At 69.8% G+C, this 41,473-nt stretch carries 35 protein-coding genes and 3 pseudogenes (1 of these 38 running past the window's edge); 26 read left to right on the top strand and 12 right to left on the bottom strand.

Translation table 11 applies throughout. The annotated features are described in order from the left end of the window. Nucleotides 1–96: 96 nt before the first annotated feature. On the bottom strand, nucleotides 97–3,822 hold the full coding sequence (locus ACFQLX_RS16230; protein WP_386415672.1) for a S8 family serine peptidase: 3,726 nt from the start codon (nucleotides 3,820–3,822) through the stop codon (nucleotides 97–99). Nucleotides 3,823–4,034: 212 nt separating this feature from the next. Here ACFQLX_RS16230 and ACFQLX_RS16225 point away from each other — a divergent pair, with 212 nt between their 5' ends. From ACFQLX_RS16225 to ACFQLX_RS16215, 3 genes are read left to right on the top strand one after another with little or no spacing between them, the layout of a single operon-like run. Further along, the gene (locus ACFQLX_RS16225) at nucleotides 4,035–5,027 is read left to right on the top strand and encodes an NADPH:quinone oxidoreductase family protein (protein ID WP_386415670.1); all 993 of its coding nucleotides are present in this window, start codon (nucleotides 4,035–4,037) and stop codon (nucleotides 5,025–5,027) included. Next, nucleotides 5,024–6,220: an acyl-CoA dehydrogenase family protein gene (locus ACFQLX_RS16220; RefSeq protein ID WP_386415668.1), complete on the top strand. Its 1,197-nt coding sequence runs from the start codon at nucleotides 5,024–5,026 to the stop codon at nucleotides 6,218–6,220. Before ACFQLX_RS16225 ends, ACFQLX_RS16220 begins: the two co-directional genes overlap by 4 nt. After that, nucleotides 6,217–7,344, top strand: coding sequence for an acyl-CoA dehydrogenase family protein (locus ACFQLX_RS16215; RefSeq protein ID WP_386415666.1), 1,128 nt, complete (start codon nucleotides 6,217–6,219; stop codon nucleotides 7,342–7,344). The genes ACFQLX_RS16220 and ACFQLX_RS16215 overlap by 4 nt, the downstream gene beginning before the upstream one ends. Before the next feature lie 143 nt (nucleotides 7,345–7,487). Here ACFQLX_RS16215 and ACFQLX_RS16210 read toward each other — a convergent pair whose 3' ends face one another. Next, complete coding sequence (locus ACFQLX_RS16210) at nucleotides 7,488–7,943, bottom strand: VOC family protein (RefSeq protein WP_386415664.1); 456 nt, start codon at nucleotides 7,941–7,943, stop codon at nucleotides 7,488–7,490. A 307-nt stretch (nucleotides 7,944–8,250) separates the two neighbouring features. Here ACFQLX_RS16210 and ACFQLX_RS16205 point away from each other — a divergent pair, with 307 nt between their 5' ends. Continuing rightward, on the top strand, nucleotides 8,251–8,910 hold the full coding sequence (locus tag ACFQLX_RS16205) for a DUF1963 domain-containing protein (RefSeq protein ID WP_386415662.1): 660 nt from the start codon (nucleotides 8,251–8,253) through the stop codon (nucleotides 8,908–8,910). A 17-nt stretch (nucleotides 8,911–8,927) separates the two neighbouring features. Next, entirely contained in the window at nucleotides 8,928–9,194 is a 267-nt protein-coding gene (locus ACFQLX_RS16200; RefSeq protein ID WP_386415660.1) for a hypothetical protein, read from the top strand. A 56-nt stretch (nucleotides 9,195–9,250) separates the two neighbouring features. Here the strand turns inward: ACFQLX_RS16200 and ACFQLX_RS16195 are convergent, their stop codons facing one another. The 3 genes from ACFQLX_RS16195 to ACFQLX_RS16185 all read right to left on the bottom strand — a co-directional run bounded on the left by ACFQLX_RS16195 (nucleotide 9,251) and on the right by ACFQLX_RS16185 (nucleotide 10,679). Beyond that, a complete protein-coding gene (locus tag ACFQLX_RS16195; protein ID WP_386415674.1) occupies nucleotides 9,251–9,799 on the bottom strand; it encodes a hypothetical protein in 549 nt (182 codons plus the stop codon). Between the two features lie 2 nt (nucleotides 9,800–9,801). Then, complete coding sequence (locus tag ACFQLX_RS16190; protein ID WP_386415658.1) at nucleotides 9,802–10,095, bottom strand: hypothetical protein; 294 nt, start codon at nucleotides 10,093–10,095, stop codon at nucleotides 9,802–9,804. A gap of 128 nt (nucleotides 10,096–10,223) precedes the next feature. Next, a complete protein-coding gene (locus ACFQLX_RS16185; RefSeq protein ID WP_386415656.1) occupies nucleotides 10,224–10,679 on the bottom strand; it encodes a DUF4279 domain-containing protein in 456 nt (151 codons plus the stop codon). 40 nt (nucleotides 10,680–10,719) lie between these two features. On the opposite strand from ACFQLX_RS16185, the gene ACFQLX_RS16180 reads away from it, so the two are divergent. Continuing rightward, the gene (locus tag ACFQLX_RS16180) at nucleotides 10,720–10,872 is read left to right on the top strand and encodes a hypothetical protein (protein WP_386415654.1); all 153 of its coding nucleotides are present in this window, start codon (nucleotides 10,720–10,722) and stop codon (nucleotides 10,870–10,872) included. Here the strand turns inward: ACFQLX_RS16180 and ACFQLX_RS16175 are convergent. Next, complete coding sequence (locus ACFQLX_RS16175) at nucleotides 10,869–11,420, bottom strand: carbonic anhydrase (protein ID WP_386415652.1); 552 nt, start codon at nucleotides 11,418–11,420, stop codon at nucleotides 10,869–10,871. The genes ACFQLX_RS16180 and ACFQLX_RS16175 overlap by 4 nt on opposite strands. 322 nt (nucleotides 11,421–11,742) lie before the next feature. Then, nucleotides 11,743–12,537, bottom strand: coding sequence for a TIGR04222 domain-containing membrane protein (locus tag ACFQLX_RS16170; protein ID WP_386415650.1), 795 nt, complete (start codon nucleotides 12,535–12,537; stop codon nucleotides 11,743–11,745). A gap of 281 nt (nucleotides 12,538–12,818) precedes the next feature. Here ACFQLX_RS16170 and ACFQLX_RS16165 point away from each other — a divergent pair, with 281 nt between their 5' ends. The 4 genes and pseudogenes from ACFQLX_RS16165 to ACFQLX_RS16150 form a co-directional block, all read left to right on the top strand. Beyond that, entirely contained in the window at nucleotides 12,819–13,391 is a 573-nt protein-coding gene (locus ACFQLX_RS16165) for an RNA polymerase sigma factor (RefSeq protein WP_386415648.1), read from the top strand. Further along, entirely contained in the window at nucleotides 13,388–13,708 is a 321-nt protein-coding gene (locus ACFQLX_RS16160) for a hypothetical protein (RefSeq protein ID WP_386415647.1), read from the top strand. The genes ACFQLX_RS16165 and ACFQLX_RS16160 overlap by 4 nt, the downstream gene beginning before the upstream one ends. Before the next feature lie 54 nt (nucleotides 13,709–13,762). Next, on the top strand, nucleotides 13,763–14,689 hold the full coding sequence (locus ACFQLX_RS16155; RefSeq protein WP_386415645.1) for a CehA/McbA family metallohydrolase: 927 nt from the start codon (nucleotides 13,763–13,765) through the stop codon (nucleotides 14,687–14,689). 147 nt (nucleotides 14,690–14,836) lie between these two features. Next, nucleotides 14,837–15,271 (top strand): annotated as a pseudogene (locus tag ACFQLX_RS16150) (HD domain-containing protein); the annotation flags it as partial. Between the two features lie 87 nt (nucleotides 15,272–15,358). Here the strand turns inward: ACFQLX_RS16150 and ACFQLX_RS16145 are convergent. Then, complete coding sequence (locus ACFQLX_RS16145) at nucleotides 15,359–16,306, bottom strand: ArsR/SmtB family transcription factor (protein WP_386415644.1); 948 nt, start codon at nucleotides 16,304–16,306, stop codon at nucleotides 15,359–15,361. Nucleotides 16,307–16,381: 75 nt separating this feature from the next. Between ACFQLX_RS16145 and ACFQLX_RS16140 the strand changes: the two genes are divergently transcribed. After that, nucleotides 16,382–17,608 (top strand): MFS transporter, encoded by a 1,227-nt coding sequence (locus ACFQLX_RS16140; RefSeq protein ID WP_386415642.1) that lies wholly within the window; start codon nucleotides 16,382–16,384, stop codon nucleotides 17,606–17,608. 34 nt (nucleotides 17,609–17,642) lie between these two features. On the opposite strand, the gene ACFQLX_RS16135 is transcribed toward ACFQLX_RS16140, so the two are convergent. Beyond that, nucleotides 17,643–18,347 (bottom strand): winged helix-turn-helix transcriptional regulator, encoded by a 705-nt coding sequence (locus ACFQLX_RS16135; RefSeq protein WP_386415639.1) that lies wholly within the window; start codon nucleotides 18,345–18,347, stop codon nucleotides 17,643–17,645. 125 nt (nucleotides 18,348–18,472) lie between these two features. On the opposite strand from ACFQLX_RS16135, the gene ACFQLX_RS16130 reads away from it, so the two are divergent. Continuing rightward, nucleotides 18,473–19,045, top strand: a complete 573-nt coding sequence (locus ACFQLX_RS16130; protein ID WP_386415637.1) for a dihydrofolate reductase family protein — start codon at nucleotides 18,473–18,475, stop codon at nucleotides 19,043–19,045. Nucleotides 19,046–19,262: 217 nt separating this feature from the next. Here the strand turns inward: ACFQLX_RS16130 and ACFQLX_RS16125 are convergent, their stop codons facing one another. Both ACFQLX_RS16125 and ACFQLX_RS16120 read right to left on the bottom strand, forming a co-directional pair. After that, a complete protein-coding gene (locus ACFQLX_RS16125) occupies nucleotides 19,263–19,691 on the bottom strand; it encodes a hypothetical protein (protein WP_386415635.1) in 429 nt (142 codons plus the stop codon). A gap of 63 nt (nucleotides 19,692–19,754) precedes the next feature. Next, complete coding sequence (locus ACFQLX_RS16120; RefSeq protein WP_386415633.1) at nucleotides 19,755–22,313, bottom strand: tetratricopeptide repeat protein; 2,559 nt, start codon at nucleotides 22,311–22,313, stop codon at nucleotides 19,755–19,757. Nucleotides 22,314–22,499: 186 nt separating this feature from the next. On the opposite strand from ACFQLX_RS16120, the gene ACFQLX_RS16115 reads away from it, so the two are divergent. The 11 genes and pseudogenes from ACFQLX_RS16115 (at nucleotide 22,500) to ACFQLX_RS16065 (ending at nucleotide 39,568) form a co-directional block, all read left to right on the top strand. Further along, complete coding sequence (locus ACFQLX_RS16115; RefSeq protein WP_386415631.1) at nucleotides 22,500–22,916, top strand: hypothetical protein; 417 nt, start codon at nucleotides 22,500–22,502, stop codon at nucleotides 22,914–22,916. A gap of 56 nt (nucleotides 22,917–22,972) precedes the next feature. Beyond that, nucleotides 22,973–23,499 (top strand): annotated as a pseudogene (locus tag ACFQLX_RS16110) (gfo/Idh/MocA family oxidoreductase); the annotation flags it as partial. A gap of 86 nt (nucleotides 23,500–23,585) precedes the next feature. After that, complete coding sequence (locus ACFQLX_RS16105; protein ID WP_386415630.1) at nucleotides 23,586–23,735, top strand: hypothetical protein; 150 nt, start codon at nucleotides 23,586–23,588, stop codon at nucleotides 23,733–23,735. A 217-nt stretch (nucleotides 23,736–23,952) separates the two neighbouring features. Continuing rightward, complete coding sequence (locus ACFQLX_RS16100; protein WP_386415629.1) at nucleotides 23,953–24,882, top strand: aminoglycoside phosphotransferase family protein; 930 nt, start codon at nucleotides 23,953–23,955, stop codon at nucleotides 24,880–24,882. Between the two features lie 355 nt (nucleotides 24,883–25,237). Beyond that, nucleotides 25,238–25,720 (top strand): class I SAM-dependent methyltransferase, encoded by a 483-nt coding sequence (locus ACFQLX_RS16095; RefSeq protein ID WP_386415626.1) that lies wholly within the window; start codon nucleotides 25,238–25,240, stop codon nucleotides 25,718–25,720. Between the two features lies 1 nt (nucleotide 25,721). After that, nucleotides 25,722–26,849, top strand: a complete 1,128-nt coding sequence (locus ACFQLX_RS16090; RefSeq protein WP_386415624.1) for a hypothetical protein — start codon at nucleotides 25,722–25,724, stop codon at nucleotides 26,847–26,849. 31 nt (nucleotides 26,850–26,880) lie between these two features. Next, nucleotides 26,881–27,321 (top strand): DUF6093 family protein, encoded by a 441-nt coding sequence (locus ACFQLX_RS16085; RefSeq protein WP_386415623.1) that lies wholly within the window; start codon nucleotides 26,881–26,883, stop codon nucleotides 27,319–27,321. A 4-nt stretch (nucleotides 27,322–27,325) separates the two neighbouring features. Further along, complete coding sequence (locus ACFQLX_RS16080; protein ID WP_386415622.1) at nucleotides 27,326–27,739, top strand: DUF6093 family protein; 414 nt, start codon at nucleotides 27,326–27,328, stop codon at nucleotides 27,737–27,739. Between the two features lie 675 nt (nucleotides 27,740–28,414). Beyond that, a complete protein-coding gene (locus ACFQLX_RS16075; protein WP_386415621.1) occupies nucleotides 28,415–32,080 on the top strand; it encodes a laminin G domain-containing protein in 3,666 nt (1,221 codons plus the stop codon). A gap of 175 nt (nucleotides 32,081–32,255) precedes the next feature. Then, complete coding sequence (locus ACFQLX_RS16070; RefSeq protein ID WP_386415620.1) at nucleotides 32,256–39,158, top strand: polymorphic toxin-type HINT domain-containing protein; 6,903 nt, start codon at nucleotides 32,256–32,258, stop codon at nucleotides 39,156–39,158. Further along, entirely contained in the window at nucleotides 39,155–39,568 is a 414-nt protein-coding gene (locus ACFQLX_RS16065) for a hypothetical protein (RefSeq protein ID WP_386415618.1), read from the top strand. The genes ACFQLX_RS16070 and ACFQLX_RS16065 overlap by 4 nt, the downstream gene beginning before the upstream one ends. A gap of 73 nt (nucleotides 39,569–39,641) precedes the next feature. On the opposite strand, the pseudogene ACFQLX_RS16060 reads toward ACFQLX_RS16065, so the two are convergent. Beyond that, nucleotides 39,642–39,913 (bottom strand): annotated as a pseudogene (locus tag ACFQLX_RS16060) (tyrosine-type recombinase/integrase); the annotation flags it as partial. A gap of 332 nt (nucleotides 39,914–40,245) precedes the next feature. Between ACFQLX_RS16060 and ACFQLX_RS16055 the strand changes: the two are divergent. The 3 genes in view from ACFQLX_RS16055 to ACFQLX_RS16045 are tightly spaced (at most 37 nt apart) and all read left to right on the top strand, a layout consistent with a single transcriptional unit that may run on beyond the window. Then, nucleotides 40,246–40,629 carry a hypothetical protein gene (locus tag ACFQLX_RS16055; RefSeq protein WP_386415617.1) on the top strand — a complete coding sequence of 128 codons (384 nt, stop codon included), beginning with the start codon at nucleotides 40,246–40,248 and terminating at the stop codon, nucleotides 40,627–40,629. Then, complete coding sequence (locus tag ACFQLX_RS16050; protein ID WP_386415616.1) at nucleotides 40,626–41,039, top strand: hypothetical protein; 414 nt, start codon at nucleotides 40,626–40,628, stop codon at nucleotides 41,037–41,039. Before ACFQLX_RS16055 ends, ACFQLX_RS16050 begins: the two co-directional genes overlap by 4 nt. A gap of 37 nt (nucleotides 41,040–41,076) precedes the next feature. Beyond that, nucleotides 41,077–41,473, top strand: partial view of a hypothetical protein gene (locus ACFQLX_RS16045; protein WP_386415615.1) — the 5' portion only. Its footprint extends 47 nt past the window's final position; 397 of the gene's 444 nt are visible here — the first part of the coding sequence; the start codon lies at nucleotides 41,077–41,079; its stop codon lies beyond the right edge, outside the window.

Raw genomic sequence — 41,473 nt, 5'->3', positions numbered from 1 at the left:
ACGGTCCTCGCAACTCCCCACGTCGTGAGTGTTGCGAGGACCGCTAGAACCTAAGAGGGACGGGGGCCGCTGCTTTCAACTCGCCTGCGGGAGCGGCTACTTCAGCGCGAACGCCCGGTCGACCTCCTGGCTGACCGCCAGCCCGTCGGCCCCCCGCGCCGAGGCGCGCAGGGACACGAACGCCCCCGGCGTGTCCGGCAGTACGAGCTTCGCCGTCCACCGTCCCTCGGCCGTCTTCGACAGGGGGACCTCCCGCCAGCTCGCCCCGTCGTCGTAGGACACCGACAGCGCGGCCGTGTCACCCCTGACCTGCTCCCCGGGGAACCAGTCCTGGGTTCGCGCGCCCAGCCCCACGCTCACCGCGCGCCCGGCCGGGACGTCGCCGCGCAGGTCGGTGGGGACGTCGAGGGAGAGGTTGAGCAGCTTCAGCCCGTACTCCTGGTAGTCGCCCTCCGCGTTGGGACGGTGGACGAAGTCGTAGGCGGTACGCACCCGGGTCGAGGTCCGCCAGACGGCGCCGTCGCGGGTGGCGTCGGCCACCACCCGGTAGGGCTTCGCCTCGCGCGGCAGGTCGGCCCAGATGGACCGTCCCGGCGAGCGCTTGACCAGCCGTTCGCCGTCGTAGAGGGCGATGCTGCCGGCCTCGTACTCGTCGGGCATCGCGCCGGAGTGCCCGGGTCCGGAGTCGGTCCACATGGGGATGTTGACCTGGATCCCGAAGGGGTCGGTGATGGTGCCGGTGTACCCGGGGCCGAAGCGCGGGTGGTGCACCGGCGCGAACCAGTCGGCGGTGTAGACGCGGCCGGCCGTGTACCGGTCGCTGCCGCCGCGCATCTCCTGGCCGCCGCTGGTGTGGTTCTCGTACCAGAAGCTGCCGCCCTCCGGCGGGGTGACGTACTCGGTACGCGCGTGCGGGAACCTCTCGTACTCCTCGAAGCCCGCACCGCGCCCGCGCCCGATGGCGCGCACCGGCACGTAGTAGCGGAAGCCGCCGCCCACGGTGTCGCGGTGCCCGTGGTACCTGCTGTTGACCTTCGCCAACTCCCTCTCGCCGGGCCGGTAGTCCAGCGCCCGGTCGGGGATGGCACCGCGGTAGACGCGCGCCAGGTCGTACAGGTAGTCGGGGAAGCGCTTCTGCACCACCCGCAGCAGGCCGCGCCCCGAGCGGGCCTCGGCGATCAGCCGCGCGCCGTCCCCGGCCCGGACGGACGCCACCGTGATGTCCTGCGCGCCGTAGCCCTCGTACAGGGCGCCCCGGCCGTCGTTGACGGTGATCAGCATCGCCGCGCCCGCCGCCGCCGCGTTGGCGCCGCGGGTGGGCGCGTCCACCTCGTCACTGCGCTCGACGATGACGGCCTTGCCCCGTACGTCGAGCCCCGCGTAGTCGCCGGCGCCGCCCTTGCCCGCGTAGGCGGTGGCGAACTTGCGGTTGCCGTCGCGGTAGGCGCTTCCCCGCTGCCCCACCAGCGCCACGTCCTGCCCCTCGCCGGTCCGCGCGTCGAGGAACTCCTCGCGCAGCCGCCAGCGCGTCATGTAGCTGAACTCGCCCTTGGTGACCTTCGCGGTCGGGCTCAGGTAGACGGTGTCGTAGGTCGGCAGCAGCACGAACTGCGAGTCGAAGCCCACGCCGCCGGTCCCGGTCCCGTCCGCGTACATCCGGTGGAAGTCGAGGACGAGCTGCGAGACCTCGGCCTCCCTGGGCGCCCGCACGTGCGCGGCGCGCGCCCTGCTCGCGTCCAGCACCACGGTGGCCGGGGCGTCCAGGACGGTCTCCGGGGCGGTGAGGAAGGCGACGCCCTGCTCGTCGGGCCGCTCGCCGGGGACGTCGAGGTAGCTCCAGGCGGTGTACGTGCCCGGCGGCAGCCGCAGGGTGGTCGTGCCCGAGACGGACACGGGGAAGGGGAACTCGTTGCCCTCCCAGGTCAGGACGACGGTGCCACTGGCCGGCCGGCCGTCGCGCCCCTTCAACTCCAGGGTGTAGTCGTAGAGTTCGCGCTCCTTGTGCAGGGCGAAACCGGTGTGCGCGACGAGGTCGCCGCTCGCCGCGTCGGTGGCCAGGACCTGCCCGGAGAAGGAGGTGCCGGGCGCCACCGACGACGGGTCCAGCGTCAGCGTCACCGACGCGCTCTTGCCCGCCGGGACGGTGACCCGCTCGGCCGAGAGGGTGTACGCGGCCTCGGTGGTGTCCAGCGCCAGGTCCAGTACGGCGTCCGCCGCGCCGGTGTTGCGGTAGGTGACCGTCCGCTCGGCCGCCGCGGCGCCCGCGTGCGGCCAGGTGTAGACCGCCGCGGCCACGGACCCCGTCGCCTCGACGGCGGCGTCCAGCGCGGTGGGGATGTCCAGCCGCCCCGTACCCATCTCGTAGGGGGCGTACGCGTCCAGCCTGCGCGAGGTGGCCATCAGCGCGTCCTTGATGCGCTGCCCGTCCCAGCCGGGATGGGCCTGCTTCATGATCGCCGCGGCGCCCGACACGTGCGGGGTGGCCATCGAGGTGCCGTCCATCGAGCGGTACATGCCGCCCGTCCACCCCGGTACCGCCTGCGAGGCGGCGGCGGAGATGTCCACGCCCGGCGCGGAGATGTCCGGCTTCAGCGCGTAGGAGCCGCTCAGCGGTCCCTGGCTGGAGAAGGCGGCGCGCTCGTCGGCCTTGTCGACCGCCGCGACGGTGAGCGCGGCGGCGGCGGAGCCGGGCGAGCCGATGGTGCCGGGGGAGTAGCTGTTGCCGGCGGCGACCACGTAGAGCGGGCCGCCGTTCGCGGACAGGGCGTTGAGGGCCAGCGACTCGGGGGTGTTGCCGTCGTCGCCCACCTGGGTGCCCAGACTCATGGACACCACGTCGGCGCCCTGGGCCTTGGCCCACTCCATGCCCTCCACGATGCCCGACTCCGAGCCGTAGCCGTTGTCGGAGAGGACCTTCCCGATCAGCAGCTGCGCGCCGGGCGCCACGCCCTTGTTCGCCCCGTCGGAGGCGGCGCCGCTGCCGGCGACGGTGGAGGCGACGTGGGTGCCGTGGCCGTGGCCGTCGGTGACCTCCTCGCCGGGGATGAAGCTCCTGGTGGCGGCGATGCGGTCCCTGAGGTCCGGATGGGTGGGGTCGATGCCGCTGTCCAGCACGGCGACCCGCGTCCCGGAGCCGTCAAGTCCCTTGGCCCAGGCCTGCGGTGCGCCGACCTGCGGCACGGACTCGGCGAGGTCGGCCGCCACCCGCCCGTCCAGCCAGAGCTTGCCGACGCCGCCGTCCAGGGCGCGGCCTTCCTTCGCGTGGGGCGCGAGCTCGTCCCAGAAGACCCGCGCCCGCTTCTTGTCGGCCTTCAGCGCGGTGGCGCCGATCGACTTGAGCGTACGGACCTTCGCGGCCCCCCTGGGCACAGCGGGCGGGCGCGCCCCACGGGAGCGGGGCGCCGCGGCGATCACGGGCACAGCGTCCGTGTGCGCGTCGTCGAGCCGCATCCGGGCGAGGCCGCTGACGTTGAACAGCCGACGGTCGAGCCGGTCGGCGGCCAGCAGCGGCAGCACCTCGGCGGGCAGCACGTAGGTGTCCTCGCCGTAGCGCTGGATGTGCACCCCGCCGCTCGCGCCCGCGGGCCGCTCGACGGTCACGACGTCGTCGCCACCGGAGATCTCCCGGTAGTGCACCACGTCGCCGGTGACCAGCGTGATGTCGTAGGACGGGTCGGCCGTGCGCCGGGGCGGCGACGGCCGGGACTCCGCAGAGGCCGCCGGTGTTGCGGCCGTCGCCCCGGCGGGCAGCAGCCCGCCGCCGAGCGCGAAGGCGGTGGCGGCGGCGACAAGCGCCGAGCGCCGTGTGGATATGAAGGTCATCCTCCGGATCTACACGCAGCACCTCCCCGCGCGCACCGCCTCCCGCTGGCGGGTTGCCGCCCTGGCGGGAATCCGCCAGCGGGGGAAAAGCCGCCGTCAGGGAACCCGCCCGCCCCCGCCGCACCTATTCCCCTCACGTAACCGACCGCTTAGTATGTGCCCGCGTCCCTCCACCGACGCCCCCGCACACCCCAGCCGAGGAGCCGCCCGCGATGAAGGCATGGCAAGTCCACCGAACCGGCGAGCCCCGCGACGTCATGCGGCTCGACGACATCGCCGAGCCCGCCGCGGGCAAGGGCCAGATCCTCGTACGGGTCCTCGCCGCGAACGTCAACTTCCCCGACGCCCTCCTGTGCCGCGGCCACTACCAGGTCCGCCCCCCGCTGCCCTTCACCCCCGGCGTGGAGCTGTGCGGCGAGATCACCGCCCTGGGTGAGGGCGCCGAGGGCGAGATCGGCGCCCGGGTCCTGGCCCAACCCGCCTACCCCTCAGGCGCCTTCGCCGAACTGGCCGTGGTGGACGCCACCTCCGTGCGCCCCGCCCCGCAGGCCCTGGACGACGCCCAGGTCGCCGCCCTCCACATCGGCTACCAGACCGGCTGGTTCGGCCTCCACCGCCGCGCGCGCCTGCAGCCGGGGGAGACCCTGCTGGTCCACGCCGCGGCCGGGGGCGTGGGCAGCGCCGCCGTCCAGCTCGGCAAAGCCGCCGGCGCCCGCGTGATCGGCGTCGCCGGCGGCGCCGCGAAGGCGCGGACGGCCGCCGCCCTGAGCTGCGACGTCGTCATCGACCGCACCGCCCAGGACGTCATCGCCGCCGTGAAGGAGGCCACCGACGGCCGCGGCGCCGACGTCGTCTACGACCCCGTGGGCGGCGCCGCGTACCAGCAGTCCGCCAAGACGGTCGCCTTCGAGGGCCGCATCCTCGTCGTGGGCTTCGCCGGCGGCGAGATCCCCGCCCCCGCGCTCAACCACGCCCTGGTGAAGAACTACTCCATCGTCGGCCTGCACTGGGGCCTGTACAACCTCCACGACCCCGCCGCCGTGGCCCACTGCCACACCGAGCTGACCCGCCTGGCCGCCGAGGGCGCCATCAGCCCCCTCATCTCCCAGCGCGTCCCCCTCGACGGGGCCGCCGACGCCGTCCAGCGCGTCGCGGACGGCGCCACCACCGGCCGTATCGCCGTCCTCCCCCAGGAAAAGCCATGAGCACCCCCACCCCGGACGCGGCCGAACTGCGCACCCGCACCCGCGACTTCCTCGCCGCCCACCCCCCGCACGCCACCGATCCGGCCGCCTTCCTGCGCGCCCGCTTCGACGCCGGACTGGCCTGGGTCCACTACCCCGAGGGCCTGGGCGGCCTGGCCGCCCCCCGCGCACTGCAGCAACTCGTCGACGAGGAGATGCGCGCCGCCGGCGCACCGCAGACCAACGGCCCCGAGACCAACGGCATCGGCCTGGGCATGGCCGCCCCCACCATCCTGCGCCACGGCACCGAGGAGCAGAAGCGCCGCTTCCTCAAACCCCTGTGGTGCGCCGAGGAGCTGTGGTGCCAGCTCTTCTCCGAGCCCGGCGCAGGCTCCGACCTCGCCGGACTCGCCACCCGCGCCGAACGCGACGGCGACGACTGGATCGTCACCGGCCAGAAGGTGTGGACCTCCAGCGCCCACGTCGCGGACTTCGCGATCCTCATCGCCCGCACCGACCCGGACGTGCCCAAGCACCAGGGCATCACGTACTTCCTGTGCGACATGCACGCCCCCGGCATCGAGGTGCGCCCCCTGCGCCAGATCACCGGCGAGGCGGAGTTCAACGAGGTCTTCCTCGATCGCGTACGCATCCCCGACGCCCACCGCCTGGGCGCCGAGGGCGAGGGCTGGAAGATCGCGCAGACCACCCTCAACAACGAACGCGTCGCCATCGGCGGCGGCACCCTGCCCCGCGAGGGCGGCCACATCGGCCTGCTCGCCGCCCACTGGCGCACCCACCCCGAACTGCGCACCCCCGACCTCCACCACCGCCTCCTCGCCGCCTGGGCGCAGGCGGAGGCCCTGCGCCTGTCCGGGCAGCGCCTGCGCCAGCAGCTCACCGCCGGCCAGGTCGGCCCCGAGGGCGCCGGGATGAAACTGGGCTTCGCCCAACTCGCCCAGCAACTCACCGGGCTGGGCGTGGAGTTGATGGGGGAGGAGGGCCTCCTCTACGACGACTGGACCCAGGTGCGCCCCGACCGGGTGGACTTCCTCGCCCGCGACGCCGGCTACCGCTACCTGCGCGCCAAGGGGAACTCCATCGAGGGCGGCACCTCGGAGATCCTGCTGAACATCATCGCCGAACGCGTCCTGGGCCTGCCCACCGAACCGCGCACCGACAAGGACGCCCCCTGGAAGGACCTCCCCCGATGACGGCCCTCACCCCCACCCCGGACTCGGACCTCCTCTACAGCGAGCAGGAGGAGGACCTGCGCGCGGCCGTACGCTCCCTGCTGGCCGCGCACCTCGACACCCCCGCCCTCCTGGCCTCCCTCGAAGCCCCCGCCGGTGCGCACGACGCCCGGCTGTGGAAGGCGCTGGCCGTCGACATGGGCCTGGCCGGCCTGCTGATCCCGCAGGAGCTGGGCGGCGCGGGAGCCACCCACCGCGAAGCGGCCGTCGTCCTGGAGGAGTTGGGCCGCACCGTGGCCCCCGTGCCGTTCCTCACCTCCGCCGTCCTGGCCACCCAGACCCTCCTGGCCTGCGACACCACCCGCCCCGAGGTCGCGGCCCTGCTCACCGGCCTCGCCGAGGGACGACGCACCTGCGCCCTCGCCGTCGCCCTGTCCACCTCCCCGTACGCGCCCGTCCGCCGCGCGGCGGCCACCGGGGCCGGCCTGTCGGGCACGCTCACCTCCGTCGCGGACGGACCCACCGCCGACGCCTGGCTCGTACCGGCCGACGACGGCCTGTACCTGGTGGAACGCGACACCGCCGGCGCCCGGATGGAGGCGATGACGGCCCTGGACCAGACGCGCCCCCTGGGCCGCCTGACCCTGGACAACGCGACCGGCACCCGCCTGGCGGACGCGGCGACCGCCGAAGCGGCGATCCACCACGGCCTCCTCACCGCGGCCGGACTCCTGGCCTCCGAGCAACTGGGCCTGGCCGACTGGTGCTTGACGGAGACGGTGGCCTATCTGAAGGAGCGCCGCCAGTTCGCCCGCCAGGTGGGCGGCTTCCAGGCCCTCAAGCACCGCCTCGCCCACCTGTGGCTGCGCCTGGTCCCCGCCCGCGCGGTGGCCCGCCACGCGGCCGACGCCCTCGCCACCGCGAGCCCCGACACCGCCATCGCCGTGGCCCTCGCCCAGTCCTGCACCTCGGAACTGGCCGTCCACGCGGCGGAGGAGGCCCTCCAACTCCACGGCGGCATCGGCATGACCTGGGAACACCCCGTCCACCTCTACCTCAAACGAGCCAAGTCCACCCACCTGACCCTGGGCACCCCGGCCACCCACCACACCGCCCTGGCGACCCTGGTGGACCTCCCGGCCTGAACAGGCTGACGAAAACCCCCGGTTGCCCCAGCCGGCCCCACGAGCCAACCCGCAGCCGGCTCACGGACTCCCGACCGATCACGTCGACCGGTCGGGAGTCCGCCGCCCGACGAACGGCTGTGAACAGCACGGCCAACGGATTCTTAGACGACGTCGAACTCGTTGCCCTCCGGGTCCCGCAGTTGGACGGCGTACTGCCCCATGCCCGGCTTGTCCATGATCCGAAGCACGTCGGCACCCGCATCGACCAGTCTTTCCACTGTGGCCGTGACCCGCTGCCTGCGGACCGCCAACGGGACGTCGCGTCCGCCGCCGACCTTCAGGTCGAGGTGTATCCGGTTCTTGACGGTTTTGGATTCCGGAACATGCTGGAACCACACCCGGGGCCCCTGCCCCGCAGGGTCCACGATCGACTCCGGGATGTCGCCCGCCCCTGCGGGCAACTCCTCCTCGGGCACCCCCACGGCCGCCCAGTACTCCCGCCACGTGGCATGGCCGCCCGGGGGAGGCTCGGGTACGTATCCCAGGGCCTCGCTCCAGAACACCACCAGCCTCTGCGGGTCGGCGCAGTCGATCGTCAGCTGCAGTGTCATCTCCATAGCCGGAGCCTGACAGACACGTCTGACATTCGTGCTGGACCGTCCCTGCTGGCGGGGGAGAAGCGCACGGGAAGGCGCCAGGCGTTGTCGTTGACCATCCTCGCGGCGCTCTTGCGCGGGTGGACTTCTTGCTCAGCGGCCCATATCGCTCGGCGAGCGAAGAGGTCAGAGGACAGCGGGCCTACGGCCCCATGATGTCGTCGGCGTATCGACTCACCGCCGATTCTTCGCTGATCCACCTCATCACCACGAACCTCGATACCCTTGGAGCCGGTGATGTCGGTGGGTTGTCATAGAGTCCGGTCCCATGACGATCCTGATGACGTACGGGGGACCCGGCGAGCCCGAAGGGCTGGTCACGCGCATTGGTGGGATACCCATGGCCCCGGCGGGGACGGCATGGCCTCACTGCGCTACGTGTGACGGGCCGATGCAGTTCCTGGCCCAGATCGTCCTGGCTGATCTGGACCGCCTGATGGATCGGGGAAGCAAGCAAGCCGACGGCGTCATGGCGATCTTCATGTGCCAGAACGATCCCGGTATGTGCGACGAGTGGAGCCCGATAGTCGGCGGCAACCGCGCCCTGCTGTTCCCTGCCGACGGGCTGACGCCGATGTCCGCGCCTGCCTTGGGTGAGAACGATGAGGGGGTGCTCCGCCTCGGCGCTGTCAGCGCCGTGACCCTGGTGCCCTCGCCCGCAGCCGACTACTTCAGCGCGCGTGAAGAGTGGGCCGGCCGCAGCGGAAATGAGCTGAGGAACGTCCTGGGACAGCTCGGTGGACAGGCCGACTGGCTTCAGGGCGACGAGACACCCCTGTGCCCGACCTGCACCCACCCTATGGACCTGGTCGCACAGTTCGAGGAAGGCCCGGACCACTCCACGGCCATGAACTTCGGCGGCTGTGGCACAGCGTTCGCCTTCACGTGCGCCCCCTGTGTCCAGGCCGCCTTCCTCTGGCAGTGCTGACCGGGGAGGGAGAGGCCGTGCCCGACGAGCTCATCCACATCCTGGCCAAGGCCCTCGCCGACCTTGTGATCAGCATCGACCTCAGCGATGACGAGGACGTGCCCTCGGATGTCGCTACGCGCTGGTTCGAAGACAGCGCCCATACTCTCGATCACCTGATCGAGTCAGACCGCGGCCGGCTCACCGCCCTGTGGCAGGACCTTGCCGACCGCGAACCCAACCCTGCCCGCCGCCAGGCCCTGCGCGAGCTGCCGGAAAGTTTCGGCCTCGACGACCGGGACTGAACCGGGTGTGCCAACGACGGCCCGCACGAGCGTGAGCACGTTTGCGTGCAGGCCTGTCAGCGATCACGATTCCCATGGACGGTGCTGGCGCATCCGGGCCGGTCCACGTTCCACTCCCACGGCAAGGCCTCGTCGCAGAAGACGCAGACGAAGTCCCCCTCGCGCACGACGTTGAGCTGCTGGCAGGCGGGGCAGCGCCGGAAGGCAACCTCGTGCGTGAAGCCGGATGGGCGCACGATCCCGGCCTGGTCCAGGGCCTCGGCGACGGCTGGCCAGGAGCTCACGTCCGGGCAGTAACCGGTCGACTGGTTGCTGACCTCGTCGACCGCCCAACTCCCGGACTCCTCGCTGAAGCTGATCTCACCAGCACTCAGGACGACTTCTCCAGCAGCGCACACCACGTGCTCACTGCGGCGCGGCGCAAGCCTTAGTACTCCAGCCGCATCGACAACGAAGGTGAAGGGCTCGGCCAACTCCTCCACTGTCCGCGTCGCAGCCCACTCGTTGAAGTCGGCCGGCGAACGCATGCTCCGACCCTGACCGCCCGGACGGACAAGACTCTTCAACTCGGCCGGGCCTACGTAGCGATAGCTCCGCCGCTGCATACTCACGCTTGCTCTCTACGGGTGAGCTGGTCGCACCGAACGGTGAACTCGTCCTGGCCGTCCGTGGCCGCGACACCATGGGGCGTGGTGGAGACTGTGACAAGCCCGCCATCCTTCTGGAGCCTGGCCGATCCGATAACTACGCAGGCGACGCTGATCTCCAGCGGATAAGCGGAATCCGGACCCAAGGCGCCCGGAGCGTCGAAGACGGGAGCCTTGTCGACCAGCGACCACCGATGCCCTGCCGCATCCGTGAACTGAACCTCCACCACACCCGGAAACGGCTCGTCGTCCACCCACCGCACTGCTTCAGCACGCAGCTCGACCACCCCTCGGGAGGAAGCGCAGTTCAAGGCCGCCCGAACGAAGAAGGTAATGGGCCCCGTCCCAGCCCGTATCGACTGAGCCCTCGTCTCGGGGCCCATCACTCATCCAACTGTGCGATGTCGTCGGGCGGATACAGGTCCAGTACGACGTTCAGCCCCAGCGAGCCGATCTCGGTCAGAAGACGAGCGGGTAGGACGCAACCGCCCTGCCCGTTCTCGCTGCCGAAACCGAGGAACAACTCCAGCTCGCAGGACTCGGCCAGGCGGCCCAGCGACTCACGGCGTTCCCCCAGTCTCCCGACCAGGGCTTCCGCGTGTTCCTGCAGCCAGCGGTCACTGTCCAGGCCGCTCTTGAGGATCCATACGCTGCGCTTGCGTCGGAACGTGTCCGGGTTGCACGCGATCTCCAGACTGCCGTGCTCAAAGTAGTCGTCGGGTTCGATACCCAGCACTGCTGAGATCTCGTCGACGGTGATCGTCTGGCTTACGATCCGCAGCGAACCTGCCGACCATTTCGTGTCCGGCATCGGTGGGTTCGTCATCGGTTGCTGCACGCCAACACCATGGCGGGACCCCTCGCTGCGGGCCGGCGAATTGCTTGCCACCAAGCGGCCAAGATGCCCCATCTGCAAGGACGTCCAGACCTGGATCGCCGACCCCACGCCCTACGTCTGGACCAAGTCCGCAGACGAGATCCTCGAACGCCTCGCCGGCTATCTGAACAGAATTCCTGACTCAGAAGACTAGCGGACCCGGTGAACCCGCTGACTTGCCAGCTCGTACCGCGCCCCGACCACCGCCAGCCCCCCATCGGCAACCCGTGCGGCCAACTCCGGTACCGCTCCCAGCCGTGCCACCACCAGCCGTACGTTCGCCGTGACCGCGGCGTCCACCCGTGTCTTCGGTGCCACGTCCAGATCGACCGCCGGGCGGATCTGCTCGCCCAGATACCGCAGTGCCCCGGGCAACTCACCGCCCTTCTCGGCGGCTTCGACGGCGGCTGCGACGGCCCCGCACGTCTGGTGGCCCAGCACCACGACCAGCGGGATGCCCAACTCCAGCACCCCGTACGCGATGCTCCCCACCACTGCCTGGTCCAGCACCTCCCCGGCGGAACGGACCGTCAGCAGGTCCCCGAGCCCCTGGTCGAAGACCAGCTCCGGCGGCACCCGCGAGTCGACGCATCCCAGCACGACAGCGAACGGATGCTGCCCGCCCACCAGCGCCTGGCGCACCGCCCGCGACTCGTCCGGATGCTTTTCGTGCAGTGTCCGCCACCGCCGGTTGCCCACCACCAGCCGTCGCCACGCGGTCCGCGGGGTCGCGGGCCGCGCATCCGTACCCGTATCACCCCGTGCCGAATCGTCCCGTGCCGTATCGGCCCGAGCCACGGACCCGCCACCCACGGACCCGAACCCCACGCCGACCGCGCCCGCGAAGGCAGCCCGCGCGAACCAGCGCCGCCCCGGCCCGACCTCACTGTTCCCGACCTCACCGCTCATGCCCCCACGCTAAGATCCGCCGCCCCCCATGCCAGCCGCCACCCGGACACTTGGCACTTCCTTGGCAAGCCCTTGGCGAAACCCCCGGGGCCGACACTCCGGTCCGCGCCCGGCCTTAGGCCGCCGTCCGCTTCGTCAGCGCCGCCCGCAGCGCGGACTCGGACTCGGGAAGGACCCGCGGCCCGTGGACGGCCAGCGCCGCCAGCAGCGCCCCGTCGTCGAGCGGGTCGAGCCGGTCGAGGGGGCCGCGCTGGCGGGGGACTCGCAGCCGCGTCAGCGCCCGGCGGCCCACCGCGGTGGCCCGGCGGGTCCGCGCGCTGATCTCCCCGCGTGCGATGAGGGCGCAGCCGCCGATCAGCAGGAGGGGGAGCGCGAAGAGGACCCCCATAGACGTGGCTGGCGGCGTCAGCGGGGTGAGCCCGAGCGAGGCGAGCCACAGCCCGGCCACCCCCAGCGCCGTGAGCCGCACCTGCCGTACGACGGAGGCGACCTCGGCGTGGACCGGCGCCGCGACGGCGAGGCCGTCCGCGACCAGGCCCTCACCCAGCGTGATCGCAGGTTCGGAGCGGGCCGTTCCCGCGCACACGTGGGGGATGGGTGCCTGCTCCTGCGGACCGATCGCGGCCAGTACGGCCCGTTCCAGGGCGTCGTCGGCCTCGGGCCGCACCACGGTGACCCACCCGGTGTGCGCCAGCAGCAGCCTGCGCTCGCGGGCCATCCGCGCGAGCGTCAGTTCACTGACCCGGCGCGGTCCGCCGGCCAGGAAGGCGGCCTCGTACAGCGAAAGGCCGCCGGCGGATCGCCGGGACCCGTCGGCGCCCCACTCCCCGACTCGGGAGGCGACCCGGTAGAGCCGCAGACAGCAGGCCAGGCTCGCGGCCCAGGCCAGAACGGTAAGTATCGCCCACATGCTGACGTTCTACGTCGGACGGACGGCGGAAAGCCATAAAGCAGATCACATCCGGAGAAAAGTCACACCCAGCGGAGTGGGAGAAGGCCCTGCCGGCAAGCCGCCCGGTTTCCCCGCCCGCAGAGCGAATCCTTTCGCCGCCCCCTGCCTCCTATACATGTACCGGCAAACGTCGGGACGGAACCAGGAGGTCATCATGATCGTGGGTATCGCCATCGCCGTCGGAGCCGTACTGCTGTGCACCTGCTCCTACGTCGTCCTGCGCAAGCGAAAGGAAGCCCGTGGCTGACACGACCTGGCCCGACGGCGAACTGATCACCGCCGCCCAGCACGGCGACATCGACGCACTCACCGCGCTGGTGTCGGGCTCGTTCCCGAACGTCCAGCGCTTCGCCCGCTCCCTGTGCGCCACCCCCGAGGACGCCGAGGACGCGGCCCAGGAAGCCCTGATCATCCTCTACCGCAAGATCGGGATGCTCCGGGCCACCGGCGCCCTCGCCTCGTGGATGTTCCGCATCGTGCGCAACGAGTGCCTGCGCCGCGCCCGGACCCTGCGCACCCACGACCCGCTGCCGGAGGACACCCCCGTGCACTCGGCCGAGGAAGTGGCACTGCAGCGCATCGAGGCGGGCAGGGTCGCGGCAGCCGTCGCGGCCCTGCCGCCCGACCAGCGCCGCGTACTGATCATGCGCGACATCCAGGGCCACAGCGGACGCACGGCCGCCGAGGCCCTCGGCCTCAGCACCGCCGCGATGAAGTCGCGCCTGCACCGGGCCCGCACCGCGGTCCAGCAGTCCCTCCACGCCCCGCCCGAGCCCGCACCCGGAGACATTCCCGCCCGGAGGCGCCCATGACAACGACCAAGACCAACGGCCCCGACTACACCAGCAGTTCCCTGCCCCGCCACCTCATCCGGGGCGCATTCGGCTTCGCCGCCCTGATCGGCTCGATCGCGCTCATCCCCATCACCGGCCCTCTCAGCCTGCTCCTCCTCCCGCCCGGCCTGCTGGCCCTGCGCGGCTGCCCGATGTGCTGGACCATCGGCCTCATCCAGACCCTCTCGCGCAACCGCCTGCAACGCACCTGCACAGACGGCCGCTGCACCCTGACCCGCCCCGCCGGACACCACGAAACCCACTCACCCGCACCGGAGTTGACACCTAGCCGGTGACCCGCCGCCCGGGCATCATCGGAGGCCGGCCCCCAACCCAGCAGGAGGACCCGGGTGCAGAACCTGCCCTTCCACCGACCGGGGAACCTCTGGCGAGGAAACCTCCACACCCACTCCGACCGCTCCGACGGCGCCCTGACCCCCGAAGCGACAGCGCGCCACTACCGGGACGCCGGCTACGACTTCCTTGCCATCACCGACCACTTCCGCCCCGAGTACGACTTCCCCCTCACGGACACCACCGCGCTGCGTACCGAGGGGTTCACCACCCTCATCGGCGCCGAGCTGCACGCCCCCCGTACGGAAGCCGGCCAGTCGTGGCACATCATCGCCGTCGGACTCCCGCTCGGCTTCCCACCCCCCGATCCGGGGGAGACCGGCCCCCAACTGGCCCGCAGAGCACGCGAGTCGGGTGCGTTCGTGGGCATGGCCCACCCGGCCGCCTCCCTCCTGACCCTCGCGGACGCCGAAAGCCTGGACGCCGCGCACGCCGTGGAGGTGTACAACGCACTCGCCGCCCGCGAGGACCGCGCCGACAGCTGGCACCTGACCGACACCCTCCTCAACCGGGGCCGCCGCCTGCACGCCTACGCGGCCGACGACGCCCACCTCCAGCCCCACGACCCCCCGGGCCGCGCCGCCTGGGTCCAGGTCCGCGCCCGCTCCCTGGACCCGGACCACCTCCTGGCCGCGCTCAAGGCCGGCCACTACTACTCCTCCACCGGCCCCGACCTCCTCGACATCAGCGTGACGGGCGAGCACGTCACCGTCCGCTGCACTCCGGCCCGCAAGATCCTGATCACCGGGGGCACCCCCGGAGCGCAGGTGGCACAGGGCAGCGGCCTGACGGAGTGCACGCTGCCGCTGGCGATGTTCCGCGGCGGCTTCTGCCGGGTCACGATCGAGGACGCCACCGGCGCCCGGGCGTGGAGCAACCCCATCCACCTGCCACCTCCCGACGCGGGGGCGCCCGGACCCTGACGCCCCCCCACGGGCCGATCCCGATCGGCCGCGCCGAGTTGCCGAAGGGGCGGGAGCGGAAGCCCGGCACGTGCTCAGCCGATCCGGGACCTCTCCGGGACCTCAACGAACTACGAGGCCCGGGCGGGGTGTTGCTACGCTGAACCGGTGAGGATTCCCAGCGCTGCTGGCATCCGCGGCCTGCATGAGAAGTACGCGCCGCACCAGGAAGCGTTCGATCTCGTCTACACGCACTGCGAGATCGTCGCGTGTATTGCGCAGGAGATCATCACCGCATCCGGCGCCGACGTCGATGCGGACCTGGTGCGCGTCGGCTGCCTCCTGCACGACATCGGCGTCTACGCCCTCTACGACAGCGACGGCCGGCTGGACCACGCGAACTACGTACGCCACGGCCTCCTCGGCCACCAGATCCTCCGCAGTGAAGGACTCCCCGGGTCGCTGTGCCGATTCTGCTCGTGCCACACCGGCGTAGGACTGACGGAACGCGATGTGACCGAGCGGGGCCTCCCGCTCCCGCCCGCCGACTATCTGGCGGAGAGCGCCGAGGAACGAGTGGTCATGTACGCGGACAAATTCCACCTGTGGCCCGCAGTGGGTGATGAGGCAGGTGGCGAGGCTGAAGAAGGCTGAAGGGGCCCCTGCGGTGGTTGCGGGCCCGGGGCCCCGTCAGCCGCCCAGCAGTCGCTCCCCCAGATCGCTTCGGCCGTACAGGACCACGCGGCCGACGCGGGCGCGGGTCACCAGGCCGGTGGTGCGCAGGGTAGCGAGGTGCTGGGAGACGGCGCTCGGGGTGATCGACAGGCGGCGGGCGAGGGTGGCGGTGGTGGTGGGGGTGTCCAGGGCCGCGAGGACGGCGGCCTTGCGGGGGCCGATCAGGGAGCCCAGGGCGTCCGGGGCGGGGGCGGTGACCGTCTCCCACAGGGTGGCGACGCCCCGGGCCGGGTAGGCGACGCGCGGTACGTCACCGATGGGGGCGGTGGCCCTGCGGCCGAACAGGGTCGGGCACAGGGTCAGGCCCCGGCCGGACTCCACGCGGTGTGGGGCTGCCATGCGGTGCAGGCGCAGAATCCCCGAGTCCCACTGCACGTTGGAGTGGAGGCTGCCGAAGAGCGCGGCGGCACCGCCCTCTGCCAGGAGCTGGGCCCGGTGCAGGATGTCCGCCTCCAGGACCCCGCGCATGCGCGGCCAGTGAGGGGCGAGGGCCAGATGCCAGTACGACTCCAGGATGTCCGCGATGCGGTCGCGGACCTCTGCGGGGGTGCCTTGGAGGGCGGGCGGGAGCTCTTCGTCGCGGTAGGCGGCCGCGAGGTCCGCCGCCACCGTCGCCGGGTCGGTGCGGCGGACCGTCGCCAGTTCCTCGGCCAAGTCCGGCATCCGGGCCAGCGGGCGGGGTGTGATGAAGTCCGGCAGCCAGCGGCGCCGGCTGACCAGGGAAAGGAGCAGCTCCGTGTCCAAGGCGGGCAGGTCGTCGCGGATCAGGCGCAACCAGCGCAGGTGAAGCGGGAATTCGCCCGGGTAGTGCAGCGCCCACAGACTGAACGAGGTCTCCTGCAGCGGTGAGATCGCGAAGCGCACATGGGCCAGGTCGTCCACGTTCAGGAACATCTCGATCATGCCGCGAGCCTAATGGATTTAGGCGTCGGCTAAATGTCTACCTCGTGTGCCGTGCCGGGCGGTGGACTGATCAGCATGTTCCTGCCTCCCCCCGGGCCCCTGCGGGCCTATGCCGTCATGTCCTTCTTCGACTCGCTCGCCCGTGGCGTGATGCTCGCGGGCGGCGTCCTCTACTTCACCCGAGTCGTCGGCCTCGGCGCCGTTCAGGTCGGGGTGGGGCTCTCCGTCGCCACCCTCGTGGGGCTCTCGGCGTCGCTGCCCACCGGGGCGCTCGGCGACAGGATCGGTCACCGAAGGCTCCTCGTCGGCCTCCATGCGGCGCGGGCCGCGCTGCTCGCGGCGTATCTGCTCGTCGACTCGTTCCCCGTGTTTCTGCTGGTGGTCGTGCTCGCCGGGCTCGCGGAGAACGCCGTGGAGCCAGTGCGGCAGGGCTGCCTGGGCACCCTGACCACGCCCGGCAACCGGGTCGAGACCCTCGCGTACAACCGGGTCGTGCACAACGTCGGTATCAGCCTCGGCACCCCCGCCCTGGGGGCCGCGCTCGTCGCCGGGACCGCGTTCGCCTTCCGGCTGCTCATCGTCTTCGGAGCGTTGGGCATCCTGGTCGCCTGTGCGGCGGCGGCCCGGCTGCCCGATCGCCGTCCGGAGAAGTCGCCCGGCGGCAGCCTGATGACGGTCCTGCGCGACCGGCCCTACCTCGGACTCGCGCTCCTCAACGGGCTGCTGAGCCTGCACAGCGAACTCCTGGAGATCGCCGTGCCGCTGTGGGTCGCCGAGTACACCGGCGCGCCGGAGTGGACCGCGCCCCTGCTTCTCCTCGTCAACGTCTTCCTCGCCATCGGCTTCCAGATGCGGGCCGGACGCGGCGTCACCGAGGTCGGCTCGGCGGCCCGCGCCATGCGGCGGGCGGGTCTGGCCGTGCTCGGCTGCGCCCTCGCGTTCGCGACGACCGGCTCGCTGCCGTCGCCGCTCGCAGTGGCCGTACTCGTTGCCGCGGTCACCTTGCTGACGGTGGCGGAGCTGTTCCAGTCGGCGGGCTCCTGGTCGCTCTCGTACGAACTCGCCGCACCCGAACGGCTCGGCGAGTACCAAGGTGCCTGGAACGTCGGCACCCAACTCGGCCGCGCAGCCGGCCCGTTCGCCATCACTCTGGCCCTGAGTGGCCTCGGTGCGGCCGGCTGGGTCGTACTCGGTCTGACGTACGCGGCGGCCGCGACCCTCGCCCTTCCACTGGCCCGACGCGCGGCGGCGACCAGGCCCCGGGCGACCGCGGTCCAGAACAGCCTCAGAGTCAAGGGGTGAGCGGGCTGGCCAGGTCGGGGAGCGGTCCGGTTCGTCACTGGGGGTTCTTCGGCTCAGGGCTCTGTGTTCCTCGCGTGGGGCTGGGGGCGGGAGCGGGGAGTGTGAGCACGGCGGCCAGGCGTGCGATGGAGGCGATGTCTCCTTCTACCTGGACGTCCCCTTCGGTGATGGCGTCGGCCAGGGTGCGTCCGCCGTAGACGACGCGCGCGAGCGCGGAGGGCTGTGCGGTGATGACGGCGTCCGGGTCCTGTTGGTGGCCCCGCTCGGCGTGCAGGGCGTTGTCGGCGATGACGACCCGGAAGACCTCGGCGTCGATGTGGAGTTCGTATCGCCCTTGCATGCCCTGGGCGCGGCCGGGGTCGAAGTTGGTGCGCAGGCCGAGGATGAACGACGTGGCGCTCAGGTGGGCGGTGCGGTCGTGGTGGGGGGAGCGCAGGGCCCATCGACCCAGTGCCCGTACGACCGGTTCGAGTTCCCGGCCCCAGGCAGTGAGTTCGTAGGCCTCCGTAACTGCAGGCGCCGGCAGGCGCTGCTTGCGCACGAGGCCGGAGGCCTCCAGTTCGGTGAGGCGCTGGGCGAGCACGTTGGTGCTGATGCCGGGCAGGTCGGACCGCAGTTGGCCGTACCGCTTGGGGCCCAGCAGGAGTTCGCGAACCACCAGCAGTGCCCATCTCTCGCCGACGAGGTCGAGGGCGTGGCCCGTGCCGCATGCGTCGTTGTAGCTCCGTCGCGTCGCCATGCCGCCAGTCTACCCGTGAACTTGCTAATCAGAAGTAGATACTTGTTTTTTAAAATCTCTATGGCTACCTTGATCACATCACCGACCGACAGCACGTTGCCCGACCGAGAACTGAGGAACCACAGATGCGTACTCTGATCAGCTCCGCCTTCATCTCCCTCGACGGCGTCGTGGAGGCCCCGGGCGGCGAGCCCGGCTACCGGAACTCCGGATGGACCTTCAAGGACATCGAGTTCCTCCCCGAGGCCTTCGAGATCAAGGGCCGGGAGCAGCAGGAGGCCGCCGCGATACTGCTGGGCCGGACCAGCTACGAGGCGTTCAGCCCCGTCTGGCCGGACATGGAGGACTTCGCCCAGTACAAGGAGATGCCGAAGTACGTCGTCTCCGCCACCCTCGGCGAGGACGGCCTGGTGTCGAACTGGGGCGAGCAGACCATCCTGCGCTCGCTCGACGAGGTCGCCGCACTGAAGGAGACCGAGGGCGGCCCGATCATCGTCCACGGCAGCGCCACCCTGAACCGGAGCCTCTCGGACGCCGGCCTGATCGACCGCTACCACCTGCTCGTCTTCCCGCTGCTGCTCGGCGCGGGCAAGCGCCTGTTCAGCGGCACGGACAAGGACACCCAGAAGCTGAAGCTGGTCGAGCACGAGGCGTACGCCAACGGTCTGCAGAAGCAGGTCTTCGACGTCGTCCGCTGATGCGGCGGGACCGCGCGGCGGTCCATGCAGGTCAGGCTGCCTGCGCCAGGCAGTCCGGGATGATGGAGCAGAAGACCCGATCGTGTGGGAATCGCGCTGTGGAGTGCGACGTGTGCGGGCGTTCGATGTGGCAGTGGCAGTGGCAGTGGCAGTGGCCGTCGGCCGTCGGCCGGGGCCCGGCTGAGGCTGTTGAGCTTGGCGGTGGCGGCGTCGAGGGTCACCTGGAGTCCCTCGACTTCTCCGAGCCGGCCGTTGCCGCGCGCTTCGCGGATGCGTTCGCGGAGGCGTTATTGCTCTTGGACGGCACGATCTGGAGCAGTGGGACGATCTCGCCGGTGTGTCGGAGGGTCTCGATGGCTGCCCAGGCCCAGAAAGCGTCATCTTCGACGACGCTCTGGTTGATCCGGCGTCCAGTGTTGCCGACCTCCTTGATGTGGACGTGCTGGGAGCCGTGATCCAGGCGACTGGGGACCTGGTTGACCTTGGGCAGAATGCGCAGGTAGCGGGTGCCCTCGTGCTCGAATACCTCTTCGGAGGGGGTGGCTCGGGCAGCTGCCGGTAGCGCGGCTGCTTCGCGCCGGACGCGCTCGGCGGTCTCCAGCAGGACCGGCAGGTGAAAAAGGCGTTCGCGGACGCGCTGGTGCATCCGGGTTTCCGCTGACGGCCTCATGGCCGGGGCGCCGGACGATCCGCACTCGCCGCGACGCGGCTACCTGCCGTCGGCGCCAGGCGCCGCGGCGGCCGGCGGAGCAAGCCGCCGCAGCGCCTCCTCCACCTCCGCGCGCCGTTTCCCGTCCTCGGAGCCGGTGGAGAGCGCGAGTGCCGTGCGGTAGGCCGCGACCGCCTCGTCCGTACGGCCCGACCCGCGCAGCACGTCTCCCAGATCCCGCGAGACGCGCGCGGTGCCGGCCCGGTTGCCGACGTCCTGGAAGCAGGCCACCGCCTCCCGCAGCCGCGCCGCGGCCTCCTCCCGACGGCCCAGCAGCGCAAGGGTGTTGCCCAGGTTGCGGCTGGTGCGTCCCTCGCGCTCGCGGTCGCCGGTCTCGCGCATGAGGTCGCGGGCCCGTACGTGCGCGGCCACCGCCTCCTCGTAGCGCTTCAACCGCTGCAGGGCGATGCCCAGGCTCCCCCAGGCGGTGGCCTCGCCGTGCCGGTCGCCGATCCGGCGCGCGGTGTCGCGGGCCAGCTCCGACAGGGGGACCAGCTCGGCCAACTGGCCGCACCCGACGAGGTATTCGGCCAGCAGTACGGGAAGCGCGACGGTGAGCCCGGGACGGTGGACCTGCGCGGCCCGGGCGGCGGCCAGCAGGGTGGGCCACTCCTCGTCGAGCCACCCCACGGCGGCGGCTGCGCTGGTGAACACCCGTGGTACGTCGGGCCGGTGGCGCCCGGAGCGGGCGGCCGCGGCGCCGCGTACCAGCGTCTCGTAGTGGTCCAGCAGCGCGACCGGGGCGTCCTGCGGATCGAGCCCGTACAGCCACAGCGCCGTCGCGTCCCCCCGGCGGGGCGCGAGCAGGTCGGGCAGCGATCCGGGGTGGGTGGGCAGGCGTTGGGCCAGCAGGCGCCACAGCCCGGGGCCCGAGCGGGCGGCGGCCGCGGCCAGCAGGGACGCGCACGCGGCGTGCCACTCCGCGTCGTCCACCGTGCGCCCGTAGTCCAGCGCGGCCCCGGCGGGGCGCGCCGCGGCCAGTACCTCGTCGGCCTTCAGGGCCCGCCCCGCGCGCACCCGGCCGATCACCGCGGGGGCGCGGTGGGGGTCGGCGTCGACCACGCGGGCGGGGAAGGGGGTGGGCTCGGGCAGGACGGCCAGGGCCGAACGAGCCAGCACGCTGCCCTGCCCGGCCAGGGTCAGGCGCAGGTGCCTCGACATGCCGGCGGCGAGGACGGCGGGGAAGCGCGCCCGCGAGGACAGGGCGCACAGCACCCCCTCGGGCAGCGGATCCCTCTCGTGGGCGGCGATCAACTCCTCCCAGGGGGTGCCCTGTTCGGGGAGGGTGGTGTCGAGTACGTGCTGCGCTGCGACGGCGTCCGGGTGGGCGCGCAACTCGGCGACCAAATCCTCGGCCGGCGCGCGGGGCGGCCGGCGGGCGGCGAGCAGCCGGCGCAGGTGCGGCTCGGTGACGGCGCTGCGCTCCAGTCTCGCGTCGAGGCGCTCGTCCCGCCCGTACAGCCACGCCCGCAGCTCGGGCGGACGGTAGTGGATGTCCCAACTGCCCAGGGCCCACCGCGCGTACGGGGCCCGCGGCGCGAGGCCGGCCCCGTGCATGCGCTCCAGGGCGTGGACCAAGACCTCCTCGCGCATCCGCACGCCGCGCAGGGTGTACGCGGCGGCCTCCTCCAACTCCGCGTCGTCCAGGGCGGCGAGGAGCGCGGTGAGGACGGCAGGCGGCGCCTGGGCCAGGACGCGCAGGTCCAGGGGGAGGCGGTGGCGGGGCGGGCGGGCGAGACGGGGGAGGAGCGAGGTCAGGGGGCCCGCATGCCCACGCAGCCGCTCGGCCGCGACCAGCCACGCACGCCGGTCCTCGCCCAACTCCGCCCGCAGCCACACCCCCAGCGCGTCCCACAGGGCGTACAGGGCGGCGCGCCGCGCGGAGTCGAAACCGTCGGCGGCGCGCAGGAGTACGTCGACGCGGCTGGTGGCGCGCAGCGCCTGGCCGGGGTCGCCGGTGGCCAGCAGGTGGCGCAGCAGGGAGAAGCGCACCTCGCCGGTGTGCGGCAGGAGGAGGCCGCGCACCGGGTCGGGAAGCGCGGCCTTGCGGTGCGTCAGGCGGTTGGCCGCCGCCGTGGACCAGGGCGTGAGCAGCGCGAGGGTGAGGTCTTCGGGGCAGTCGGGGCGCCCCAACAGCGCGCGCAGCTGCTCGACTTGCCGAAAGGGCTCACGCCGGTGGGCGTCGGCCACGGCGGCCCAGTCCACCGGAGCGCCGGCGAGGAGGGCGTCGCCCTCGTCGACCGTACGGCAGGCACGCAGCGCCCCCGACGGGTCCACAGAGGGCGCCACGGGCCCGGCCGGCGTCGGCTCCTCGTCCGCCACCGCGACCGCCCCGGGCGCCAGGCAGTCCGCCCCCGCGGCGGCCAGCCCCGTACCGGCGAGTTCGGCCAGAGCGGCAGGGCGCTGCGCGGCGGGCAGCAGACAGGCGGCCCACCGCAGAAGGTGCACGTAATGCGCGGCCTGATGAGCCTCCCGAGGCACCGCCCGCCGACCCACCCGGTCGCCCACCTGCCCGCCCAACTGCCCAGCCCCCACGCCGTTTCCACCACTCTCGATCACCGGTTGATCGTAGCCACCACCACCCGCCCACCTCCCGGGAGCCCACCGACGGGCTGGCGGACCGGGCAGGTGGCACCTCCCCTCCCGGTTCCCACCTATGCGCGAACGTGCATTTTTTAAAGCCTTACGAACAGCTCTTGTCGTCCGCATGGGTAGTCCCGCCCCGGCTACCTCAATGACCGGGTCATGTACGACTGGCCGGCGAAGATCGCCGTGCCGTTCGCGGCCGAGGCGGGCATCACCCCGAGCTGGGGCTTCGGCTACGGATCGGTCGGCTTCACCGCCACCAACAACAAGGTCGACAAGAAGCGCATACCGACCCTGCTCCAGGTCATGGACTACCTGAGCGCCCCGTTCGGCAGCGAGGAGCGCCTCTTCCTCGACAACGGCCTCGAAGGCACCCACCGCACCCGTGACAAGAACGGCGACGTGGTCCTGAACCAGAAGGGCAACTACTTCTCTCACACCTTCGCCAACAAGGGCCCCTCTGCCAGCGACGAGCTCTACACCGGCATCAAGGACATCCTCCCCAAGCGGCGCCGCACCGCCGGCGACGCCATGCGCCGCGAGTACGAGAAGGCCATCGCGAAGGGCGGCAAATGACCGACGACCTCCGGATCGGAGTGATCGGTCTCGGGCTGCGCGCCAACCCCGCGGTCGCCGCGCACGACCTCGACGTCGTGCACTGGCTGGCCGGCGGCTACACCAGCCGCGTCAACGCGCTCGGCGACCTGATGCTGTACGGCGGTCTGCCGCGCCGCGCGCCGGTGGACAACGGCGTGATCGCCGCGTACCAGCAGTGCCACTTCAGCCCCGACTACGTCCGCAACTACACCGTCATCGGCACCGAGGGCCGACTGGAGAACTTCGGCGACCGCCCCGGCGGCGAGGTCCGGGTGTGAACACCGGCCCCACGTCGTACCGCTCCGACGCCGACATCATCCACCGGGTGCCCGAGGCGACGGGCTCGCACGGCGGCGCCGACAGCCGGATCATCGCCGAGTTCTGCCGCTTCGCCCGCGACGGGGGCAGCACGGACACGTCACCCGTCGCCGCGCGGATGAGCGTGGCAGCGGGACACATGGCGACCCTGTCACTGCGCGACGGCGGCACTCCGTACGATGTGCCGCCGCTGGACCCGACGTTGGCGGCGTACTTCGCCGCCGGGCAGGAGCGGAGGAACTGACACCGGCCGGGCCGACAGCCGACGCACCTGAGCCGACCGACCCGGCACCGGGGCTCGGCGCGATACCGGGCCCGTACCGCCCCGTGGTGGGCGGCCACACCATCGACGACCCGGTCACCACGTACGGCATGGCGGTGGTCGAACTCGCGTACCCCGCCCACCTGTTCGCGATCGGCAACCTCGCCGACGGCGACCGGCTCATCCGGCGGCCTGCTCATGGCCGTATCGGAGCCTGAGCAGGCGCACCGCGTCGTGCGCCAGGACGCGGTGGCCGCCCCGGCAGTACGCCACGATCTCTCGATCAGAGGGAAGCGCGGCGATGTGCTCGGCCAGGGCTGTGGTCAGACCGAGGCCGGCTGCACGCGCCAACGACTCCACGGTCCGCTCGCCCTGAATGAGCAGGTCCACTCGGACCAGCTCAAGCCGCCTACCGCCCCAGTACCGTGGCTGCGCATGACCCACGCTGAAACGGAGATCACCGCAGACCTGGTCCGCGACCTCCTGCAGGAGCAGCATCCAGACCTTGCCGGGCTGGCCATCCGCGAGGTGGCGGGCGGCTGGGGCAACCACATGTGGCGCCTCGGCGACGAGTTGGCCGTACGCATGCAGCGCATGGACCCCACCCCGGAACTCCAACTCAAGGAGCGCCGGTGGCTACCCGTCCTCGCCCCGCGCCTGCCGCTCCCGGTGCCCACGCCCGTGCGGTTCGGCGAACCGTCCGAGCGCTTCCCCAAGCACTGGACGGTGATGACGTGGGTTCCCGGCGAGCCCCTGGACCACGGCTCGATCAGCCGCGGCAGCCACGCGGCCGACACACTGGCGGCCTTCCTCCGGGCACTCCACGTGCAGGCACCCGCCGAGGCGCCGATCGCTACGGACCGCGGCGCCCATCCCAGGAACTGCACGGACGGCTTCGAGAACCTCCTCCAGGCCGTCGCCCCCGACGACACCGCCGTCGCCGACACCGCCCTCGACGTCCGGGCCGTCCGGGCCGTCCGGGTCGTCTGGGACGACGCCGTCGCGGCCGGCGCGTGGGAGGGCCCGCCGGTGTGGGTGCACGGCGACCTCCACCCCGCGAACGTCGTCGTCGCGGACGGAACGCTCTCAGGCGTCATCGACTTCGGTGACATGTTCGCCGGCGACCCGGCGTGGGACCTCGCAGCCGCCTGGGTGCTACTACCCGCGGGCACCGCCTCCCGGTTCTTCGACACGTACGGGCGGGCGGACGAGGCGTCGATCCGGCGCGCCCGCGGGCTGGCCGCGATGAAGAGCCTCTTCCTGATGCTCATGGGACAGAACGGAGACCAGGGCCTACCCGGCGGCAAACCACACTGGGGACCCGCAGGCCGAACGGCACTCGATCGCGTCCTGAAGGGGTGCTGACGCACCCCGATGCACCCCGGTGCACTGGAGTTCGGCGCCCCCGAGCGGCCGTTCGGCTGGAGTCCTGGTCCACTGCCCCCGTGGGATGCCGCCGAGCGATGGTCCGCCCAGGAGGAGGCGTAGATGGAACTCCCCGGAGGGGACCTCGCCCTGGAGAGCATCGACGGCGGATGGGAGGAGTTTCCCCTTGTCCACGATCAAGGGGAAACTTCAATCATCGGCTCACCCCTTGGCCTGCGCGGAGAACGTAAGTGCGGTGGGCCTCCGGGAGTGTGTGGGCACGGAAGCCGTCAGCTGACAGGAGTGGGTACGTCGCCACACGCGGCACGCCTGGCCGCGGCCGGAATATGGGTCGATGTCAGGATCGCGGGACGGGATGATGGGACTGGACGGGTTCCGTGAACGGCCCGAGGAGGCCGTCCAGTTCGGCGACGGTGGCTTCGGCGTCTGTGTGGTGGATCGTACGGATGCCCAACGCCCTCAGCCACCTGCGGGTCGCCCCCCCCGCGCGGTCAAGGACGGCCTGCTCAGCGCCCCGTACCCGAGCGCGACCGCGACTTTCGACGGCGGCACCCTGGCCTACCTCACCCGGCGCAGGAGCCCGCACACGGCACCCGACGGCGCCACGCTGTGGGAGTTCGGCGCCATCGCCCACGGCGACCACCGCGACGAGCTCCTCGCCCGGGTCATCGAGGAGATCCGCGTGTGGGACCGGGAACGACGCGGCCAGGACGTGCGCTTCGAGGCGCACCCGGTGGACGCGGAACTGGCGGAGGAGGGGCCGGGGTGGTTCGTGTTCGACAACAAGCTCAACCAGATCGTCATCGAGTGGCACTGACGTGGACGCCTCCCGCATAGCGAGAACCTTCCCCCTCGTCGCCCGGCCGCGCCCGACCTGCCCTCCCCTGGAGGAGCGGGTACGGAGACTCCACGCCCAAGCGGTCTCCGCCGCGTCCGAGCGGCAGGGGGAAGGCAACATCACCCCGGCCGTCGCGGTGCTGAACCTCGCCGCGCTCATCGCCAGCGACTGCGGCGACCCCCACCTCGCCCGCCGGCTGTGCTGGGAGCACGCGGACGCCTTCCTCGCGATCCACCCGCTGTCGGCCCGCCATGCCCGCTTCGCGCTCGAACCCGTGGTGAACCTGGCCCGCCTCCAGATCCGCGACGGGCAACCGCTCGCCGCCTACCAGCTCCTCGACCGGCTCTACCGGACGGTACGAGCCCGCTCCACCGCGGTCATTGCCGATCGGGAACTCGCACTGCGCGACCTCACCGCCACCACCGAGGACCAGCAGGCGGTGTGCCAGTGGCTGTGGACGGTCGTACTCGCCGACGGGACACGCGCACTGGCCGGCGCCGGGAGATGGAGCGAGGCCCACGAGCACGCACACCGACACCAGGGCATCGGCGACCGCCTCCTCGACGGCCGCCAAGTAGCCGTTCTCGCCGGGGTATTCGAGGGAAACCCGGCGGACGCGTTGACGCTGCTGGAAGCCAGCCGGGTAGACGAGCCATGGGAGCAGGGCGTCGCCGGCTGCCTGCGCCTGCTGTGCCATCACCGCCTCAACCGCCCCACGCCCCGCGCCGCCGCACGGGCTGTCCTCCATTACCTGGAGAGCGTCCCCGAGCCAGGACTGATCGTCTTCCGCACCCGCCTCGCCCTCACCTGCCGAACCCTGACCGCCACCGCCCACCCCGACATCACCGACAAGCTCACCCACCCGCTGATCCGCGAAGTCCTGGAAAGCGGCGACGGCTACGCGGCACGGGAAGTCCTCCGACACCGCGCCGTACGCCACCACCTCAAACCCTCCGAGACCGCACGCCTGATCCACACCGTCCGAACCGCCGGCCTCGGGCCCAACGCGATGCCCGACGAACTGCGCCGCACGCTGCTGGAAGCCGCACGCCTCAGCGCCGGCGTCGTGAGCAGAGCAGTGAACTCAGCTGTTAATCAAGGCGATTGAGCTGTCCGCGCACCGCCCTAACCTCGAAGGTATGACCACCCCCACACCCTCAGCCGGCCTGTCCCTGGCGGCCGTCGCCCCCATCGTCGAAACCCGCATCCTCGTGGACACCGTCCAGACCTACCGCCCCGGCCCACCCGTCCTGGACCCCGCCTCGGGCGAGTACGTCCCAGGCCCCGACACGATCACCTACGAAGGCGCCGGCGCGGTGTTCGGCGCGGGCGGCCCCGGCCTGGTGCTGTCCCTGGAAGGCCAGGCGTACGCCGACGACACCCGCAACCGCTACCGCCTCCTCACCCCCCTGTCCGCACCCCTCGCCACCCGCGACGACCGGGTACGCGTCACCACCGCCAGCCAGGACCCCGGCCTCCTGGGCCGCGTCTGGCGCGCCCTGGACATCTCCGACGCCAACAGCCTCACCGTCGTACGCACCACCTGGCTGGACGAGGCCACCCCGACGGCCGGGGCGTGAACGGATGCCCGTCGACCTCACCCAGGCCCGCACCGACCTGGAAGCTCTCCTGACCGACATCGTGCGCGTCACCCGCGCCACCGTCCAACCCCGCCTCGACCCACACACGGGCGAACCAGAGCCGACCCCGATCCAGGTGGTGTACGAGGGCCCAGGCGCGGTCCTCTCCACGCACGGACAGATCGCCTTCGCCCAACTCCTGGGCGTCGACTGGCTCTCCCAGGGAGCCGCCTGGTACCGCCTCGTCACTCCGGCGACAGCGCCGATCGCACTACCGGGCGACGTGGTGGAAGTTCCCACCGCCACCGGAGGTCTGGCGACCCGCTCCTGGCTGGTCGACGATGCCACAGAGGCGTCGACGGTGGAGATCTGCCGGGCAACGAGGTTGACAGAGCGGCAACTTACGTTGCTTCCGTGAGCATCCCAGATTGGGTGACCGGGGCGGCCTCGCGATACGCCTGAGCGAGCAGATCGCTGCAGGGGCAACCGTGGGACCGCGCATCGTCTCGGCAACTACGCCCGTCACCCCGCCGGGCGGACGCTGTTGGTTCCTGGGCAGTGGGGTCTCCGGCACCGACGCGGTCTGTCCCCTCGTGAAGAGCAACATCGTCGCAGGCGCAAAGGTCATCAAAGTCATGTAGACCGGTGTGCTCACCAAGCGAGCGCCAAGGTCTGGGAATCGCAGTTCGCCCACGCAGAACTGGCAGCCCTCACGAGATGGTTCGTTGGATCTGTTCACCCAGAGTAAGACTGTGCACTGGCCAGTCGATCGTGTTGGTCGAACTGAACTACGAAAGAACGGAGTTGAAGGAACGATCGGGAGTTTGCTGGCCGGTGGGGCTGCTGCCCACGGCGGGCTTCATGAGATACATCACATGAGGTGGTGTGTATATCTATGCACACACAACGGAAGAGTTGTTCGGATTTATCCCCCCTTGATCTTCCTCTTACTTGGGTCTTACTGTGCCGCGTCTTGTACGTTTCTGCAGGTAGTGAGGGTGGGGGCATGGTTTCGCGGCTACGTGGGCGCCGGTGGCGTTCGGCGTCCAGGGCGATCGGATTGGCAGTCTCAACGGCAGTACTGGGTGGTGGAGTGGGCCCCATCGCGATGCAGGGGGCGGCTTCGGCGGCCTCGCTGACGTCTGCTCCTACTGAGCTGTCGGCGTCGGCTCTGGCTGCTGACAGCGGGGAGCGGGTAGAGGTAGTAACTCTGCGTGATGAGTCTGCGCAGACCTTCGCGAATCCGGACGGGACGTTCACGCTGGAGCAGGCCACGGTCCCGCAGCGGGTGAAGGCTTCGGACGGTTCGTGGGTGGAGCCGGACGCCACGCTGGTCAAACGCTCTGACGGCCGGATCGGTCCGAAGGCTGCGGTCGTGGATGTGTCGTTCTCGCCCGGCGGCAGTGGTGAGGGGATGCTGCGCCTGGCCAAGGGCGGGCAGTCGATGGCGTTGGCGTGGCCGCAGGTGCTGCCGGAGCCGGTGTTGGACGGGGCGACGGCGACCTATCCCGAGGTGTGGGATGGGGTGGATCTGCAGCTGACCGCGACGGTCGAGGGCTACCGCGAGGTACTGGTGGTCAAGTCCGCGCAGGCCGCGGCCAATCCGGCCCTTGAGCAGATCCGGTTCGAGGCGTCGATGGAGGGCCTTGAGCTGCAGCCGGGTGCGGGTGGCGGCGTGCGGGCCGTGGACGGTGACGGCAACGCGCTGTTCAAGGGCGCGGCGGCGGTGATGTGGGACTCCTCCGGCCCCGATGCCTCCGATGCTGCGGGCGTTTCCGGTATGACCACGCAGATGACGAGCGTGGTGCCGGTTCAGGACGAGCCGGAGCCGGTGGCGGAAACCGTGCCGGGTGAGGGCGATGAGACCGCGGTGATGCCGGTCAAGGTCGCCGCCGATTCCCTCGAGGTCAAGCCGGACCTTTCGCTGCTGCGTGGAACCGACACCGCCTACCCCGTCCTGGTGGATCCAGCCATCGGGCTGAGCCTGTCGGAGCGCACCGTGCTGTCCTCCGACGGCGACAAGTTCTACGATTTCAATGGGGATTACGGGGTGGGGAACTGCTCGCAGGCCGGCCCTTACTACTGCGGCAGCAACTACACCAACCGCATGTACTTCGAGTTCTCCCCGACGGGACTGTCGGGCAAGTACGTGTTGGACGCGACCTTCCGTGCCTATGAGACGTGGTCGTTCGACTGCAACGCGCATTGGGTGGACCTGGAGCGCACCGACAACATCGGCGAGGGAACTCGCTGGCCGGGGCCGCCCCAGCTGGATCAGATGGGGGACCGGTATGTTTCGGCCGGTCGAGGGGGTGAGTGCTCGCCGTCGCAGCCGGACTCGTGGATCGAGTTCAACGACAACCCGGAGGAGACGGACGAAAACCTCAAGAGCACGGTTCGTTCCTTCGCGGACGGAAAGATCTCCCGGCTGACGTTGATGCTGCGCGCGAAGGACGAGGGCGATGCCTCGGCGTGGAAGCGTTTCGATGACAACGCCGTGCTGTCGGTGACGTATGTGGCCAAGCCGGGTGTGCCGACGAGTGTCGGCCTGATCCCGGGCAGCGGTACCACCGCCTACTGCAAGACCTCTTCCTCCGATCCGCTGGTCGTCACCCGGCTGGATCCGCTGGTGCAGGCGCGGGTGCAGACCCTGGTGCAGCCGGCCTCGGGTGAGGACAAGGGCAACCTGCAGGCCGAGTACATAGTGGAGCGTTCCGATACCGACCAGCCAGGCACCGCCTGGCACTCGGTGTGGAGCGGTCACCGGCCGGAGACGGGCTGGGTGGAGGACGGCACGCTGATGCTGCAGCGGATGAACGAGCGTGCGGACGGCGGCCTGTACCGCTACAAGGCGCGCACCCAGTCCAACACCTCCTTCAACGGCTCCGCCGTCAACCTGTTCTCCTCGTACTCGTCCTGGTGCTACTTCCGGGTGGATGTCACCGCCCCGAAGGCGCCGCAGATCACCTCGCTCAGCCCGTACACCGAGTGCACCGCGACCGCGTGCGCAGGCAACGGCGGCCCCGGTACCAAGGGGACCTTCTCGTTCAAGCCCAACACCGCGGACACCGATGTGATCGCCTACCGGTGGCGGCTGCTGACCTCCAGCGCGGCCAAGGAGATCAGCGGGGACAACCCCAGCAGCAGTACCGATGACGTGCATGTGGTGGAGAGCCAGGAGGTAGTTCCGGGCACCGCCGGCGAGCAGGTGCTCACAGTGGAGGCCAAGGACGTACGCCAACGCTGGGGCACCCCGGCCGAATACCACTTCAAGGTCAAGCCCGGGGCAGGAGCGGTAGGACGCTGGCACTTCACCGATGACACGCCGGCGGACGCGCCCGCGAAACTGACCAAGGACACGGCAACCGAGGGACTGCGCCACGACGCGACACTCTCGACTGCCTGGTCGACGTTCTCCACCCTGGGCCGACGCGGCAACCCCGATGACTCCCTGTGGTTGGACAGCTCCGATCCGGCCGCGCAGGGTTATGCAGCCACCAGCACCCCGCCGATCAATACTCGGGACTCCTTCACCATTTCGGCGTGGGTCAACATGAGCGACGCCTCCATCAATAGAACGGTGCTGACAGCTCCGGGCAGCGCCACCAACGCCTTCACGCTGTACTACTCCACGGCCTACAAGGCGTGGGTGTTCAACCGGACCGACAAGGACCAAGCCGCGCCGGTCTACATCCGTTCCATCGCCGAGCGGCAGAACCCGCCGCTGAACGTGTGGACGCACCTAGCCGGCGTCTTTGACACAAAGGGTGACAGCGACAAGTCCAACGACACGATCCAGCTGTTCGTCAATGGTCGTCCGCAGGGCCAGCCGGTGAAGTTGTCGGCGTCCGCCTCTACATACGAGCCATGGATCTCGAACATGGGTATGCGGTGGGGACCGTCGATTGATTCGGGTATCGGCGGCGCGTACTTCCGCGGCCGAATCGATGAGACCGCGGTCTGGCAGCGCGCACTGACGGTGGACGAAATCCACCAGGAGGCGGCGCTGACAGAGGACAGCGCACCGCTGACGGAACTGGTTGCGCACTGGAACGCGGCTACCTCCAGCGGCACCACCATCAAGCAGTCGTCCGGCTACCCCGCAGCCCCGGCGATGACCTTGTCTCCTTCTGGTGCGGTGATTGACGAGGTGAACAACAACGTCACCTTCGACGGGGCTGCCGGCTATGCGAGGGCGACCGGCCCGGTGGTCGATGAGACCGACTCGTTCACGGTCACCGCCCGCGTGGAGTTGGACTCGGTGAAGTGGGCGGCCAAGCCGGTCGGATACCAGGCCATCGTGGCCGGTCAGCGAGCCGGCACGGCCGGCGAGTCATCCTGGGCGATCTGGGCGGAGAAGGACGCGAACGGTATCTACTGGTGCTTTGGCCGCTCAGCGGTCGATTCCACCGGCAAACTGATCAAGTCCGCCCGCATCGAGACCAGGGAGTTTGCCGAACTGGACACGTGGGTGCAGGTCACCGGGGTCTTCGACGCCCACCAGTTGGATGCAACCCAAAGCACCGACAAGTACGGCGTGTCTCATCTGTATGTCGGCGAGTACGACGAGCCGCAAGGCGACACCGCCGGCTTCGATGCCATCCAGCAGGGTTCCGGTGATATCTCCGCCGGTCGGGGCACGAGTGGCAGTACCACGGGTCGCTACCTGCCCGGTGGGCTGGAGGAGATCCGCGTCTGGTCCGGTGCGATGGACGTCAACCAGGTCTACGCGAAGATCATCGCGCCACCGCCGAACTGACACCACCCTGCGCCAGGGGCGCGGCTACCCGGCCGCGCCCCTGCTCGGGCATTCCCCCATGCACTTCCTCCACCTCCCGTAGAGACCCGGGACCGCTGTCTGGCGGGCCCGAAACGCGTGCGGTCGTCGAATACCGCATGCCACGCATCATCGGCATCAACCGACAGGGAAGAAAATGACCACCCCTTCAGCCAGACCGGGGCGCTTCGCCAAGCGCCTGGCGGGCGCCTTGGGACTGGCCATGCTGCCGGGGCTTCTCGCCCCCAGCGTGGCCTCCGGCGCCGAGGCCCTGGGCCGACCCGATCTGAAGACACCCCCTTCCGCTAAACTCTCCCCCTTCGCCGCCCAGGCCAACGCCAAGGCCGCCGCCGAGGCGGCCAAGGGCCAAAAGGCGCTGCGGGAGGACGCCGCGCGCGCCCGCGCTCACCAGGAACGCTCGGTGACGTGGCCGTCCGCCGGCACCACCACATTGCGCATACCTGCCACCGGCAGCAAGAGCGGCAAGGCGGGCACACTGCCCGTTACCGTCTCGGCACCCAAGCCCTCCGCGCTGACCAAGACGGCTAAGACAGCCAAGTCAGCGAAGGCGGCGCAGTCTTCGAAGGTGGCTGAGTCGGTCGAGGTGCGGGTGCTGGACCAGGCCGCCGCGAAGGCAGCCGGGGTCAAGGGCGTGGTGCTGGCCGTGACCGGCCCGACCCAGGGCGGGACCGCCCAGCTCGACGTCGACTACTCCGCCTTCGCCGCCGGCTACAGCGGCGACTGGGCCGGGCGTCTGCAGATGGTCTCCCTTCCCCAGTGCGCGCTGGCCACACCGGAGAAGAAGAAGTGCCGTACCCGGGAGGAGGCGGAGTTCACCAACCGGCGCGAGGCGGAGAAGCTCACGGCGCCCCTGTCCTTCACCGCCGCCTCCGGCGGGCAGGTGCAGTTGTTCGCGCTGACTGCCGGCACCCAGTCCGGTGGCGGTGACTACAAGGCCACCGCGCTGTCGGCTTCCTCCACCTGGGAGGCGGGCGGCTCCTCGGGCGCCTTCACCTGGTCCTACCCGCTGCGCGTGCCGCCCTCGGCGGCCGGCCCCAAGCCGGAGCTGTCGCTCTCCTACAACTCCGGTGCGGTGGACGGCCGTACGGCCAACACCAACAACCAGTCCAGTCAGATCGGTGAGGGCTTCGACCTCACCTCCTCCTACATCGAGCGCCGCTACGGCTCCTGCGACGACGACGGCCAGGACGGCAAGAACGACCTGTGCTGGAAGTACGACAACGCCTCCCTCGTCCTCAACGGCAACTCCACCGAACTGGTCAAGGACGACGCCGATGCCACCGGTAACACCTGGCGGCTGAAGAACGACGACGCATCCAAGGTCGAGCACCTCACCAGCGCCAACTACGCCACCGGCTCCGGTGACGACAACGACGAGCACTGGCGCATCACCACCGGTAATGGCACCCGGTACACCTTCGGCATGCACAAGCTGCCCGGCGCCGCGGCGGGCACGGTGACCAACTCGGTGTGGACGGTCCCCGTCTTCGGCGACGACTCCGGCGAGCCCGGCTACAGCTCGGGCAGCAGCCTGGCAGGGCGCTCCAAGACGCAGGCATGGCGCTGGAACCTCGACTACGTCGAGGACACCCACGCCAACACCATGTCGTACTGGTACAAGACGGAGACCAACAACTACGACACCCTGGGTGACGACTCCACCGGCACCCCGTACATCCGCGGCGGCTACCCCTGGTACATCCTGTACGGCCAGCGCGCCGGATCCATGTCGGCCTCCAACAAGGTGTCCTTCACCACGGCCGAGCGGTGCGACGCGAGCGGCACGGGATGCGACTCGCTGACAGATGTCACGCGGGACAACTGGCCCGACGTGCCGTTCGACGCGATCTGCAAGGACGGCGACAAGTGCACCGGTAACACCGGGCCGTCGTTCTTCTCCCGCAAGCGCATCACCGACGTCGACACCTTCTTCTGGGACGCCGCAGCAGCCACCCCCGGCTACGCGGCTGTGGACAGCTGGGCGTTGAACCAGACCTATCTGGATCCCGGTGACACCGGCGACAGCACGGATCAGTCGCTGTGGCTGTCCTCCGTGCAGCACGTCGCGAAGCACGGCACCGACATCACCACCGAGCCGGTGAAGTTCACCCACACCTGGCTGGTCAACCGCGTCGACGGCGCTTCCGACGACATGCTGCCGCTGACCAAGCCACGGGTACGGACGGTCCTTTCCGAGACCGGCGCGCACACTGTCGTCAGCTACCTGACCTCTGACTGCACCGCCGCCGGGGCCAAGCCGGCCCTCGACAACAACACCAAGCGCTGCTATCCGGTGAACTGGGCGCCCAACGGCGGCGACATCACGCGGCTGGACTGGTTCCAGAAGTACCCGGTCTCCGCGGTGACCACCACCGACACCGCCGGCGGCTCCGAGCCGATCACCCACAGCTACACCTACAGCGGGCCGGGCTGGCACTACAACGACGACCCCTTCACCAAGGAGAAGGAGCGCACCTGGTCGTCCTGGCGCGGCTATGAGCGCGTCACCCACCTCACCGGGGTGTCGACCGCCACCCAGTCCAAGACCCTGACCATCTACATGCAGGGCATGCACGGCGACCGCAACGTCGACGGCACGACCGACACCGTCAGCGTTACCGGCATCAAGGCCCCCGCGGCCACCGACTACGACCATCTCGCGGGCTTCGTCCGCGAAAGCATCACCTACAACGGCGCGGCCACCGTCACCGACACCGTCAACAGTGTCTGGGCGAAGAGGACCGCCACACAGCACAAGTCGTACGCCGACACCGAGGCGTACTTCGTGCGTACCTCCGCCACCCACACCCACACCCAGGTGACCTCCGGGCTCAACCCCACCGACCGGATCCGCCGGGTCTACACCAGCTACGACGACGTCTACGGTCTGCCCTACAAGGTCGAAGACCAGGGTGACGACGCGGTCACGGGCGATGAGAGCTGCGCGTACACCTGGTACGTCCACAACACCGGTGCATGGGTGATCGGCAAGCCGATCCGAGTGCGCACGGTCGGCAAGGCGTGCACCGTGGCGACCGCGGACCTGGACCTTCCGGCAGACGCCACCCGTTCCGGCGATGTCATATCCGACGTCGCCACGGCCTACGACAACCTCACGTGGTCGGCGAGCCAGCAGCCGACCAAGGGCGATGTGACCTGGACCGGCCGCGTCATCGGGTACAACACCACGACCGACGGAGCGATCTGGCAGAAGACCACCAGCAGCACCTACGACACCCTCGGCCGGATCAAGAGCGTCGCGGACACCAACGGCCAGACCACCGCGACCACCGACTACACCCCCGCCGCCGGCGGCGCGTTGACGTCGTTCACCGTCACCAACGCCAAGGGCCACGCCACCGTCACGGAGACGGACCCCGCGACGGGGACAGCGCTGAAGGTCACCGACCCCAACAACTCCATTACCGAATCCACCTACGACGCGCTGGGCCGTGTCAGCCAAACCTGGCTGCCCAACCGCTCCCGCCTGGGCGGCAAGACCCCCAACTACACCTACGCCTACCAACTGGGCGTCTACAACGAAACCACCGGAACCTCCACCCCCTCCTGGGTGTCCACCAGCGCACTCAAGGGCGACGGCTCCGGTTACAACACCGCCTACGAGTTCTACGACGCCGCCCTGCGCCCGCGTCAGGCCCAGACCCCGTCCCCCACCGGTGGGATGCTCGTCGGCCAGACGCTCTACGACGAACGCGGCCTGGCAATAACCACCGAATCGGACATCTGGGACAGCACGAAGAGTCCATCCAGCACCATGGTGGAGGTCGACACCGGACAAGCACCCGTCTCCGTTCGCACCAGCTACGACGGCGCGGCGCGTCCGATCAAGGCGGAGACCTACACCTCCAGCACCCCGCGCTGGACGACGACCAGCACCTACACCGGTGACACGACCACCACCACGGCCCCGGCCGGCGGCCAGGCGATAACCACGGTCACCGACGCGCGTGGCCAGACGGTCGAGCGGCGCGAGTACCCGGCGCCCACCGCCACCGGCACCCCGGCGACCACCACGTTCACCTACACCCCCGGCGGCCAGCAAAAGACCATCACCGGCCCCGACAACAAGTCCTGGTCCTACGCCTACGACCTGCACGGCCGCCTGGACATCGCCTCCGACCCCGACAAGGGAGCCTCCGACACCGACTACAACACCCTCGACCAGGTCACCCAGACCAGTGACGCCGAGGGCCGCACCCTCCTCTTCGAATACGACGTACTGGGCCGTAAGACCGGCAGCTGGCAAACCTCCAAGACCGATGCCAACAAGCTCGCCGCCTGGAGTTTCGACACCCTGAAGAAGGGCCAGCTCGACAGCTCCACCCGCTACGACGGCGGCACCGCAGGCAAGGCGTACACCGACAAGGTCACCGCCTACGACGCGATGTACCAGGTCACCGCCAACGAACTGACCCTGCCCACCACCGACCCACTGGTCGCCGCCGGCGTCCCCTCCACCCTGGCCTTCACCACCGGCTACCGCCTGGACGGCTCCATCAGCCAGCACCGCGAACCCGCGGTCGCCGGACTCGCATCCGAAGCCGTCTCCTACACCTACAACGCCACCGGCCAGCAACTCACCGCCAAGGGCACCACCGGCTACCTCCAAAACGCCGCGTACTCACCCCAAGGCGACCTGCGCCAGCTCACCTTGGGCACCGCCACCACCGCCGGCAAGTGGATCTACCTGACCAACGACTACGAGGCCGGCACCCGCCGCCTGACACGCTCCTACGCCACCGACGACGTCAACGCGTACATGACGCAGGAGCTGAAGTTCACCCAGGACGACGCCGGCAACGTCAAGTCCATCTTCGACGCCACCACCAACGGCGGCGCCACCAAGGCCGACTACCAGTGCTTCACCTACGACGGCCACCGCCGCCTGGCCGAAGCCTGGACCCCCAAGACCGCCGACTGCGCCAGCAGCGGGCGCACCACCGCCAACCTCGACGGCGCCGCCCCCTACTGGAACTCCTACACCTACAACAGCGCAGGCCAGCGCCTGAAGGACACCAAGCACACTGCCAGCGGCGACACCGTCACCGACTACACCTACGGCACCACCACCGGCCAGCCCCACCCGCTGGCCAAGACCACCACCGGCGCCACCGTCAAGAACTACACCTACGACGACACCGGCAACACCCTCACCCGCCCCGGCACCCAGGCCACCCAGACCCTGACCTGGAACACCGAAGGGAAACTCGCCAAAACCACCGAACCCGCCGCCGGCACCAAGCCCGCCAAGGGCACCAACTACCTCTACGACGCGAGCGGTGAACTCCTCATCCGCCGCCCCACCACCACCGACGGCGAAACCGTCCTCTACCTCGGCCAGACCGAAGTCCGCCTCAACACCACGGGCGGCGGAGCCACCAAGGCCCTGACCGGCACCCGCTACTACACCGCCGCCGGCCAGAACATCGCCGTGCGCACCACAACCACCACCAGCAACACGCTGGACTTCCTCACCGGCGACCACCACGGCACCATGAGCCTCGCTATGGACGCCACCACCCTGGCCGTCACCAAGCGCTACACCACCCCCTTCGGCGCCCCCCGCGGCACCACCACCGGAGGCCCCTGGCCCGACGACAAAGCCTTCCTCGGCAAACCCGCCGACACCGGCACCGGCCTCACCCACATCGGCGCCCGCGAATACGACCCAGGCATCGCCCAATTCATCAGCGTCGACCCCATCCTGGAAAGCGACAAAGCGCAAACCCTCAACGGCTACAGCTACAGCATCAACAACCCGCTCACCTTCTCCGACCCCACGGGCACAAAACTTGGATGCGGCGGAATTTTTGCAGAGGGATGCCCCAAGACGAAGCCGGGGCCTCCGTCCAAGCCCGATGGAGGAGATGGAGGTACGCATCCCTGCAACAGCAACTGCGGTGGTGGTGGTGGCGGCCTTGTTGGTGCTAGCGGTGGTAGCGAAAATTCGGGGCCGACAGTAAATCTCTCTCCCCCAGGCGAACTCCCCGAGGGGTTTGAAGAGATATACTACAGAGAGTTGGCTCTTGGGGAGAAGGCAATCGGTGGCGCATTGTTGACTTCATACGAAATCGGAGTGGCGGGTGTAAACGTTTGCGAGCACTATAAGATTTCATGCTCCGAAGCAATTTTCGACTATTTCATGGATATTTGGTATTCGGATCTTCATCAATTCGCAATCACTGAACTTGGTCCGATTGGTGGAGGTTCCATCAGTGTTCGAGGGTACACGAAGGCAGCCATTTCTGGATACGGGCCAAAGCTTCCGCAAGTAAAAGTCAGCTTCGGCTGTAATTGCTTCCGGGCTGGCACAGATGTCCTCATGGCCGATGGAACCGCCAAAGACATCGAGGATGTGAAACTTGGCGACAAGGTCATGGCCCGCGATCCAGAGACCGGCGAAGAAGGCGCTCGCGAAGTAACTCGCCTGATCGCCACGGAAGATGACAAGCACTTCAATAAACTCTCCGTAGCTACCGAAGAGGGAATCGAGCCCCTCACTGCGACTCACGAGCACCCATTCTGGTCCCCATCTGAGAACCGCTGGGTCGAAGCAGGCGACCTCCGTCCCGGCATGAGTCTCCTCACCGACGAGGAGGAGACAGTTCTGGTAACGGCCAATAAGCCGTACACCCTGCACGCTCGCACTTACAATCTCACGGTCGACGACCTCCACACGTACTATGTGCTGGCGGGCGAAACTCCGGTACTCGTTCATAACAGCAACTGTGATGTTGCTGGCCGAGGGCTTTGGCAGCTAACCAAGGAAGGCTCGACGAAACTCCTAAAGGGAGGCCCGTTCAAGACCACCTTCTATAAGAGTGCCTCGGACGGTACTTGGTGGACTCCGGACGTGACCGGCCACGGTGAATCGGCGTTCAAGGTCTATCGGGAGACCAGTAAGGGCTTCGAATGGATCTCGGATGCCGATAAATACGGCGACTACATGCCGGACAAGTGGAAGGGCGATACGGGTAAATTTATACCGAACGGCAATTTGCGGGGTGTCAAGAGATGATCGAGACTGCCGACGAGTTCGTACGGCTGCGCAACAGCTCAGATCCACAGGAATGCCGCAGGACGGCAGTTGAGGAGGCGCCCGCGCAGGTATGGGTGGAAGTCATCGATCGATATCCGGAAGAACGGGTGGCAGTTGTCCAGAACAAGACGGTGCCGTTGGCCGTTCTGGAAATACTGATCGACGACCCAGATGCTCGCGTCCGTTTCATGGTGGCCATGAAACGGAAACTGTCGCCGGACCTTCTCGAGCGCCTCGCTCACGATGTGGACGAATCGATCAGAATGAGGGTCGCGCAGCACAGGAATACGTCGAGGGAGACATTGGAATCCCTTCGGTACGACCCCTGGAGCGAAGTTCGCGCGGCTGTGGACGACCGACTAGGCGGCACCGGCAGCGATCCCCTTTGAGGTGAGTCGATCGGCCTGAAGAGCCCCACCGAGTTGTGTTTCGGTGGGGCTCTTCAACGGTTTGACGGCAACGTCAGCGAACGACGGCTGTAGTGGATGGGTCGTCAGGGAGGTCAGCGACCCCGCCGAGTGTGACGTTGAGGATGTCGATGGCCTGGCGTTGCGGATGGAGTCGGACGTGTTGGCATAGACGTCGGCGGTGACGCCGATGTGGGCGTGGCCGAGGAGTTCCTTGATGACGACGAGTTCGACGCCCTGTTCCAGGAGCAGGGTGGCGGTGGAGTGGCGGAGGTCGTGGAAGCGGATGCGTCGGAGGCCGGCCCGGTTGAGGAAGCTGCGGAAGCGGCAAGCTCCGGAGTGGGAACGCCGAGCTGGCCTCGATTCTTCTGTGTCGTAACAGCGTCGCTGTGAGCGGCTGATTGGCCGGTTGTCCCCTGTTGTTGTGGGGTGGGTCTTCGCATGCGCTGCGGGGGCGTCGGTTTCCACGGGCCGAGGTGGCGCGGGTCTCCTCCTTTCGGGGGTGTGGTGATGGAGGTCGGGCTGTCAGCCGGTGGCTGCTGGCTTGGTGAGATCAGGGGGAAAGGCCGCCAAGAGGATCCCAAGATCCCCTTAATGCAGATTCCCGCTGTGCCGGTGAACAGCGGCTGTTGTCCGTGTGCCTCCGTACGCTGGAGCGTATGGATGATCAACTGCGTCGGGTGCGGATCGTCAGTGGTTCCGTAGGAGGTTGGGTTGAGGTAGATGGCCTGGACGTTTCACGACAGGTGTCCGGGTACTCCCTGCGTCAGCGCGCTGGGCAGGCTGTCGATCTTGTTCTCCATCTATCCCCGGCGGGACAGGGCGAGTTCGACGGGCTCGTCCGGGTCGCCATCGGCGTCTCGCATGACCCGGGACCGGCCGCCGCGGCGTTCCTCGCGGCCATCGATGCCAGGGAGTTGGAGCGGCACGTGCTGGCACGGCATGACCTGTTGGACGGTGGGCCGTACGAGATGACCCGCGGCATGCTGGGGCTGCTGCGGGAGTGGGCGCTTGGTCAGGGGGCGCCGGAGGTGGTCGCGTGATCGGGGCCGGCGGGGGTGTGTCGTCCAACGCGGCCCAGATCGCCGCGCGTTTCGATGGGCGGTCCGCGATGGTGCTGCCCGAAGCGGTGGCCGTGGTGCGGCATTACGCGATGCTGCTGGAGACCCGCGTCAAGGCGCAGGCCTCCGGTCGGCCGGGGCCCAATGCGCCTACCGGGGACTATCGGCGTAGCTGGACGCACGAGGTGTCTGTCGCCGGTGGGGTGGTGAGCGGGGTGGTGGGGATGAGTCGGCCGCAGGCGCGGTGGTTGGAGTACGGGTTCGTGGGGCCTGACAGTTTGGGGCGCGTTTATCACCAGTCTCCGTATCCGCATGTGGGGCCCGCGGTGGAGGCGGTGCGGCCGTTGTTCGTCGCCGCGTTGGGCGGCGTGGCGGAGGGTGGGGCGCGGTGAGCGGGCGTAGGGGTAACGGGTTGAGGAGTAACGGCCTGTGACGGTCTCCGGGCGTCAGGTCGCCCTCGCGGTGCAGGCGATGCTGGTCGCGGCGACGAATCGTTCCTGCGGGTACGGGACGGCGCCGGCCGGTTCGGCGCAGCCCACGGGTAACGCCATCCCGTACAGCGTGCTCTACGAGTTGGGGCAGTCGAGTTGGCAGGGGGCGCCGTTCGGTGACGCGGACGCCGATGCACGGGTGCTGCTGCAGGTGACGTCGGTGGGTTCGACGGCGGAGCAGGCGAGTCTGCAGGCGGACAAGGTACGTTCGGCGTTCTTGGGCCGGGTCGCGGGCAGTGGCCTCTTCCAGCACGCGATCGCTCCGGTCGGATACGCGGTGATCGGGCGGGAGTTGGAGAAGGAGGACGGGACCTCTGTCGTGGGGGCGGTCTACT

The organism is Streptomyces polyrhachis, from assembly GCF_042663125.1.
Lineage (GTDB): Bacteria > Actinomycetota > Actinomycetes > Streptomycetales > Streptomycetaceae > Streptomyces > Streptomyces polyrhachii.
This window is presented reverse-complemented; position numbering and strand designations above follow the sequence as displayed.

Excerpts from the sequence above, each read along its gene's own strand:
- ACFQLX_RS16195 (WP_386415674.1), bottom strand. The coding sequence starts at position 9,799 with ATGCAGCGGCGGAGCTATCGCTACGTAGGCCCGGCCGAGTTGAAGAGT.
- ACFQLX_RS16055 (WP_386415617.1), top strand. The coding sequence starts at position 40,246 with ATGGATGATCAACTGCGTCGGGTGCGGATCGTCAGTGGTTCCGTAGGA.
- ACFQLX_RS16100 (WP_386415629.1), top strand. The coding sequence starts at position 23,953 with ATGACCCACGCTGAAACGGAGATCACCGCAGACCTGGTCCGCGACCTC.
- ACFQLX_RS16135 (WP_386415639.1), bottom strand. The coding sequence starts at position 18,347 with ATGGCGACGCGACGGAGCTACAACGACGCATGCGGCACGGGCCACGCC.
- ACFQLX_RS16065 (WP_386415618.1), top strand. The coding sequence starts at position 39,155 with ATGATCGAGACTGCCGACGAGTTCGTACGGCTGCGCAACAGCTCAGAT.
- ACFQLX_RS16115 (WP_386415631.1), top strand. The coding sequence starts at position 22,500 with ATGTACGACTGGCCGGCGAAGATCGCCGTGCCGTTCGCGGCCGAGGCG.
- ACFQLX_RS16170 (WP_386415650.1), bottom strand. The coding sequence starts at position 12,537 with ATGTGGGCGATACTTACCGTTCTGGCCTGGGCCGCGAGCCTGGCCTGC.
- ACFQLX_RS16160 (WP_386415647.1), top strand. The coding sequence starts at position 13,388 with ATGACAACGACCAAGACCAACGGCCCCGACTACACCAGCAGTTCCCTG.
- ACFQLX_RS16085 (WP_386415623.1), top strand. The coding sequence starts at position 26,881 with ATGACCACCCCCACACCCTCAGCCGGCCTGTCCCTGGCGGCCGTCGCC.
- ACFQLX_RS16125 (WP_386415635.1), bottom strand. The coding sequence starts at position 19,691 with ATGCACCAGCGCGTCCGCGAACGCCTTTTTCACCTGCCGGTCCTGCTG.
- ACFQLX_RS16230 (WP_386415672.1), bottom strand. The coding sequence starts at position 3,822 with ATGACCTTCATATCCACACGGCGCTCGGCGCTTGTCGCCGCCGCCACC.
- ACFQLX_RS16210 (WP_386415664.1), bottom strand. The coding sequence starts at position 7,943 with ATGGAGATGACACTGCAGCTGACGATCGACTGCGCCGACCCGCAGAGG.
- ACFQLX_RS16070 (WP_386415620.1), top strand. The coding sequence starts at position 32,256 with ATGACCACCCCTTCAGCCAGACCGGGGCGCTTCGCCAAGCGCCTGGCG.
- ACFQLX_RS16225 (WP_386415670.1), top strand. The coding sequence starts at position 4,035 with ATGAAGGCATGGCAAGTCCACCGAACCGGCGAGCCCCGCGACGTCATG.
- ACFQLX_RS16215 (WP_386415666.1), top strand. The coding sequence starts at position 6,217 with ATGACGGCCCTCACCCCCACCCCGGACTCGGACCTCCTCTACAGCGAG.
- ACFQLX_RS16095 (WP_386415626.1), top strand. The coding sequence starts at position 25,238 with ATGTCAGGATCGCGGGACGGGATGATGGGACTGGACGGGTTCCGTGAA.
- ACFQLX_RS16080 (WP_386415622.1), top strand. The coding sequence starts at position 27,326 with ATGCCCGTCGACCTCACCCAGGCCCGCACCGACCTGGAAGCTCTCCTG.
- ACFQLX_RS16140 (WP_386415642.1), top strand. The coding sequence starts at position 16,382 with ATGTTCCTGCCTCCCCCCGGGCCCCTGCGGGCCTATGCCGTCATGTCC.
- ACFQLX_RS16220 (WP_386415668.1), top strand. The coding sequence starts at position 5,024 with ATGAGCACCCCCACCCCGGACGCGGCCGAACTGCGCACCCGCACCCGC.
- ACFQLX_RS16130 (WP_386415637.1), top strand. The coding sequence starts at position 18,473 with ATGCGTACTCTGATCAGCTCCGCCTTCATCTCCCTCGACGGCGTCGTG.
- ACFQLX_RS16145 (WP_386415644.1), bottom strand. The coding sequence starts at position 16,306 with ATGATCGAGATGTTCCTGAACGTGGACGACCTGGCCCATGTGCGCTTC.
- ACFQLX_RS16205 (WP_386415662.1), top strand. The coding sequence starts at position 8,251 with ATGACGATCCTGATGACGTACGGGGGACCCGGCGAGCCCGAAGGGCTG.